Here is a 57,671-nt window from a genome sequence, read left to right on the forward strand (position 1 = left end):
GATGACCGAATACCCGAAGAAAAGCAAGGAGGGCGTGGCCGAGGACATCATAGGCAGGCTGGCCGAGATAATGTAAACCTACAAATACAATGGACGCCAAGAGATTGTTGCTTGCGGCTGTGGCCGCTTTCATCGTGACGGCCTCGCGCGGGCAGGAGCTGCAGGCCAAGATAAACATCAACCACAGCAAGGTGGGAGTGACAGACGTCAGCGTTTTCGACAACCTGCAGCAGACGCTGGAGCAGTTTGTAAACGACAGGCAGTGGACAGACCTGCAGTTTCAGAAGAACGAGCGCATTGTCTGCAATTTCAACATCACGGTAAACAAGTACGACAAGACCAACAACACCTTTGAGTGTACGGCCACGATACAGGCCAACCGCCCCGTGTACAACTCGCAGTACAACTCGACGCTCTACAACAACCAGGACGCAAACTTCAACTTTCAGTTCGCTCAGTTCGACCAGCTCAACTTCAACGAGGATGTCATCGACAACCAGCTGACGGCCCTCTTCGCCTATTACGCATACCTGATAATAGGCATCAACCTCGACAGCTTTGCCCCCATGGGCGGCACCGACGTGTTGCAGAGGTGCCTCAACCTTGTAAACAACGCGCAGAACCTTGAGTTTACTGGCTGGAAATCGTTTGAGGACAGCAAGAACAGGTTTGCCATCATCAACGACTACCTCGACGAAGCCATGAAGCCTTTCCGCCAGCTGCAGTACGACTACTACCGCACGGGCCTCGACGAGATGGCATCGAACGTGGAGCGCGGGCGCACCAACATAACCGCCGCGCTCGAAAACGACTTGAAGAAGGCTCACGAAGACAAGCCGTTGAGCATGCTGCCGCAGATATGGACCGACTATAAGCGCGACGAACTGGCCAACATTTACAAAGGCAAGGGCACGCAGAAGGAAAAGGAGAGCGTTTACAACATTCTCTTCGGCATCAATGCCTCGCAAAGCAATTCGTGGAACAAAATCAAGGAATGAACAATGTTTAAGCAACTAATCATTAAGAACTTCACCCTCATCGACACGCTCGACATAAGGTTCAACCCCGGCTTCTCGGTCATTACGGGAGAGACGGGCGCCGGAAAGAGCATCATACTCGGTGCCATTGGTCTGCTGCTCGGTCAACGGGCCGACACCAAGGCCATCAAGGCAGGGGCGTCGAAGTGTGTCATCGAGGCCCATTTCGACCTCTCGCGCTACGACATGGAGGAGTTTTTCAGCCAAAACGACATAGAGTACGACCCCGACGACTGCATAGTGAGGCGCGAGCTGGCCGCATCGGGCAAGAGCCGGGCTTTCATCAACGACACCCCGGCGCCGCTGGCCCTGCTCAAGGAACTGGGCGAGAGGCTCATCGACGTGCACAGCCAGCACCAGAACCTGCTGCTCGGCAAGCAGGACTTCCAGCTCGAGGTGGTGGACATCATTGCCGACGATGCCGCTGAGCTGGCCCTTTACCGCGAGGCTTTCTCGGAATACACCGACTCGGTGAAGGCCCTCGGCGAGCTTAATGAAAAGATAGAGCGCGACAGGGCCAACGCCGACTTCATAAGGTTCCAGTACGACGAGCTCGACTCGGCCAGGCTCGCGGAAGGCGAGCAGCAGGAGCTCGAGCAGAAAGCGTCGACCATGAGCCATTCGGAGGAAATAAAAAGCGCGCTCTACGAGGCCGACAACATGCTGGCTGCCGAAGGCGCCGGGGCCGTGGGCAACCTGCGCTCGGCCGGCGGTGCCATGGAGGCCGTGGCAAGCATGCTGCCCCAGGCCGCCGAACTGGCAGAGCGGCTCAACAGCGCATACATAGAGCTCAAGGATGTGTCGCAGGAGATAAGCCGCCTGCTTGAAAGCATAGACTTCGACCCTGCCGAGCTCGACGCCATCAACGACCGCCTTGACACCATCTACAGCCTCGAGAAGAAATATCACTGCGAAAGCGTCGAGGGGCTCTTGGCGCGGCGCAACGAGCTGCGTGAACAGATAGACAACATAGACAACAGCGACGAGGCGCTGGCCGAACTGCAGGCCAGGGTTGACGCCGCACGGCAGCATTGCCTCGACTGTGGGGCGCGGCTCACTGCCTTGCGCACCGACGCCGCACGGCGCATTGAGGGCGAGATGCAGCAAAGGCTTGTGCCGCTGGGCATGCCGAGCGTGCGCTTCAGCGTGGCCGTCGACGCCGAGCAACCGTCGCGCAACGGGTGCGACCGCGTGGCTTTCCTGTTCAGCGCCAACCGCAGCACGCCCATGCAGCCTGTGTCGCAGGTGGCGTCGGGCGGCGAGATAGCCCGCGTAATGCTCTCGCTGAAGGCTATGATAAGCGGGGCCGTGAAGCTGCCCACCATCATCTTCGACGAGATTGACACCGGTGTCAGCGGCAAGATAGCCGAGAAAATGGCGCTGATAATGCAACAGATGGGGCGCAGCGACCGCCAGGTGATAAGCATAACCCACCTGCCGCAGATTGCAGCAGTGGGGCAGACGCACTATAAGGTATACAAGGAGGAGACCGACAGCGGTACGACAAGCCGCATGATACTGCTCGACGGCGATGCCCGGGTGAGGGAAATCGCACAGATGCTGAGCGGAAGCGACGTGTCGGAGGCCGCCATTAACAACGCAAAGGAACTACTTAGGAAATGAGACGTACACTTATTTGCATTATGGCCGCGCTCGCATGGTGTGCGGCACAGGCCCAGCCGGGCTGGGTGAAGAAGGCCGCAAAGGCTGTGTTCACCCTCAAGACATTCGATGCCGACGGCAATCTTATTGCCAGTTCCAACGGGTTTTTCGTTGGCGAGCAGTGTGAGGCCCTGAGCAGTTTCGCGCCCTTCAAGGGGGCCGCGAGGGCTGTAGTCATCGACACGAAGGGCAACGAGATGCCCGTGGCGAGCATCATCGGGGCAAACAGCACGTATGATGTGGCCAAGTTCAGGGTCGAGGCTAAGTCGACCGCCCCCTTGGCCATAGCTGCAGCCAATGCCGCAGAGGGCAGCGCAGTGTGGCTCTTGCCATACAGCACGAAGAAGTCGCCTGATTGCATCGAGGGCCGGGTGAGCAAGATCGAGACGTTCCAGGGCTCTTATGCTTACTACACCGTCGGCATGAAGGGCATAGAGAATTCCGTCAGCTGCCCGCTCTTCAACGCCAATGGCGAGGTGATTGGACTGATGCAGCAGCCGGTAGACGCCAAGGACACTACCAACTATGCCGTCAGCGCGGCCTTCGCCAACTCGCTGAAGACCAACGGGCTGAGCATAAACGACGCCACGCTCAACTCTACTTCCATAAAGAAGGAGTTGCCCGACGAGCTCAACCAGGCCGTGCTTACGCTCTACGTGGCCGGCTCGGTGCTCGACTCCTCAGCCTACGCAGCCACTGTCAACGACTTCATTGCCAAGTTTCCGAACGCGGCCGACGGCTACATCTCGCGCGCGCAGCTGTCGGTGGGGGCGCAGGACTACGCCGCCGCCGATGCCGACATGCAGCAGGCGATAAAGGTGGCCGACAAGAAAGACGACGCTCACTTCAACTATGCCAAGCTGATGTACCAGAAGTTGATGTTTGCTGATGCCAAGCCTTACGACAAGTGGACATTCGACGCCGCTGCCGCCGAGGCCCGCGCAGCCTACGATATAAACAAGGTGAGCCTGTACCGGCAGTTGGAGGCGCAGATACGATTTGCCCAGAAACGGTACGACGAGGCGTATTCCATATACTCCGAGCTGCTGGGCGGCGACATGCGCAATGCCGAAACGTACTTCGCGGCGGCGCGCTGCAAGGAGATGATGAGCGACACGACTGCCATGCTGGCATTGCTCGACAGCGCCGTCAACACCTTCAGCAAGCCTTACCTCAAGTCGGCGGCGCCTTACATCCTTGCTCGGGCGCAGGCGCTGCTCAGCATGAAGGAGTACCGCAAGGCAGTGGTCGACTTCAACGAGTATGAGAAGCTGATGCCTACCGAGGTCAACGCCAACTTCTACTACATACGGGCGAGGGCCGAAATAGACGGGCACATATACCAGGCCGCCCTCAACGACTTGGCAACAGCCATTGGCAAAGACCCGAAGAACACGCTTTACTATTGCGAGAAAGCGTCGCTCGAGATACGTGTCAACCTGTTCGACGATGCCATAAAGACGGCCGGGCAGTGCATTGCCGTCGACCCTAAGCTCGGCGAGGGCTACATGTTTCTTGGTCTGGCGCAGTGCCTTAAGGGCGACAAGGCCACCGGAAGGCAGAACCTGCAGAAGGCAAAAGACTTGGGCGACACCCAGGCACAGGAGTTGATAGACAAGTATGCCAATTGACGGCGCCCGCACGGCAATGGGCCGGCGGCGGGAGGGCATGCCCCGTAGGCTTGCGCCAATACGGCGCTTTGCCTGCGGGGCATGTCTGTCTTGCCTGTTCTATTTCGCTACATTTTCTCTGATAATGATATTTCCCCTCATCCATACACTCTGGCCACAATTGTCCGTAGGGCTGCCCGATGCAGTCATGGCATCCATTACATTCGCCACAAAACACATTCCCCGCTCCCGTCGGCGCCAACTCGGCCGCTTTGTTGCGGCATAGGCCGCTATGCCTGCTGCAAAGACTGCAGGCAATTTGCAGGGGATTGGATGATGCGGCTTGCACTCTAACTGCCTGTTGCGGGCAAATGAAAAGGATACGTGATGCATATCCATCCCGTATCCTTATATGTCTTGAATATAGTTATAGGCTGTCTTTGTATTATCAGCGGCCGGTTTGAGCTGTTTTTTCTTAGGCGGCTTGTGCGTTTGCCTTGTGGCATGGCTGCCTATGTGGCGAAACAAACGGGCAGGCACTACCGGAGAGACACTCAGGTCGGCTTGGTAGAAAAGGCTGCTTCTATAGCGTCAATACACTTTCCTGGCGCTGGTTGCATGCGCTTGGCGCGTCCGATTTGCCAAAGCGGATTCTCAGTTTCTCAATCATGTCTTTGGTCATCGCGTCCAAGTCGTACTCGGGTTTCCAGCCCCACTCCTGGCGTGCGCAAGTGTCATCCAGTGAGTTTGGCCAAGATTCGGCTATGGCCTGGCGTAGCGGGTCAACCTCGTAAACCATTTTGAATTCAGGTATATACTCCTTTATTTTATTGTATATGGTATCTGGCTCGAAACTCATGGAGGCAATGTTGAACGAGTTGCGGTGGACAAATTTGTCGGGGTCGGCTTCCATTATCTCAATTGCGGCGCGCAGGGCGTCGGGCATGTACATCATGTCCATGTAGGTGCCTGCGGCAATGGGGCACTTGAACGTCTCACCCTTCACTGCCGAATAATATATGTCAACGGCGTAGTCGGTGGTGCCGCCACCCGGGGGCGTTACATACGAGATAAGCCCGGGGAAGCGAACCGAGCGAGTGTCTACCCCAAAGCGGTTGTGGTAATAGTCGCTCAGCAACTCTCCCGACACCTTGGTAACGCCATACATGGTGCGTGGGTTGCGGATGGTGTCTTGCGGGGTCTTGTCTTTTGGTGTGTCGTCGCCAAACACGCCTATTGAACTGGGGGTGAAGACCGCACAGTGCATCGTGCGTGCCACCTCTAAAACGTTGAACAGCCCGCCCATGCCAATCTTCCAAGCCATCTGCGGCTTTGACTCGGCAACGGCAGACAGTAATGCCGCCAGGTTGTAGATAGTGTCGATTTTGTACTTGGAAACGGCTTCTGCAATCTGCTGCTCATTGGTGACATCTACGATGGCGCTCGGACCCGACTCTTTCAGCTCACCTGTAGGTTCTGCACCCGGGATGTAGCCGGCAACGATGTTGCCGTTGTACAGCCCTCTCAATTTCATGGTCAACTCTGAACCAATCTGGCCGGTTGAACCGATAATCAATACATTTTTCATGCTTTGTCGTTTCTTTATATCTAAATTTTAAGATGTACAAAGATAGTACATTATTCTTAATTGTTTCAGAGAATATTCAAGAGATTTTATTTGTTATATCAAAAAAAATTGAGACCTTTGCATAAGAATCCTAAAACTTACATGTATGTACGGTAAATTTCAAGACTTTTTGGCTAATGAACTCTCTGGCATAGAGGCTGCCGGCCTGTACAAAAGAGAGCGTGTGATAACAACTCCACAGAGTGCAGACATCAAGGTCAATGCCGGGGAGCGTGTGCTTAACTTTTGCGCAAACAACTATTTGGGCCTTTCTGACAACAAGAGGCTGATTGATGCAGCAAAGCAGGCCATGGACAGCCATGGCTACGGTATGTCGTCGGTGCGGTTCATTTGTGGCACACAGGATTTGCACAAACAACTCGAAGAGGCTGTCTCCGACTACTTCCACACGGAAGACACCATTCTTTATGCTGCCTGCTTCGATGCAAACGGCGGATTGTTCGAGCCTCTTTTTACTGAGGAAGACGCCATCATCTCCGACTCGCTGAACCATGCCTCAATAATAGACGGCGTGCGTCTGTGCAAGGCAAAGCGATATCGCTATGCCAATGCCGACATGGCCGACTTGGAGCGCTGCCTGCAGGAGGCCCAGGCCCAGCGCTTCCGCATCATTGCCACAGACGGTGTGTTCTCGATGGACGGCAACGTGGCGCCAATGGACAAGATATGCGACCTGGCCGAGAAATACGACGCGTTGGTAATGGTTGACGAGTCGCACTCTGCCGGCGTGGTAGGCCCGACCGGCCGCGGCGTGGCTGAGCAGTTCAATGTCTACGGTCGAATAGACATCTTTACAGGTACCCTTGGCAAGGCTTTCGGTGGTGCCATGGGAGGATTCACAACAGGAAGGAAGGAAATAATTGACATGCTGCGCCAGCGCTCGCGCCCCTACCTGTTCTCTAACTCGGTGGCCCCGGCCATAGTGGGGGCGAGCATAGAGATGTTCAAGATGCTCAAGGAAAGCAATGCGCTGCACGACAAGCTGGTGGAGAACGTAAACTATTTCCGTGACAAGATGATTGCCGCCGGCTTCGACATAAAGCCTACGCAGAGTGCCATTTGCGCCGTGATGCTTTACGATGCAAAGCTCTCGCAGGAGTTTGCTGCAAAGATGCAGGACGAGGGTATTTATGTTACAGGTTTCTATTATCCTGTCGTTCCAAAGGGGCAGGCCCGCATCCGCGTACAGCTGTCGGCCGGGCACGAGCGTGAGCACCTTGACAGGGCCATCGCTGCGTTTGTGAAGGTAGGCAAGGAACTTGACGTCATCAAGTGACTCCGTTTCAGGCAAACCGGGCTTGCATCAGCCCGGTTTGTTTGCACCGTTGGCAATATTCCCAATACATTCCATCCTGTTGTCGCCACGACGCCTGCTCGCAATGGCCGGGCCAAATGTGCAGGCCCATCTGCCAGGCAACAGGAAGGAACCGTATTTTGCCGTGTCGACAGGGTAGGGGAAAAAGCATACAGGTTGTTGTCGTTTCCGGTTGGCGCAAGGCGGGTTCAAGGCATCTGGCTCGCTTTTGGTTCGTTTCATGAAATGGCCGGATGATAGCTGATAGTCATGTTATGATGTTTCGCCTTTCAAATAAGCATAAAAGTGAAAGGCCCGTGCCACCGGCAGTTGGTGTCGTTTCGCTCGTTCATGCCATTTCTTTTGGCCATTCGGCGTGAATGGCCCTTTCGGGGTGTCTTGGCCAAAGGGCGATGCACCGTGTTGAGGACAGTTGCAGGATGAGAGCTCCGTGGCGCCCATCGTGCAACTGCCCCGTTTTTATGTCAGAACGCCGGTCCCTCGCCCGGTGGCAGCATTCCGCCGAACGGGTCGTAGTCGTTGGGCAGTTCGGGTGCAGGGCCAAGGTCGCCGTTGATGCGCGACCCCAGTATCTCGCCTCCGGCCGCCGGCGTCGACTTGCCCAGGCGTGTGTCCTCCGGATTCTCGAATCGTGTGAACTCTCCGCGGAAGGTGAGCAGCACGTCGCCCGTGGCACCCTTACGGTGCTTGGCGATGATGATTTGCGCCATGCCGTGCAGGTCGCGCCCGTTTTCGTCTTCGTAGATGTGATAGTATTCCGGCCTGTGTACGAAGAGCACCATGTCGGCGTCTTGCTCTATGGCTCCCGACTCGCGCAAGTCGCTCAGTTGCGGGCGCTTGCCCTCCAGTCCCTCGCGCGACTCCACGCCACGGTTCAGCTGCGACAGTGCCAGTATTGGTATGTCGAGCTCTTTGGCCAGTCCTTTCAGCGAACGCGAGATGGTAGAAACCTCTTCCTGTCGGCTGCTGAACCGCATGCCGTTGGCGTTCATCAGCTGCAGGTAGTCAATCATGATGAGCTTCACTCCGTGCTCGCGCACCAGTCGGCGGGCCTTTGTTCGCAGCTCGAATACCGACAGGCCAGGTGTGTCGTCCACATAGAGCGGTGCTCCTATCAGGTTGTTCATGCGCTTGTCGAGCCGGTCCCACTCGTCGGGCTGCAGCTGTCCGTTTAGTATTTTGCTTCCCTGTATCTCGCAGCAGTTGGATATCAGTCGGTTTACGAGCTGCACGTTGCTCATTTCGAGCGAGAAGAAAGCCATCGGAACCTTGTAGTCGGCGGCAATGTTCTTGGCCATCGACAGTGCGAACGACGTTTTTCCCATGGCCGGGCGCCCGGCAATGATGACAAGGTCGCTGGCCTGCCATCCGCTGGTTATGTCGTCCAGCTTGTGGTATCCGGTGGGCACGCCCGTCAGTCCGTCCTTGTTGGCGGCCGCTTTCTGTATCACCTCGACAGCGTTCTTTATCACAGGGTCTATCTGCGTATAGTCTTTCTTCATGTTGCGCTGCGAGAGCTCAAACAGCGAACCCTCGGCCTCCTGCATCAGGTCGTCGATGTCGGTAGTGTCGTCGAAGGCCTTGGTCTCTATGACGCTGGCAAACGATATGAGCTGCCTGGCAAGGTATTTCTGGGCGATGATGCGAGCGTGATACTCGATGTTGGCCGACGAGGCCACGCGCGAGCTCAGCTCGGCAACATATACCGGGCCGCCCACCTCGTCGAGGTCGCCGTTCTTGGCCAGCTGTTCGGTGACGGTGAGCACGTCGACCGGGCGCTCGGCCATGCTCAGGTCGCGCACGGCGGCATACACCTTCTGGTTGCGCGGCTCATAGAAGCTTTCGGGGTAGAGCATCTCGCAGACCACTGCGTAGGCGTCTTTGTCAATCATTAGTGCCCCGAGCACAGCCTTCTCCACGTCGGTGGCCTGTGGTTGCAGGTGGCCGTAGGTATTGTCGACGGCCGCCGGTTTTCGTTGCCGTCGCGGCCTGTTGTTGTCTTGTTCTGCCATTGTTTTTTTCGGTTTTGGCTGCAAAGGTACAAAAAAGCGCGCAATGTGCCCAGCGTAGGTGCCTAAAAAACACCTGCGGCAGGTTGCCTCGCCGGCAGGCTGGCTTGCCGGCGTGGTGACGGCAAGGCCGGGGTGGCTTTTGTCTGGAAGGATATGTAGACATGCTGGTTGACCTGCTGCTGCCCAACAGGCTGTTTTTTCTGAAAAGACTCCACCCGCCGGGGAGCCCCGAATGGACTGTCCCGGCGGGTGGAACGGCATGTCTTGCAGTATGAAACGGCCTATTCGGCAATGCCGACAGGCATGCAGATGAGCGGTTTCAGCTCGGCCTTTATCCCGAGGAACTTCTGCATGGCCGTCACGTCGTCGCCAGCATAGCAGCACACCGTGGCCAGCCCGTTGGCAGCGCAGTGCAGGTAGACGTTCTGCATCACGGCGCCGGCGTCGATGCCGCATATTGCCATGTTGCCGCCTTGCAGCGAAGTGTCAGAGGCAATGACTATCACCACGGGCGCCGTCTTGATGAAGGCGTTGCGCTTGGCAGCCTCGCCCCTGAGGTCGCCGTTGCCAATCTTCACGAGCTTGTTGCCCTTGGCGTCGTAGCGGTAGGTGCCGTCGGCCTTGCCCACATATACAGTTATGTCTTGCTTGTTGCGTGCCGATGGCACGGTGAGGTGGCCGTCGGGCCTGTTCACCCCGCAGGCAGCCCACAGCAAGTCGGCCAGTTGCTGGTCGGTTAGCGTCTTGTCGCTGAACTTGCGCACCGACTTGCGGTCTTGCAGTGCCTTGCTCAGCGATCCTTCGGTGGTGCTTTTCTGTGGTGCGGGCAATACGGTCTCCTGCGCGCACGATGTGGCCGAGAATGCCGTCAGCCCCACGATGGTGGAGAATATGACGGCTGCGAGATTGTTCTTTTTCATGTTCTTGTAGATTTAAATGTAGTCCGCCTGATAATGCAATCGGCCCTGATGCAAGCTGGCCTGGCCATTACCGCGTGCGGCTTGAATATTGCAAAGATACGGAAATGACTTTGAATACATGAAAAAGCGCAGCCTTTTTTGCTTTTGTTAGGCAATTTTGGCATTGGTGCGCAGTGGGGCGGCAGTGTGCCCCGGCCCATGTAGCCCGCAGGCCTCGGCCCGTGGTTGCTGTCACGGGCTGAGGCCTGCTGCGGGGGGTGTCGGGCGCCTACACGAACAGGCGGCCTATCTGGTATATCAGTGCCGACACAATCCATGCCAGCGCGGTGGTGTAGACGGCTGTGAACGCAGCCCATTTCCACGAGCCGCTTTCGCTCTTGACGGCTGCAATGGTGGCCAGGCATGGGAAGTAGAGCAGCACAAACGTCAGGTAGGCAAAGGCTATCAGCGGCGTTATGCCGTCGGCTGTCATCTTGTCGTACAGGTTGGCATACTTCGGCGTGTTGTCGTCGGCCGTGTCGTCGGCCACGCTCTCGTCGCCGCTGTAGAGCACGCCCATTGTCGAGGCCACAATCTCCTTGGCCCCTACGCCGGCCACGAGGCCCACGTCGAGCTTCCAGTCGAAGCCCTGGGCGCGGAACACTGGCTCTATGGCCTTGCCTATGCGCCCTATGTAGCTTTGTTCCTGCTGTTGCTGCTGGCTGAGGCTGTCGTCGTGGGGGAAGTAGCCCAGCGCCCATACCACAATGCTTGCAAAGAGAATGATGCCTCCCATCTTCTTCAGATATTGCTTGCCTTTCTCCCATGTGTGGCGGCCAATGGCCTTGGCCGTTGGAAAGCGGTAGGGCGGCAGCTCCATCACGAAGGGCGTGTCTTCGCCCTTTATGAGCCACCGGCTGAGCACCCGGCTCACCACCACGGCCATGACGATGCCTATGGCGTAGAGCGATATCATGATGAGGCTTTGGTATTTAACGGCGAAAAACGTGCCGGTGATCATTATGTAGATGGGCAGCCGCGCCGAGCAGCTCATCATCGGCAGTATGAGCATGGTGATGAGTCGCGAGCGTCGGCTCTCGATGGTGCGCGTGGCCATGACGGCCGGCACGTTGCATCCGAAGCCCATGATGAGCGGTATGAACGACTTGCCGTGCAGCCCCATCTTGTGCATCAGCTTGTCCATGATGAAGGCGGCGCGCGCCATGTAGCCCGAGTCTTCCATGAACGATATGAAGCAGTAGAGTATGAGTATCTGCGGCAGGAACACAATGACCGCCCCCACGCCGCCTATGATGCCGTCGGCAATCATGGCCTTGAGGGGCCCGTCGGGCAGGGTGGCGCTTACCCACTCGCCAATCATGCCCACGCCGGCCTCAATCCAGTCCATGGGATACTGTCCCAGGGTGAATGTCACCTCGAACATCACGTAGAGCAGCAGGAAGAAGATGGGGAAGCCGGCATACTTGTTGGTTATTATCTTGTCGATGAAGTGCGTCAGCTGGTATGTGTCCTGCTTGTTGCCGGGCTCGTAGCCGGCCTCTTGCAGTGCACCGTGTATCAGTCCGTACTTGGCGTCCATGATGGCCGTCTCGGAGTCTTCCTTGGTCTCTTCGAGTATCTTGTGCGCCTCGCGGTCGCGCACTTCCATTATTTCTTTTGCGTTGGGCAGCCTCTCTACGGCCTGCTCGGTGTCCTTGTCCATCTCGAGCAGCTTGATGGCCAGGTAGCGGGTGGAGTATTTGTGGCGTATCTGCTCGTCTTTCTGCACCTCGCGCTTTATGGCCTCGATGCTCTCTTCGAGCGTCTTTCCGTGGTTGAGGTGTACGTGGCGGAACACGCTGTTGTTGGGCCTGGCGCCGTGGGCGAAGTCTTCCGTGTGGTCGGTTTCGTGCGAGCCCTCATACCGCTTGTGCCAGTTTTGTATCTCGGCGGCCACCTCGGGGTTGATGTTTCCGTCCTTGTCGATGAAGTCGACGCCCTCGTACATGTTGATGATGATGTGGAAGAGCAGGTCGACGCCTTTGCCCGTCTTGAACACCGTGGGTATCATCGGCACGCCGAACAGCTGGCCGAGCTTGTTGTAGTCGAGCTTGTCGCCTCGCTCCTCAAACTCGTCGAACATGTTGAGCGCGCAAACCATGCGCAGGTTCATGTCGACGAGCTGCGTGGTGAGGTAGAGGTTGCGCTCAAGGTTGCTCGAGTCGATGACGTTGATTACCACGTCGGGGGTCTTGTCTATTATCTGCCGTCGAACATACAGTTCCTCGGGGCTGTAGGCCGACAGCGAGTATGTGCCGGGCAGGTCGACCAGGTTGAATGTGTAACCCTCAAACTCGGCGTGGCCCTCCTTGGCATCCACAGTCACGCCCGAGTAGTTGCCCACGCGCTCGTGGGCTCCCGAGGCAAAGTTGAACAGCGACGTTTTTCCGCAGTTGGGGTTGCCCACCAGCGCCACGTTGATGGTACGGCGTTTTTTCATGGCGGCATCGTGCAGCTGCTTGTCGGTGAGCTGCGTTGCACCGCCCTCGTTTTCGGTGGATATCTCCGGTTTGTTGAAGTCGGGTTCTGAGTTTTCTTTTTCAAGTAGCTTGGCCTCTTCGGGTGATATGATTTCTATCATCTCGGCCTCGTTGTGGCGTAACGAGACCTCATATCCCATTATCTTGTATTTCACGGGATCCTGGAGCGGGGCGTTGAGCAGCACCTCTACCACCTTGCCCTTGATGAACCCCATCTCAACTATGCGCTTGCGGAAGCCGCCATGTCCGAGGACTTTGACGATGACTCCGTATTCTCCTGTCTTTAGTTCTGAAAGTCTCATTTTTCTGCTAATATGATGCAAAATTACAAATTAGCGGCAAGAAACACGAAAGGCTGCCCCCCATTTTTGCCAAAATACCTATAAATGGCCATCGCTGTCAGTCGGCACTGAAATAATTTTCAATCTCGCGTGCCGCAGAGTCACCATTATTAGGTATGTCGGATATCACGCGTCCGTGCTCGAGCAGTATGATTCGCGTGCTGATGTTGATTGTGTGCGCAAGGTTGTGGCTGCTTATCAGTATGGTGGCGCCTGTCTCGCGGTTGTATTCTTCTACCACCCTCTTCAGCCTGTTCTGGCTTTGCGGGTCGAGATAGTTGAACGGTTCGTCGAGTATGACCACGCTTGGCGATGTGGCGAATGCGGCCATGATTCCCGCCTTCTGTCGGTTGCCGGCCGACAGGTCGCGTATGAGCTTGTGTTGCCCGAGCACCTCGCCGGCGTCGAAAGCCTCAAAGCGCTCCAGGTTGCGCTTCATCTCGTCGGTGCCCAGCCCTGATATCTTTGCCAGGAACGCAAAGTATTCATCGGGCGTAAGGTAGTCTATGAGGAAGCTCTCGTTGAGATATGCCCCTGTGAACAGCTTCCACTCCTCGCTGCCGGCCACGTCGACAGGCCCTTGCGCGGCGCATGCCGTCTGGCGGTGGGGTGGTGGCGTGGTGGTGACGTGCCCCGTGTCGGGTTTGGCCAGGTCGAGCATGAGCCTGAACAGGGTGGTCTTGCCGGCCCCGTTGTTGCCCACAATGCCCACTATCTCGCCGTCGGCAATGTCCAGCGACTCAATGTCGCAAGCCGTGGTCCGTCCGTACGACTTCTTGAGGTTTGCTATGCTTATCATCGTTTCATGGTTTTTTGCCATGCCCTTTGGCGCTGCCGGTGCCCTTGCGGGCGCCGCGCCGCGGGGGCGTGGCATTGGTTGGGGTGATGAAAAAAGCGTTTGGAGCGGCATTGCTCCAAACGCTTTTTGGCGTGCCGTCAGACGAGTCCGCGTCCGTGGCAGTTCTTAAACTTCTTTCCGCTGCCGCACGGGCAAGGGTCGTTGCGTCCCGGCAACTTGTCCTTTACTATGGGCTCTCGCTGCTGCTGGGCCCTCGTGTCTTGCGCTGCTGCCGCTGCCTGGTTGGGGTCGGTGAGCTGTTCCTCGTCGAGGTTGCGCTTGGTCTCGGTGTACCGTGGCTGCTGCGGCTTCTCGTCGGGCTCGGCTTCCTTCACGCTCTGCTGCATTTCGGGTATGGCGCTGCGCATAAGTATGCTCGTGATGCGGTTGTTCATCGTGTTGACCATGCTGTCGAATAGCTTCACGCTTTCCAGCTTGAAGATGAGCAGCGGGTCTTTCTGCTCGTAGGATGCGTTCTGCACGCTGTGCTTCAGCTCGTCGAGCTCGCGCAGGTTCTCCTTCCAGCAGTCGTCGATGATGTGGAGCAGTATCACCTTTTCAAACTGTTTCACCACGCTCTTGCACTCGGTGTCGTAGGCTTCCTTGAGGTCGCAGGGTATGTTGTACATCCTGCGGCCGTCGGTTATGGGCACCATGATGCGCTCATACAAAGAGCCTTGCGTTTCATACACCTGCTTTATTATGGGCCATGCCACGGACTGGATGCGCTCGGTCTTGCGCTTGAAGTCGGCCATGGCCACCTGGAAGGCGTTCTCGGCCAGGTCTTCGCGCTTCTCGTTGGCCAGCTGCTCGTCGGTGAACGGCACTTCCATGGCGAGAATCTTGAGGAACTCTTCTTTGCAACCCTCGTAGTCGTTTTGCTCTATGATGTTCACCACGCGGTCCCAGATGATGTTGGATATGTCCATGCCGATGCGTTCGCCCATCAGAGCGTGGCGGCGTTTCTCGTAGACCACTGTTCGCTGCTTGTTCATCACGTCGTCGTATTCGAGCAGCCGCTTGCGTATGCCGAAGTTGTTTTCCTCGACCTTCTTCTGCGCGCGCTCGATGCTGCGCGATATCATCGGGCTGTCAATCATGTCGCCCTCCTTGAACCCGAGCTTGTCCATCACCTTGGCAATGCGCTCAGAGGCAAATAGGCGCATGAGCTTGTCTTCGAGCGACACGTAGAACACCGACGAGCCGGGGTCGCCCTGGCGGCCTGCACGTCCGCGCAACTGGCGGTCTACGCGGCGGCTTTCGTGGCGCTCGGTTCCGATGATGGCCAGTCCGCCTGCGGCTTTCACCTCGGGCGAGAGCTTGATGTCGGTACCGCGTCCGGCCATGTTGGTGGCAATGGTCACGGCTCCGAGCCCGTTGGTGCTTTGTCCGGCCTGCGCCACGATGTCGGCTTCCTTCTGGTGGAGCTTGGCGTTGAGCACCTGGTGTGGTATCTTGCGCATGCTGAGCATCTTGGAGAGCAGCTCGGATATCTCTACCGACGTGGTGCCGACGAGGGTGGGGCGCCCGCTGTTGCGCATATTCTCAATCTCTTCGATCACGGCGTTGTACTTCTCGCGTGCCGTCTTGTAGACGCGGTCGTCCATGTCCTTGCGTATCACGGGGCGGTTGGTGGGTATCTCCACCACGTCGAGCTTGTAGATGTCCCAGAACTCGCCGGCCTCGGTCGAGGCCGTACCCGTCATTCCCGCCAGCTTGTGGTACATGCGGAAGTAGTTCTGCAGGGTGATGGTGGCGAAGGTCTGTGTGGCGGCTTCCACCTTGACGTGCTCCTTGGCTTCGATGGCCTGGTGCAGTCCGTCGCTCCAGCGGCGTCCTTCCATGATGCGGCCCGTCTGCTCGTCGACAATCTTCACCTCGCCGTCGATTACCACATACTCGTCGTCTTTGTTGAACATGGTGTAGGCCTTGAGCAGCTGCTGCAGCGTGTGCACGCGCTCGCTCTGCACGGCGTAGTGGTTGAGCAGCGCGTCTTTCTTGTCGAGCCTTTCCTGGTCGGTCAGGCCGGTCTCGGTCTCAAGCTCCGAGAGCTGCGACGCGATGTCGGGCAGCACGAACAGCGTGTTGTCGTTGACCTGCCTTGCAAGCCATTCCGTACCCTTGTCGGTGAGGTCGCACGAGTTGAGTTTCTCCTCTACCACGAAGTAGAGCGGCTCGACGGCCTCGGGCATGCGGCGGTTGTTGTTCTCCATGTATATCTCCTCTGTCTTGAGCATGCCGGCCTTGATTCCTTCTTCCGAGAGATACTTGATGAGCGGCTTGTTCTTTGGCAGGGCCTTGTGCGAGCGGTAGAGCGAGAGGAAACCCTCGTCGACGAGCTTCTGGTCGTTTTTCTCGCGGCCTTCGCTTATCTTCTGCTTGGCGTCGGCCAGGTATTGCGTGGCCAGCTTGCGCTGCACGTCGACGAGCCTTTCTACCAGCGGCTGGTATTCTTCAAACATCTGGTCGTCGCCCTTGGGCACGGGGCCAGAGATGATGAGCGGCGTGCGGGCGTCGTCGATGAGCACCGAGTCGACCTCGTCGACGATGGCGTAGTTGTGGGCGCGCTGCACGAGGTCGGCCGGCGATATGGCCATGTTGTCGCGCAGGTAGTCGAAGCCGAACTCATTGTTGGTGCCGAAGGTGATGTCGGCCTGGTATGCCTTGCGCCTGGCCGGCGAGTTGGGCTGGTGCTTGTCGATGCAGTCTACCGACAGTCCGTGGAACTCGTAGAGCGGGCCCATCCACTCGGAGTCGCGCTTGGCCAGGTAGTCGTTGACCGTCACCACGTGCACGCCGTTGCCCGTGAGGGCATTGAGGAACACCGGCAGCGTGGCCACGAGCGTCTTTCCCTCACCTGTGGCCATCTCGGCAATCTTGCCTTGGTGCAGCACCACGCCTCCGAAGAGCTGCACGTCGTAGTGCACCATCTCCCACTTGAGGTCGTTGCCTCCCGCCGTCCAGTGGTTGTGGTATATGGCCTTGTCGCCGTCGATGGTGATGAAGTCCTTGCGGGGGTCGGCGGCCAGTTCGCGGTCGAAGTCGGTGGCCGTTACCACCGTCTGTTCGTTCTGGGCGAAGCGGCGAGCCGTTTCCTTCACGATGGCAAACACTTCGGGCATCACCTCGTTGAGCTTCTGCTCGTAGATGTCGAGTATTTCCTTTTCGAGCTTGTCTACCTGGTTGAAGATGCCCTCGCGCTCGTCGATGGGCGTGTCCTCAATCTTCGATTTGAGCTCGGCAATCTGGTCTCTCTGGCTTTGCGCAGAGCTTTGCACCATGTGCCTGATTTCTTGCGTCCGGGCCCTGAGCGAGTCGTTGTCAAGCTTCTCTACCTCGGGGTAAACGGCCTTGACTTTCTCCACAAGGGGTTGGATGAGCTTCATGTCGCGTGTCGACTTGTCACCGAACAGCGACTTAAGGATACTGTTGAAATTCATTTTATGTCGTTTTTTTATTTTCGTCTTGTTGGCGTTTAGGCTGTCGCCTGCAAATTTACGCTTTTTTTGTTAATTATTGGCAATTAGCCTTGTAAATTGGAGTGTGAGTTTGGCGTGGCGGCGTTATTTTTGTGTTTGCGGTGCCGTTTCGGCCTCTGCGTGCCGCCATTGCCTTGGTTTGTGGCTGGGTGCCACAGCCGTTTGCTGATTCTGTTGTAAGCATGTTTCACCCGTCGGGCTGTTGTGCCTGGATGACTGTGCCTCGGCCTTATGCGGCTTACTTCCAGGCGGTTGTGCACCTATGCCCGGTTTGCGGTCCGAAACGGCCTGTATCGCTTGGCCTTTCGGGGCGTTCCGTACGCCGAAACGGCCCGTTTTGCGGGCCTTCCGGCGCCGTGGCGTCGTGCCATGCTGTGTTTTGTAAAAAAAAGAATCCTTGCTGGTTGTGCCACCACTGCGCCCCGTTGGCGCTTTGCCTGTGTCTGTAGGTTTGCGTCATGCTGTGCGCGCTGTCTCACGCAGGCATGCCTGTCAGAACAGCGGGGCCGATGAGCAGGCGTTGGGTGCCCTAATGCGTATGGCCTTGGCAATGGTTGGGGCTATACGGTCGATGGTGACGTGGTCGGAAAGGCGTTCGGCCTTTGTGCCCGCGCCATATATTATGATGGGGAATTGTGTGAACGAGGCCCGTTGCAGCTGGCTCTCAAGGTTGTTTTCGTTGTACAGCCTCCAGCCCGGGGCCACTTCTATGAGTATGTCGCCGCAGCGCTCCGGGTGGAAGCCGTTGCGGGTCTTATAAATGTTCTCGTCGCCGCTCGAGAGCAGTTGCAGCGATGTGTATACGTTGCGCACGCCCGATATCTGGGCCAGGAACTCCTTGGCGCGTATCGTAGCTTCCGAGAAGCTCACGCGCTTTTGCTCAAACAGGTTGTGGTTTAGGAATATCTGCGTGCCGAAGCATGTCTCGACATATTGCGCGGGGCCCCACAGTGCCCCGAAATACATGTTGAGCAGGTTGGCCGTGCGGTTGATGTTGAATGTGCCCGACGGTATGTTGTATTTGGCGTAGTCGGCGTTTTCCTCGTCGCTGTAGCCCGTGCTTGTTATGACAAACAGCACCTGCTGTGCGCCCACCCTGCGCTCGAGCTCCCTTATTAGCCTGCCTAATTCCTTGTCGAGCCTCACGTATGTGTCTTGGAGCTCCATCTGACATTCTGTCACAGTCTTGTGGTCGAAGTTGCCGGCATAGTATGTCACGTTGAGCAGGTCGGTCACATTGTCGATGCCCATGGCGTTGGTGCTGGCGCATTGCAGCGCCATGTCGGTGACGCGTTGGTTGACAAGGCCGCTGGCCTTGAACTCCCTGTAGCGGCGTTCGCCGTCGAAGGTGTGCTTGAACGGCTTTTGCACGCCGCCGTTCATGAAGTAGCTGAAGTTGCCCGACAGCATGTTGACAGGCTCCCATGTCTTGTTGTCGATGCTGTTCGAGTGTATGTTGTTGTACGCCTGTATCCATGACGGCGTGGTATTGAAGTAATAGTTCGACGAGCACCAGTAGCCGTTGTTGTTGTCTATCCACAGGGCGCCGTCGGCGGCATGGCCGGCCGAGAGCACGGCGGCGTCGCGGAACGGGGCCACGGCATATACCACGGCACCGCCGTTGGTGGCCACTTTCAGTTCGTCGCCAATGGTGGATGTGCCCAGGTTCTTGGGCGACGAGCAGTCTTGGGTCAGGTATCCGCCGTATTTGCTGTCGTCAACGCAGAACACCGGGCGCAGGGTCTCCTTGTCGAGCCAGCGCGCCCCGATTATGCTGTTGTAGTAGGGGGTGGTGCCCGTGGCTATGGCGGCCACGGCCGATGCCCTGTCTATGGGCGAGAAGGGGTAGGAGGCGTTGGCATAGACCATCCCTTTGGCAAAGAGCATCTTGAAGCCGTCGCTGCCGTAAAGCGGGGCGAAGGCCTCCAGGTAGTCGGTGCGCAGCTGGTCGATGGCTATGTTCACCACCAGCTTGGGGGCCGACTGTATAGTCTGCGGCATCTCTGCCTTGCTTCCGGTGGCGGAGAAGGCGGCGAGCAATGTCAGTGAAATGTATCTATACTTCATCCTTGTTTATGTCTGTTTGGGTGTTGTTTATGTGCTAACGCCAGGTGCACCATGCATCTGGACAGCAAACATAGTGCCACAATTTCCATTCCCTCGGCGTAGTCTTGAAATATTGCCCCGGCCAGGAACAGCACCGACAGTGCCGCGGCCAGCCGCCAGTAGGTGGTTCGGCCCTTCATCACCGATGGCATGAAGAACAGCGGCAGCGGGTTGAGCAGCAGCACCTGGAGGTTGGTGCTCGTGGTCGGGTGCTCGGAGAAGAGCAGTGCCGTGACAATGATGCCTGCCACGCCGGTGCATGTGAGCAGCAGGGCGTCGAAGGCCCTGTATGCCTTTTTCCGCCTCAGTTCTGCGGCTGCAACAGCCAGCGAAACTAATAATAATATGGTTGCACACTGGCGTGGAGTGAGCGGAAACGGGCTTTTTGCCTCAGGAAGCACAGTGTCGACGGCCACGCGTGTCTCCTTCACCAGCGGGCGCCGGCCCTCGGTGGTGGCTATGGTGGCCCTGTCGAAGTCGCGCATCAGGTATTCCGGCAGGAACTGCTGCTGCCGGCTGTCGGCGTGCGTGTCGGCTTTGGCGCCGAGGCACAGGTCGTTGCCGAACGTCGCCCAGCGGTGGTTGCCGGCCATGGCGTGTATCATCTGCCTGTAGGTTGCGGCCTCCAAGCTGTCGTTGGGTGCATACTCTATTGTCCCCGCTACGCATCTCTCCACCATGTCGCGTGCCCTTGTCGTGCAGTTGTCATAGAAAAAGTTGTACCTGTATGTGCGGTTTTCAGGGCGGTAGTTGTCGGCCAGCGCATCATAGAGGCGCCTTTCCTCGTCTGCCGACAGGTTGAGCACCTGCTCGGTGACGGCCCGCCCCTCCCTGCGGTATTCCTCGCGGAAGGCGTTGAAGGGCATCACGCCGAGCTCATAGTCGGTTTGCCCGAACACAAAGCGCAGCGCGAAAAACGGCTTCCTGAAGCTGAACACGCCATAGTTGAATGTCCAGTCTTCGCCCGTGCGCAAGTCGTGGTACCTCAGGGCAGTGTGGCCGTAGAGGCTGTAAAGTTCATTGCCGGGGGCACAGGTCAGCAAACTCACCTCGATGGAGTCTGTTCGCCTTGCCTGCTCTTGGGCGGCGGCGGTAATGGGCGTACCGAAAACGACGGCCATTACGGCGGCCATGAAGGCTTTCAATATGTATGCTGACTGTTTCACGCTGCAAAATTACTTTCTTTTTTCCATTCGCCGTGCCATTATTCCGATTTTTTTCAATAATTTTGCAGGCGGTAAGCGAACGGACAGCACGATGAACCTAACGATAGACATAGGCAACACCTGCACCAAGCTTGTCGCTTTCGACGGCGACGAGCCTGTCGGAGAGATGAGGATGGACGACGGCGAGCTGCACAAGTTCGACGGCTTTTGCGCCGGCTATCCCTTCGAGCGCGGCATCTGTTCGTCGGTGGTCGACGTGCCAGAGGGCTTGCGCCGCAGGCTGGAGGCAGCCCCTTTCCCGGTCATGCGGCTTGTGTCGGGGGTGACGCCTGTGCCTGTCAACAACAGGTATGCCACCCCGCTGACCCTCGGCACCGACAGGCTGGCGGCAGTGGTCGGGGCACATTTCAAGAGCGGTGGCCGCGATGCGCTGGTCATTGACGTGGGCACGTGCATCACATTCGACTTCATCACTGCCGCAGGCGACTATCTCGGGGGCAACATCTCGCCAGGGCCAACAATGCGCCTGAAGGCCCTCGGGGCTTTTGCCGGGGCGCTGCCCGTGGTCGACAGAAAAGGCGACACGCCTCCGATGGGCTACAGCACCGAGACTGCTATCAGAAGTGGAGTGATGCGGGGCGTAACCTACGAAATAGAAAGCTATATTCGTGATTTTATATTAAAATGCCCCGGGCTTTTTGTTTATTTAACGGGTGGAGTGCAACTTGATTTGCATATCCCAGAAAAAAAGTGCATCTTTGCAGACAATTTCATAGTTCCTTACGGTCTCAACCGTATTCTCCTCTACAATGAAGAAATCGCTTTCAATGAAAAGAACAGTTATTTGTAGTATCGCGCTGGGCTTTGTCTCGGTGGCGGCCATGGCTCAGAGTGGTACAAACTCTCCATACAGCCAGTACGGCATAGGTATTCTCTCAGACCAGTCGCAGGGCTTCAACTGCGGCATGAACGGCCTGGCGCTCGGCTTGCGCTATGGCAACCAGGTCAATTCACTTAACCCTGCGTCTTATTCGGCCATCGACTCGCTGAGCATGATATTCGACGTGGGGCTCTCGGGGCAGATTACCAACTTCAAGGAAGGCAACATAAGCCGCAATGCCAAGAACGCCGACTTCGAGTATGCAGTGGCTGCTTTCCGCGCATTCCCCAAGGTAGGCATCAGCGTTGGACTTATTCCGTACACCAACATCGGCTACAACTACGCCAACTCATCGAGGGTGGGGACGTCTGAGACCACCACCACCGAGACGCACTCCGGCTCGGGCGGCATCCACCAGGCTTATATCGGAGTGGGCTGGAACGTGTTCGGTGGGCTGTCGGTGGGAGCAAACTTCTCTTACCTTTGGGGCTCGTACGACAAGACTGTGTCCATTTCGAGCAGCGACAGTTATGTGAACACCATGCAGCGGACGTACAGTGCGAATGTCAGCAACTACAAGCTTGATTTCGGATTGCAGTGGCAGCAAAAAGTGGCAAAGGCCGACTGGCTTACCCTCGGCGCCACCGTCGGCATCGGCCACAAGCTCAACGCCGATCCGCAGGTGACCACAACGACGTCGAACAGCCAGACGGGTGTGTCGTCAGACTCTACGTTTACGGTGGGCAACGGCCTGGCTGTGCCCATGACCTACGGCGTGGGCTTGGCATGGACCCACTCCGACAGGCTCACAATAGGTGTTGACTACACCCTGCAGCAGTGGGGTTCGGTAGACATACCCGAGACCGATGCGGCCACGGGCGACTACGTCCTGCGCAGCGGCTTGCTCAAAGACCGCCACAAGTTTACCCTCGGCGGCGAGTGGGTGCCCAACCCTACGAGCCTCAGGTTTTTCGACAGGGTGCGCTACAGGATAGGCGCCTCGTATGCCACACCTTATATTAAGATTAACGGCATGGACGGCCCGAAAGAGTACAGCGTGAGCGCCGGATTCGGCATACCCATCACCAACTCGTGGGAAAACCGCTCTTTCCTCAACATAAGCGGGCAATGGGTGCGCTCCGAGTCGAAGGCATTCGTCACCGAGAACATGTTCAGGATAAACATTGGCATTACCTTCAATGAGCGCTGGTTCATGAAGTGGAAGGTAGAGTAAATCGTAGTCAGGCAGTGTTTACGTTTGGCAAGAGTGTTGCTATGAGGCTTTGCATGTGGTGCCTGGCGTTGGCTTCGGCATTGCCTGCCATGGTTTCGTGCACCGAAGAGAAGGAGCATCCGGCGCCGGCCATCTACGACCGCGACTCGGTGTCGGTGATGGTAAGCTACGGTGTCAATACGCTCATATCCGACTCTGGTGTCATCAAGTACAGGATTGTCACCGAACGGTGGGATGTGAACCAGGTCAGGCAGCCGTCACGCTGGACTTTCATCAAGGGTTTGTTTCTCGAACAGTTTGACGAGAAGTTCCATGTAGAGGCTTACATACAGGCCGACACAGCCTGGTATTACGACAAGATGAAGCTGTGGGAGCTGCGCGGACGGGTGCGTGTGCGCAATGTCAGGGGCATGATATTCCGCAGCGAGGAGCTTTTCTGGGACGGGATAACCCACGAGATGTACTCCAACAAGTTCTCAAGGCTCGTCACCCCGGAGCGCACGCTTGAGGGAACATACTTCCGCAGCGACGAGCACATGACCCACTACACTGTGTCTAATTCGAAAGGTTCGTTTGTCAAGTCTGACATGGAGAGCGAGCCCGCAGCGCCGGCCGACACGGCAAAGGGCGGCGACACGGCTGTGGCAGCCCCGCCAGTGCGACCTGCCGCCGTGCCCCGGGCGGCCACCAGCAAGCCCAGGTGAGCCTTGTGCCCGGCGCCAGGCCACATTGCGGCGCAATGTCCTTGGCCCCAGTGCATTTCGAAGTCATGTGAAGCAGGCTTTGCCCCGGCATCACGGCGGGCGGCGAGCCGCCGGACTTGTTTACCGGGCCTTGCGCCCCAATGATTCATTTCACCGTCCTGCCATGTCCGGATTGTCAGCTCCGGCAAGGCAGGACGGGCCGTTTCATATTCCCGTCCGGCCTGTTTTGCATTCCCAAACAACCCGTTCTGCGTTCCCTTCCTGCCCGTTTTCACGCTGCCCGTCGGTCGTTCATGCCTCCGCTGGCCCCCTCCTTTGCCCCCCGGGCCATCGGTGCCGGTGCCTTTCGGCGCCATCGGTGCCGGGTGGCGGTGCCGCCCATACAGCAGGCGTGGCGCTGCCCGTCTTCAGGCCGCCATGTCTGCCGTTAGGCGTTGGCGGTGTTGGCTGTGTTGCCGCTGTGCTTGCGTGGCAGCCCATTATGCTGCTTCTCAACGTGTTTCGATATGCAAGAAAACTTGGTTGAGAGTATTTTTTCCGTAAATTATGTCGCCATTTGGCATAAATTTAGTAATTTTGCCAACTAAAGTGGCTGGGGGCATATTTTACCCTGCCGCAGATGAATCCATAGACTAAAATATAAAACAAAAAATAATAGTAAAAAAGTAATGGCAGCATTAGGAACAATCAGAAAAAGAGGCGTCACCTTGATTATAATAATAGGTCTGGGCCTCTTTGCATTCATTGCCGAAGAGATGTTCCGCTCATGCGAGGCAACAAACAATGAGCGGCGCTTGCAGGTAGGCGAAGTGTTAGGTGAGAAACTCTCTGTGCAGGATTTCCAGAGCCTGATAGACGAATACCAGGAGGTAATCAAGATGACACAGGGTCGCGACAACCTCGGCGAAGACGAGATGAACCAGTTGAAAGACCAGGTTTGGAACAATTATGTGAACAACGCCATCCTCGAGTCGGAGGCCAAGAAACTGGGCCTTACGGTGACGAGGGAAGAGTTGCAGAACATGCTGAGGGAAGGAACAAACCCCATTCTCATGCAGACTCCGTTTGTAAACCAGCAGACCGGTCGTTTCGATGCCACGCTCCTGACCAAGTTCCTCGACGACTACAAGAAGATGGAGGGCGGACAGAACCCGCAGATGGCAGAGCAATACAACACCATCTACAAGTATTGGAAGTTCATAGAAAAGTCGCTCCGCCAGCAGACATTGGCCATGAAGTACCAGAACCTGCTGACGGGCTGTCTGCTGTCAAACCCCATCTCTGCCAAGATGGCGTTTGAAGGCCAGACCGATGAGAGCAACATACAGTTGGCATCTATGGCATATTCAACCATCAACGACAACGACGTGAAGGTTAGCGACGCCGACCTCAAGGCCAAGTATGACGAGCAGAAGGAGATGTACAAGCAGTATGTTGAGAGCCGCGACATCAAGTATGTTGAGTTCCAGGTGCTGCCCTCGGCTGCCGACAGGAAGGCCATGATGGCCACCATGACCGAGGCACAGCAGAAACTGCAGGCCGGCAACGAGCCCGCCGAGGTGGTGCGCAAGGCACAGTCGCAGTATGCTTACGTTGGCTTGCCCGTTACCCGCAAGGCATTCCCGCGCGACATAGCAGCCAAGATTGACTCGATGGCCGTTGGGCAGACCACCGCTCCGTTTGAGACCACTGCCGACAACACCCTCAATGTGGTGAAACTCATATCCAAGACACAGCTCCCCGACTCGGTGGAGTATCGACAGATACAGATAGTGGGCGCTACAGTAGAGGCCGGACGCAAAACCGCCGACAGCGTGTATGCTGCCCTGCAGGCCGGAGCGCCCTTCGACTCGATTGCCAAGAAATACAGCCAGACTGGCGCAAAGCAGTGGCTCACCTCGGCCATGTATGAGAATTCGCAGACCGTTGACGCCGACTCGAAGATCTATCTTGAGACACTCAACACGCTGGGCGTCAACGAAATCAAGAACATTTCGTTTGCCCAGGGCAACGTCATCGTGCAGGTGCTGAGCCGCAAGGCCATGGTCGACAAGTATGTCGCTGCCGTTGTGAAGCACACCATCGACTTCTCCAAGGCCACATATTCTGCCGCCTACAACAAGTTCAGCCAGTTTGTTAGCGGCAACCAGACCGTTGAGGACATGGAGAAGAATGCCGGCAAGTTTGGCTACAAGGTGCTTGAGCGCAAAGACCTGTTCAACTCAGAGCATACTGTGGCAGGCATAAGCAGCACGGGCGAGGCCATGAAGTGGATATTCGACGCCAAGGCAGGACAGGTTTCGCCCCTGTATGAGTGCGGAGCCAACGACCATCTGCTCGTGGTTGCCATGACAAAGATTCACCCCGTGGGCTATCGTGCACTCGACGACGTGAAGGACATCGTGAAGGCCGAAGTGGTTCGCGACAAGAAGTACGACATGCTCAAGGGCAAGCTGGCCGGTGCCAAGAGTGTTGCCGACGCCAAGGCCAAGGGCGCCCGCGTAGACACAGTAAGGCAGATAACGTTCAGCGCCCCTGTCTTCGTGTCGTCTACAGGTGCCAGCGAGCCTGCTTTGAGCGGTGCCGTTGCAGCCACCAAGAAGGGTGCTTTCTGCCCGAGCGTCATCAAGGGCAATGCCGGGGCATACATGTTCCAAGTTATTGACAAGAAGCAGCGCCAGGGAGCCAAGTATGACGAGAAGGCCATGGAGATGCAGCTGCGCCAGCAGGCCATGCAGGCTGCAAGCCGTTTCATGAACGAGCTCTACATCAAGGCTGATGTGGTAGACAACCGTTACATGTTCTTCTGAAAGACATAGTGACATTATATGAGGGCGGGGCAGCATCAATATGTTGCCCCGCTCTTTTTGTTACGAATGTTCTGTTGTGCCGCTTTCGGTATGATTGAGTTATGGTGTGGGATTGCTTTTTGGCTGTCAGTGCCGGTGTCAGTTGCCTGATGCGGCCCTGATGCCGTCCATGAACTTGTTGAATGAGTCGAAGTCCTTGAAGTCTCTCAGGTCAAAGTCAGTGTTGATAATGCGTCCGTCGGGAGCTACCAGTTCGTTGTGTGGGATGCCGTAGAACTCAAACAGGCTCATCAGTCTCTTGTAATCGGTGTTCGGTATGCGCAGATTCACCTCTCCCTGCAGGTTTTCCTTTACATATTTGTCGTATGCCGACTGCGGCGACTCGTCCTCGCTGGTGATGAATATCAGTTCGACATCGGCCAGTGTGGCTATTGAGTCGCGCAGTTTGCCGCTGCGTTCGATGGCCATCCTGCACGGGCCGCAGACTGTAGACCAGAAGTCAATGAGCACATATTTGCCCCTGTACTTGCCTGTGAGGGCCCTGAAAATATCTGTGCCCTGCCCTTCGGGCAACTCGTATGCCGACGCTACAGGCTTCTGCAAACGTTTGATTTGCCCATCCAGCACATGGTGCAGATAGGGCAGGGTGGTCAGTTCGGCGCGCTTGGCCATGCTCTTTGTTGCCTCTTCCGGATTGTCTTGATAAGCCTTGCGGTTGTATTTTGTGTTGGTCCATGTCAGTTGTAAGAATAGCGACGGGCTGTCGGCTCCGAACACGGCCTTGTCGGCGGCAATGGCGGCACTGTCGGTGGCGGGAACGAATTTGCCCTGTGCGGCAGTGTCGTCCATGAAGCAGATCGGGCCGTGATGCTTGTATCGGTTTATGAGGAAGTAGAGGCGTGAGGTGCATGGAAGGCAGGCCGTTGCGTCGGTGGGCAGATGCCTCATGAAATGATAGTCATCAGTATTGGTGTCTATGGCAAATCCGTTTATGTATCGGTAGTCAAAGCAGTCGGTGCAGGCGTCTATCATGGTGTAGGCATTTAGCAACTTGCGCTCTTCTGCCGTCAGCCCATGGCTTCCGGATATGCTGTCAACCATGCCTTTCAGGCTGTCAATCTGCGTTTCCGCCCATGCTGTGAACTCAGCAAACGTAGACTTTTGTGCCATGGCCAGCTTCGCCTTGTGGTTTATCTTCGGCCTTATGCCCTCGTTGGACATCAGTTCCAGCAACCTCTTGTGGCGCGTTGTCCCCTGATAGTGTGCCATGCCGGTGCTGTCGATGGTCACGTTGGCTGTGTCACCGGGGCAGGCGTAGAAATACAGGATGTTGTCGCCATGTACCACATAGTCGAATATCGGGTAATCCAAGTCAAAAGATATGCAGAACGACCCGTCGGCAGCCACGTCGTAAGTCTTTGGCTTGCTCTCGCCGGTGACGCCGTTTTGTCCGTAGTATTCCATTATCTCTGGATGCTTGCCTGTGAATCGCCCCTGCAGTACACTTCTGCCATGGCAAAATAAACTGTCGGTCACGGCTGTTTTGGCATTGCCGGTGGCCATGTCTGGCCCGGTTGTAGAGCCGTTTGCGTTGGCCGCAGTGCCGACTGCGACCATCAGTGTAGTTAAGATGCTTGCCAGTTGTTTGTCCATGTTGTTTCTTATGAAGTTATTTTTTAAGTATGTATTTTGTCGGTAGAAAGTTGTGCGTGGCTATGCAACCTTTGTTTTTGCCTTTCGTTTTATCCCATCAATTGTAAAAATATATTGCCATGTTGCCCGCTTGTGGCAAGACGCTGGCATGCAGCGTTGTGCGACGAGGGCCTGGCGAGGTTGCCAAACGGCCTGTCCAGGAACGTGTTTCGGCATGTTTTGCGATGTGAAATGAGGCGAATTGCAGACCCATCCGGCCGCAGGCATGGCATTGCGCCAGTTTTGTTGTGTTTTATTGCCGTGCATGGGCTTGTCGCATATCACCGAAGCGCTGCTGCCTATGGTGGCCGTCTGTCATGCAATGCCAATGGTGGCATGGTGTCGCCCGGTAGTTCTTTTGTTTTGGTCTTTTCCTGTTTTCCAGTGGAAAGCAATTGCCTGGCTCATCCACATCGTAGTCGGGCAATTGCTTGCTATACCCTTAGCCGACAGTCATTCCACCAGCTTGCCTTCAGCATTGAGGGCATTCATGATGGAGTATTTTGCGTCGGGGTTTATCTTCTCGGCCTCGGCCAGCATCAGCTTGATGTCGGCGCGGCTCGAAGCCTTCTCATACGGGCACGTCTTAAGTTGCTTCTCATATTGCCTTATCTCGGCCAGCGCTTGAATGTCGGCTTCGGTCTCGAGGCAGAGCGGCCGTATGATGGTAAGCGGCATCTTGCGCATGGTGAGCCTGGCCGGCATGGTAGAGAAGTGGCCTTGCGAGAATACGTTCATCAGTGCCGTCTGCACAATGTCGTCGAGATGGTGGCCCAGTGCAATCTTGTTGCACCCAAGCTCTTGCGCCTTGTTGAATATCTCCTTCCGCCTGTACCATGAACACAGGAAGCAGGCCGGCTTTTTTGTTCCGGCATAGGCGTCAAACCGTGTTGTGACGATGTGGAGCGGCACGCCGAGGCCGCTGCAAAAATTCTGCAGGTAGGCTGTGTCAGTCTCGTAGTGTATGTTTTCCATCCTTATGTGTATGGCCTCGACCTTGAACAATGGGCGCTGTATGCGCATCCGTCTTGCAAGCAGTTCGAGCAGACAGAGAGAGTCCTTTCCGCCCGACAGCGCCACGAGGACCTTGTCGTTGTCCTCGATGAGGCTGTAGGCGGAAAGGGCTTTGTGAAACCTTTTCAGTATTCTCTGTTCCAGTTTGTGCTTTTCGGCGTCTGTCATCACTGTTCGCTTACTTCATGAAAACAAGGTAGACGGCGCATATTATGAGGAAGAACGCCAGGATATGGTTCCAGTGCAGCGTCTGCCCTTGGAACAGAATGTTGGCAATGACGGCAAACACACCGAGGCTTATGCACTCTTGCACCACCTTGAGCTGCACGAGGCTGAAGGGGCCGCCGTTGCCTTCGAATCCTATTCTGTTGGCCGGCACCTGGCAGCAATACTCGAAGAAGGCTATGCCCCACGAGAAAGCGATGACCCCTATGAGCGGCCAGCCCGCCGACGTGCCCGACTGCTGCAGCTTGAGGTGGCCGTACCAGGCGAGCGTCATGAACACATTGCTCATTACGAGCAGTATGATAGTGTACAGACCGTTCATTGCTTGCCTTTGGTTGATAGTTGTATGTCCATGCTGGCGGCAGCCTTTCGCCCGTCGCCCATGGCCAGGATTACGGTAGCCCCGCCGCGCACGATGTCGCCTCCGGCATAAATCTCGGGGCGCGAGCTCTGCATGTTCTCGTCTACCACGATGGTGTTCTTTCGGCCGAGCACAAGGTCTTTCACCGATTTAGGCACCAGCGGGTTGGGCGAAACGCCTATGGCCACAATCACCTGGTCTACGTCGAGCGTTACCGTCTTGCCCACCACCGGCACCGGGCTGCGGCGTCCGCTCTCGTCGGGCTGGCCGAGCTCCATCACCTGTAGCACAGCCTGGCACACGGCCCCGTTCTCGTCGGCCTTGTATTCTATCGGGTTGTGCAGCGTCAGGAAGTTTATGCCCTCTTCCTTGGCGTGCTTCACCTCCTCGAGTCGGGCAGGCATCTCGGCCTCCGAGCGCCTGTAGACCAACGTCACGTCGGCGCCCAGTCGCTTTGCGGTGCGGCACGAGTCCATGGCCGTGTTGCCTCCGCCGACCACGAGCACGTGCTTGCCGAAGTTTATCGGCGTGTCGGCAGTAGGGTTGGCGGCGTCCATCAGGTTGACCCTCGTGAGGTATTCGTTTGACGACATTATGTTGATAGAATTTTCGCCTGGTATGCCCATAAAGTTTGGCAGGCCAGCTCCGGAGCCGATGAATATCCCCTTGAATCCGCTTTCTTCCAGCTGTTCGATGGTGATAGTCTTCCCGATGATGCAGTCTGTCTGGAAATGCACGCCCATGCGGCGCAGGTTGTCAATCTCTACGTCGACAATCCTGTTGGGCAACCTGAACTCAGGTATGCCATACTTCAGCACTCCGCCAATCTCGTGGAGAGCCTCAAACACGTAGACATCATAGCCCTTCTTGGCCATGTCGCCCGCAAAGCTCAGTCCGGCAGGGCCCGATCCCACCACGGCAACCTTCATGCCGTTTGACGGGGCCATCTCGGGCAGTACGGCCTTGCCGCTCTCGCGCTCGTAGTCGGCTGCGAAACGCTCCAGGTATCCTATGGCCACGGCCGGCTCGTTCATCTTCAGGTGGATGCACCTGCTCTCGCATTGCTTCTCCTGTGGGCACACCCTGCCGCACACGGCAGGCAGCGACGACGTGTGCTTGAGCACCTTGGCGGCGTCTAGTATGTGGCCCCTCTCAATGTTCTTCACGAACGACGGTATGTCGATGCCCACCGGGCAGCCCTCAACGCAGGTAGGCTTTGCGCAGTCGAGGCAGCGCTTGGCCTCTCTGACAGCCATCTCGCGGGTGAGCCCTGTGTTCACCTCTTCGGTGCGTGTGGTGGCCCTGTAGGCCGGGTCGAGCTCCGGCATGGCCACCCGCTCTATGGCCGTGCGCTCCTTGGGTTTCATGCTTTTGCGCAGTTCCTGGCGCCACTGGGCGTTGCGGTCGGTCAGCGTCTCAATGGTGTCGCTGCCCTGCGGCTCGTCGGCAGTGGTGGCCACGGCCTTGCGGCTGTTGCCGGCCGATACGGCGTCGATGTGCTCCTCGAAGTGCTCCATCTCTTCTTTCTCGGCCCGTTTGAACGTACCCATTCGCTTGAACATCTCATCCCAGTCGACAAGGGCACCGTCGAACTCAGGCCCGTCGATGCACACGAACTTGGTCTTGCCCCCGATGGTGAGGCGGCAGGCGCCGCACATGCCCGTACCGTCGACCATGATGGTGTTGAGCGACACGTCGGTCGGTATGTTGTATTTCTGCGTCAGCAGGCAGCAGAACTTCATCATGACAGGCGGGCCTATGGCAAACACCTTGTCGATGTGCTCCTGGTTGATGAGCTTCTCTATGCCCACTGTCACCACGCCCTTCTCACCGTAGGAGCCGTCGTCGGTCATTATGATGGTCTGGTCGCTGTTTTTCCTCACCTCATCCTCGAGTATGATGAGGTCTTTGGTGCGTCCGGCCAGCACCGACAGCACCCTGTTGCCGGCCGCCTTGAGCGCCTTGATGATGGGAAGCATTGGGGCCACGCCCACGCCTCCGCCGGCGCAGATCACCGTGCCGAACTTCTCGATGTGTGTGGGATTGCCAAGCGGCCCCACAACATCGGTGATGCAGTCGCCCGCGTTGAGCCTGCACAGCTTGACAGACGACAGGCCCACGCGCTGCACCACAATGGTGATGGTGCCTTTGTCGGTGTCGGCGTCGGCAATGGTAAGGGGCACCCGTTCGCCCTTCTCGCCGACTCTCACGATTATGAAATTGCCCGCCTTGCGGCTCCTGGCTATCAGCGGGGCTTCAATCTCGAACAGGAATACGTTTTCCGAGAACTGTTCTTTGCGGATGATTTTGTTCATTGTTTAGTTTTTCTGATGTGTTGCGTGTAGTCGTTTCGCACGCTTGCATCAGCCCGCCGGCAGGTGTGTGGCCTTGCCGGCGGGCGTAGCATTGTGCTTAGAAGTTCTTGTCGTCGAGCATTTCGAAACCACAGTAGGGCACGAGGCACTTAGGCACCCTTATGCCCTCGGGCGTCTGGTTGTTTTCGAGTATGGTGGCCACTATGCGCGGGAGGGCCAGGGCCGAGCCGTTGAGCGTGTGGCATAGTTCAATCTTCTTGTCGTCGGCGCGGCGGTAGCGGCACTTCAGGCGGTTTGCCTGATAGCTCTCGAAGTTAGACACCGACGAAACTTCGAGCCAGCGCTTCTGTGCGGCGCTCCACACCTCGAAGTCGTAGCATATTGCCGAGGTGAAACTCATGTCGCCTCCGCACAGCCGCAGTATGTGGTAGGGCAGCTCGAGCTTCTTGACCAGGCCTTCCACGTGGTCGAGCATCTCCCTGAGGCTCTCGTATGAGTGCTCCGGCGTGTCGATGCGCACAATCTCCACCTTGTCGAACTGGTGCAGGCGGTTGAGCCCCCTCACGTCCTTGCCATACGAGCCTGCCTCGCGCCTGAAACAGGCAGAGTAGGCCGTGCGCTTTATGGGCAGGTCTTTCTCATCGAGGATGACGTCGCGGAAGATGTTGGTCACCGGCACCTCGGCAGTAGGTATGAGGTAAAGGTTGTCGAGGTTGCAATGATACATCTGCCCCTCCTTGTCGGGCAGCTGGCCTGTGCCGTAGCCCGATGCCTCGTTGACCACATAGGGCGGCTGCACCTCGAGGTAGCCGCTCTTGCGTGCCTCCTCGAGGAAGAAAGCCTCGAGGGCGCGCTGCAGGCGGGCCATCTTGCCGATGTAGATGGGGAAACCGGCCCCGGTGATTTTCACACCCATGTCGAAGTCTATGAGGTTGAACTTCTTGCAGAGGTCCCAGTGGCACAGGGCGTCGGCAGGCAGTTCGGGTATCACGCCGCCTTCCTTGACCACCACGTTGTCGGAAGCGTCCTTGCCCTCGGGCACGTCGTCGTTGGGCACGTTGGGGATGGTGCACAGCAAGTCGTGGAGCTCCTTCTCGGCGTTTTCCATGGTTTCCTGTAGCGCTTTGTCGGCCTGCTTAATCACGGCCACCTTGGCCTTTATCTCTTCGGCTTCGTCTTTCTTCCCCTGCTTCATGAGGCTGCCTATCTGCGCTGCCAGTTGCTTGGCCTCTTGCTTGGCCTTGTCAAGTTTCTGCTGCGCTTCACGGCGATTCCTGTCTATTTCGATTACCTTCTCGATAGTTTCTTTGGCACCGTCGAAGTGCTTCTTTTCAAGTCCGCGAATCACACGTTCGGTCTCCTCAGTGATGAGTTTGAGTGTAAGCATAATAGAAATATTTAAAACTTGTAGTTTATATTCTCAGGTGCAAAGGTAAGGAAAAAATGATAAACATGTGCCACACTGGCAGAAAAAATGTGTGTCTGCCGTGAGCCGCCGTAGCTGCGGGACGTGGGCGGTGGCCGTCGTCGGCCAATGCCGGGCAGCCATCGGGTGGGGCAGCTATGCATGTTGGCCGTTAAAGCTTTTCGGCATTTATTTTGCGGTCTCGCAAAAATAGTGTAACTTTGCATTGTGTTTACAACAAATCCGGATAATACAAATGATGAAACAAACAAAGATTGTGGCATCCATCAGCGACAGGAGATGCAGCGTAGACTTCATTCGTGAGCTTTTCGATGCAGGGATGAACGTAGTGCGCATGAACACTGCGCACGCATCGGCCGATGGCATACGCCAGATAATAAGGAATACCCGCAAGGTGTCACATCACATAGGCATACTGATTGACACCAAAGGGCCGGAAATAAGGACTACCGGCTGCCAGGAGCCCATCAGCTACAAGGCCGGCGACGTGGTGAAGATATTCGGGCGGCCGGAAATGGACACCGAGCACGACATAGTGAACCTGTCGTATGTCAACTTCGCCAATGATGTCCACGTGGGCGACGACATCCTCTTCGACGACGGAGCTATCGACATGAAGGTGATAGGCATCAACGGGCCGGCCGTCATTGCACAGGTACAGAACGACGGGGTGTTGGGCTCGCACAAGAGCGTCAACGTGCCCGGGGTGCACATCGACCTGCCTGCGCTTACCGAGAAGGACAAGGCCAACATCAACCTGGCTATCGACGAAGACATAGACTTCATAGCCCACTCGTTTGTGAGGAGCGCGGCAGATGTGGCTGCGGTGCAGGAGATACTCGACAGCCGCGGCAGCGACATCAAGATAATATCGAAGATAGAGAACCAGGAGGGAGTTGACAACATCGACGAGATTATCGAGGCTTCTTATGGCATCATGATTGCCCGTGGCGACCTTGGCATCGAGGTGCCAATAGAGCGCATACCGGGCATACAGCGCAGGATAATACACAAGTGCATACAGGCCAAGAAGCCTGTGATTGTGGCCACGCAGATGCTCCACACCATGATTACCAACCCGAGGCCCACGCGTGCCGAGGTGACCGACATTGCCAACGCCATATATTACCGTACCGACGCGCTGATGCTAAGCGGCGAGACTGCCTCGGGCAAATATCCCGTCGAGGCTGTCAGGACTATGGCTGCCATTGCCGAGCAGGCCGAGAAAGACAAGATGAAGGAGCACAACATTGCGGTGCCGCTCAGGGCCGACTGCGATGTGTCGGAGTTTCTTGCTTGGAACGCCATCGAGGCTACCGAGCGCCTGGGGGTGAAAGGCATCATCACCGACAGCAAGACGGGGCAGACAGCCCGCAACCTGGCTGCCTTCCGCGGGCCCAACCCCGTGTTGGCCATCTGCTATAAGGACAAGGTGCAGCGCTGGCTGGCGTTGAGCTACGGAGTGATTTCGGTGGCACAGCACGAGCAGATAGGTCAGAAGGAACAGTTCCTTGCAGCCCTGCGCATGCTCAGGCAGAAAGGCTATCTGAGCATGGACGACAAGATTGCGCACCTCAGCGGCAGCTTCGCCGTCGGCGGAGGCACGTCGTTCCTTGAAATAAACAAGGTGCGCGATGTGTTTGAGCGTTCGGGCGAGGTGCATCTGCCCAACGCTTGACAGGCGTCGCCAGGCACTCGTCGTGGCATAGACCGGTGGGCCATGGCTTGCAATATCTGCAGGCCATGGCCCACCGGCGTTGTAGTGTTAGGCATGACTCGCCCAAGGCGTGGCGCCACTGCCGGCAGCTTGCCAGCCGTGCCGGCTTGTGTTGCGGCCGGCCTTGCATGCCTGCAAGCGGCCTGAAAGCGTGCATGCTGTCGAGCCGGTCTATGGCTTCGGCTGCCTGGCCCACGGCCTGCCCTATGTACATGCTGCGCATTATGCTCTGTGAGAATACGGGAGTGATGAGTATGAACAGCAGCATGTCGAGCATCACTCCGGTCAGGCTCTCGCCGCCCGTGGCGAGCAATATTGCCACGGGTATGAGGGCAAAGACAAAACTGTTGACGACAACGGTGTAGAGAGACATGGGCAGTTGCCACAGTCCGGTGTAGCGCGAGGCCGTATGCTTATACTCCATTATTACGTTGTAGAAGTTTTTGAAAGAGTAAACCGTCTGCTGAAAAACCTTGACCACAGGTATGCCCCTGACATATTCAACGGCTTCGGTGTTCATCTTTTCGAGCAGGTTCATGTAGGCGGCCATGAACTCACGCCCTCGCGTGTTCATGGTGTGGCCCATGATGGCCATGGCAATGGCCACGGGGATGAGGCAAGTCAGGCCCGGCCGCGCGTTGAAAAACATGATCAGGGCTATTGAGGCCACCGGCACGAGCACCGTTCCGGCGAGGTCGGGCATTTGGTGGGCCACAAACGAGTGGGTCACTCCGGCGTTGTCGTCGATGACCTTGCGTATGCGGCCGCTCGTTGTGGTGTCGAAGAAGCCGAGTGGCATGGCCACCACCTTGGCCATGGACTCCTTGCGGATGTTGGTCTCCACGCGGAAGGCCACGAGATGCGAACATGCAAGCGAGGCGAAATAGAGCGCCACGCTGCCCACGGCGGCAATGCCTGTCCACAGGGCGTATGCCGCGATGTTGCCGTTGGCTTGCACCGGCGAACCGGCAAGCAGTACACGCATTATAAGCCATATCAGTATGTATGGCGCGATGCCTGCCAGCTCGCTCACGGCCGACAGGATGATGGCAACCGGGAATAGTTTTTTGCGGTTGCCCATGTAGTGAGTCAGTTTGTTTAATGTCTTCATTTATGGTGTAGTTTGGTTTACGACAAAGTATGTTGTCTGCCGTGTCATGACAATGCCGTCGGCAAGTCGGAATGCCGCCTTGCCCTGTCTGCTCGTCCATACCGACTGTTCCGTGCGGCCGAACGGATGATTCCGGCTTGCGCTAAGTATGGGCGGCCACGGCACCTGCAGCCTATTTGGCTGACGTCTAACCGGCTGTTGCTCCTTGGCGACGGGACTTCTCGGCCTGGGCGCGGGCATGTGGCTTGCGGGCGATGATGCATATCTCCTCGCCACGGCCATAGTTGATGCTTATGTCATCGAAGCAGGTGTTTGTCAGCACGTGGCCTATTCCTTCGGCCGAATGTACGGTCATGCCTTCTATACGGTTGGTCCAGAAAGTGTTGTTGGGGTTGCTTGCCTCGTTGCACACCATGAACAGGCCTCCGTCTTTTAGCACACGGTCTATCTGTCGGAATGCCCCGTTGAGGTCTGGCCAGAAATAAATGGTCTCGAAGGCAGTCACAATGTCAAACGAAGCGTCGGCGTAGGGCAGCAAGTCGGCACTGCCTTGCTCTATGGCGCAGCGTCGGCCCAAGGCGTGGCGGTTTTTCTTCCGGGCGAAGGCCACGCTCTCCGGCGACAAGTCGACGCCACACACGCGCCCCCGGCTGCACAGTTTCAGCATGCGGCTGATGTTGGCCCCGCCTCCGCAGCCAATGTCGAGCGCATCCCACTGTGGCATCCACTCCAGCATGCTCATGCCCCATTCGGCCACTCTGGCGTGGCCGCAGTTCATTCCGCGCAGCATCATCCGGCCCCAGAAGCCGTGGGGCTTGCGCGTGTTTTGCAAGATTCTGCTTATCAGTTTCATTCTCATTTTTGTTTGTTGTTTATGTTTATATACTGTAGGTCGGTCAGGCTGAATAATGAACGTACGGCGGTTTTGTTCACAAAAAAGGAGAGAGCTCATATCTTCATGAGCTCTCTCCATCCAGCAATTTCTATGGTCAGGTATTCGGTAATGGCCTTTCGGCGTTCTTGTGCCGCCACTCTCTGTCTGATGATTTCCTCAAACAGAGTGAACATCCAGATGGTGTGGATGCGCAACGAGAAGTCGGTCACGTCTGAACAAATGCCGGGATGGCGGTTCTTCATGTCGGCGAAGTAGGCCTTGACCAGTGACGTGGCCCTGTCGGTAAAGCGTTCGCGGAATGTGGCGAGCGACGAGTCTTGCGACTTAAAAAGCAGCAAGGCGAGGCGGTGGCTGTGGTTGCAAATAAGGTCGGTGTACTGGCTGACCATGCAGTCGAGGTATTTCTTGTCGCACATGTCCATTATGTCGCGGCCACAACTGCCATGGTGCTCCTCGAGCATGGTCTCGAGGTCTCTGACGGCCGGGGCGACAAGGCTACAGAACAGATGATCCTTGCTGCGGAAGTAGTTGTAGATGTTGCCCACTCCGGTGTGTGCGGCAGCTGCTATCTCGCGCATGCTCACCCCTGCGAAGCCCTTGGCCAAGAACAACTTTGCCGAGGCCTGCATTATGTCATTCCGTATATGGTCTTTTGTTACTTGCATCCTTGATGGCTTGTCACGATGCAAAGGTAGTGGTAATGGGGCTGTCGGGCAATACCCAAATGTGGTGATTTGCTAAAGGCATTGCATCCGGGAACATGAAGCCAGGTCTGGATTGAGTGCCGTGGGCGCGGTTGGCAGCCGTTGCGCCCGCCGTGTCGGGGTGGCATGCTGGCGAGGTGGCTTCATTGTTTCAATGTGACGGCATGGCGTCTCATGGCCTGCTCAAACAAATAAGGGGCCGCGACAACCGTCGCGGCCCCTATAAACAGAGTTTGCCATTAGTCTACCGGAATCTTGTCGATGCGCTTCTGGTGGCGCCCTCCTTCAAATTCGGTGGCAAAAAATTCGTCCATTATGCTCTTTGCCATGGCGTTGTCGATGAAGCGCCCGGGCATCACCAGAACGTTGGCGTTGTTGTGCTGGCGTGCCAGGTGAGCAATCTCAGGCATCCAGCACAAGGCGGCGCGTATGCCCTGGTGCTTGTTGAGAGTCATGCTTATGCCTTCGCCGCTCCCGCAGATGGCAATGCCGGGATAAACGTCGCCTGCCTCAATGCCCCTGGCCAAGGCGTGGCCATAGTCGGGATAGTCGCAACTGTCGGTAGAGTGGGTGCCGTAGTCCTTGTAGGCATAGCCGTGAGCCTTGCAGTATTCAATGACATACTGCTTCAGTTCGTATCCGGCGTGGTCTGATGCCAGACCTATTGTCTTTGTCTCCATGGCTGCATTATTCTGCGAGGAAGTCTTTCACCTGCTTGTAGACGTTCTCGGCCGTATAACCGAGTTTCTCGTCGAGCACCTTGTAGGGTGCCGAGAAACCGAAGCTCGGCATGCCGAACACACGCCCGTTGGCCCCTGCCAGGCCCTCAAGGGTCACAGGCAGCCCGGCTGTCATGCCGAACACCTTGGCGCCGTGGGGCAGCACGCTCTCCTGATACTCGCGGCTCTGGCTGCGGAACAGGCCTTCGCTCGGGGCGCTCACTATGCGCACCTTGACGCCGTCTTTGCGCAGCAGCTCGGCGCCGGCCACCAGTGTTGACACCTCGGAACCGTCGGCCAGCAGGATGATGTCGTAATCGTCGTCTGATCCGGCCACCACGTATGCACCCTTGCGGGCCTGCTCGTAGTCGTTGCCGGCGGGCAGCTTGGCAATGTTCTGGCGCGAGAAGATGAGGGCAGTAGGCGTCTCGGTGTTCTCCATGGCCATGGCCCAGCATACCGTTGTCTCGTCGGCATCGGCCGGACGGAACACGCGTACGCTGTCCTTGCCGTGGTGGTTCTTGAGTTTCTCCATAAGTCGTATCTGGGCTTCCTGCTCAACAGGCTCGTGGGTTGGGCCGTCTTCGCCCACGCGGAAGGCGTCGTGTGTCCAGATGAACTTGATGGGCACCTCCATGAGGGCAGCCATGCGAACGGCAGGCTTCATGTAGTCGGAGAACACGAAGAACGTGCCGCATGCAGGTATGACGCCGCCGTGCAGGTACATTCCGATGCACATGCAGGCCATGGTCAGCTCGGCCACGCCTGCCTGGAAGAACGCACCGCTGAAGTCGCCTGCCTGCAACGCGTGGGTTTTCTTCAGGAAACCGTCGGTCTTGTCGGAGTTTGACAGGTCGGCCGAGGCACATATCATGTTTGGCACCTGCTCGGCCAGCACGCCAAGGCATGCTGCGCTGGCAGCGCGGGTGGCAGCGCCTTCTTTCTGGGTGAGAACGCTCCAGTCTACCTTTGGTGCGTTGCCGCTGAACCATTCTTTCATGAGGGCGGCTTTCTCAGGGTTGGCCTTTGCCCACTCGGCTTCTTCGGCATGGCGCTGAGCAACTATCTTCTTCAGCTCTTCGCGGCGGTCGGCATAGATTTTGGCCACCTCGGGGAAAATCACAAACGGGTCGTCGGGGTTGCCGCCGAGGTTCTTTATAGTGTTGATGTAAGCGTCGCCGCCAAGCGGTGCGCCGTGGGTGCCGATGTTGTGCTCATAGCTCGTGCCGTCGGCCTTGAGCGCTCCCTTTCCCATTACGGTCTTGCCGATGATGAGCGTCGGGCGCTTCTCTTCTTTCTGTGCAGCCTTGAGGGCTTCGCGTATTTCGTCGGCGTCGTTGCCGTTGATGTTGATAACGTTCCATCCCCATGCCTTGTACTTGGCCTCGGTGTCTTCGTTCATCACCACGTTGCACTCGGTTGAGAGCTGTATCTCGTTGGAGTCGTAGAACATTATGAGGTTGTTGAGGCCCAGGATGCCTGCTATGCGGCCCGTGCCCTGGGATATCTCTTCCTCTATGCCGCCGTCGGAGATGTAGGCATATATCTTGTGCTTCATCACCTCCTTGCCCAGGCGGGCCTCAAGGAATTTCTCTGCTATCGCGGCACCTGCTGCAAACGTGTGTCCCTGTCCGAGGGGGCCCGACGTGTTTTCTATGCCGCGCTCTATGTCGCGCTCGGGGTGTCCCGGGGTGGGCGAGCCCCACTGGCGGAACTGCTTCAGCTCTTCGAGCGAGAACTTGCCCTGCATGGCGAGTGCCGAATAGAGCATTGGCGACATGTGGCCCGGGTCGAGGAAGAAGCGGTCACGGCCTTCCCATGACGGGTTTTCGGGGTCGTAAACAAGGAATTCCGAGAAAAGCACATTGATGAAATCGGCTCCGCCCATGGCTCCTCCGGGGTGGCCCGACTTGGCTTTTTCGACCATTGATGCAGCCAGTATGCGTATGTTGTCGGCTGCAAGTGTCATAACTTTCTTGTCGTTCATGATTGTTTGTTTTTTTATGTGGTTATTTGATTGCCTTGATTCCTTTGTGGGTAGGTATCGTGCGCTTTATCGTTCCGTCGGCGTTGAACTCCATCTTGTCGATGCACACCTCGCGGTGGTAGCCCGGCCCTTTGTCCTTGGGCAGGTAGTTTTTGTTTATCCGGTGGTATACTATGTACCATTCGTCTTTCCCCGGCACCTTGAGTACACTGTTGTGCGCCGGGCCGTAGATTTCGGATTCGGGCTCTTGGATGAGTATGATGGGGTCTTTAGCCACCTCAATGGGGCCGAGCGGCGACTTGCTCGTGCCGTAGACGACGTGGTAATTGGGTGAGCCTGTGTCGTCGACGCTCCAAAGGAAGTAGTAGAGCCCGTTGCGCTTGAACACGTAAGGGGCTTCGCGGTATTTGTAGTCGCTCAGGCTGCCGCCCCGCGGGGTCATCAGCTTCAGCGTGGTTGTGTCTATCGACGTCATGTCGGGGTTGAGCCTGGCTCCGGCCATGTAGCCGTTGCCCCAGTATAGGTAGTCGATGCCGGTGTCGGGGTCGTTGAACACGTCTACGTCAATCTGCTGGCCGTTCTTCAGTCCGGCCGGCCTTTTGTTGACAATGGGGTGGCCCAAGTCGACGAAAGGCCCTGTAGGACTGTCGGCCACGGCCACTCCGATGGCCTTGGCGTTGCCTGCGTTGCCGCTGTAATAGAAGAAATACTTGTATTGTCCGTCAACCTTTTTCTCGATGATTGCCGGTGCCCAGGCGTTGCCGCTTGCCCACTTGGTGTCTTTGCACACGTCGAGTATTATGCCTTCGTCGCGCCAGTCGACCAGGTTGTCGGACGAGAAGCATGTGAAATACCATCCTCCCCATCCTGGATGTCCGTCGGTGGTGGAGTAGATGTAGTAGCGCCCGGTTTTCTCAGAGTACAGTATCTCGGGGTCGGCGTGCATGCCCGGCAGTATCGGGTTGCCGCTCCACTCCTTGAACTGCATGCCTTCTGTTGATGGATTGATTTTCTTTATCGTTCCGTCGGGATTGTATTCCATCGGTTCGGCCACCACAGAGCGGCTGTAGCTTGTGCCTTCAGGCAGGCCGCCGTTGTGGGAGAAGAACACCCACTTGTCGCGGAAGTTTACGATGGCAGGGTGGGTTGTGTTGCTGTTGCCGGCAATTTCGGATATTATGCCTTTCACTTCGTATGGGCCGGTCACCTTGTCTGCCATGGCGTAGGCAATCTTCTCAGGCCATTCTGAGGCGTAAGTAAGGTAGTACTTGCCGTTGTACTTGTGTACCCAAGGAGCCTCGGTGAAGGGGTGCGAGGCGTCAATGGCCACTTGGTGTATGTCGCCGTCGGTCTCAATCATGTTTTCCTTGAGCTTCACATAGTAACACTCCCGGTTGCCCCAGAACAGGTAAGCCTGCCCGTCGTCGTCGATGAAGACAGCCGGGTCGATGCATGCCCATCCGTGGGTAGAGGCGAAACAGTCTTTCTTTGTGAGCAGAGGCTTGCCCAAGGCCTCTGTGTAAGGCCCTTCGGGGCGGTTGGCCACGGCCACGCCGATGCCGCCAGAGTTGGTGCTCACATACCAGTAGAACTTGCCGTTGCGCTCTGCCACGTGTCCGGCGTAGGCAGGTCTGTTCTTGGCCCAGCTGAAGTCGGTGGGGCGGAGCGGCACGGGGTATTCGGTCCAGTGCTTCATGTCGGTGGTTGAGAACACCAGCCAGTCTTTCATGGTGTAGCCGCGCTGGTTGCCGGCAAAGTCTTCGCCGGTGAAGAGCCACAGCGTGTCGTTGTGTACTAATACCGCCGGGTCGGCCGTGAACTTGTGCTTGAATATCGGGTTGCCGTTGCTCTCGATGTCGTGTTTGAGCACATAGCCCCATTTTGACTGCACCCGGTCAAGTTCTTCGGCGGTGAGCGAAGTCACCGTCCCGTGCCTTGGGAAGAAGTCTTTCCTGAAAGACTGTGGTTTGCTTGTAAACGTCTTGAGGTCTTTCGATGTCTGATACTCATACCTTCCGCTGGAATACAGATCGTACATGAGCACGTATTCGTCGCGGTCGTTGAGCTTGAACACGCTTGAACCCTCCACGTGAGTCTTCGTGCCGGCGTAAGAGTCTACATACTTGAAGTCTTCTTTCCATTTGCCGAGCAGGCTGCGCGAGGTGGCCTGCTGTATGCCGTTCTTCACCTCCTTGCCCTCTTCGTTCTTTGTGTTGCCTTTATAAAAGAGGTGGTAGGTGCCGTCTTTGTAGATGATGTCGTTGTCAATGCTGCCATACTTGGCGCTGAAAAGCACCTTGGGCTCGCCTTCAAACCCTGTGAAGTCGTCATTGGCGTAAGCGTAGTAAGTTATGAGCGACTTGCGGTCGTTGCGTTGCAGCGTGAAGTATATCATGTACTTGCCGACCTTTTTGTCGTATATGGTCTGCGGAGCCCATACCCAGTAGGCGTCGCCGAAGTTCTCCGGGTAGTCTTTAGACAGGTTAATCTTCGCATGCGTCCAGTTGACGAGGTCGTCGGACTTCATCAGCACGATGCCCGGGTTCTCCTTCCAGCCATGCTTCCTGGTGTTCATGTCAGTGGCAACGATGTAAAACGTGTGGCCGTCTTCGCCTCGCAGGATGTGCGGGTCGCGTATTCCGCCGCTCTCGCTGATGGTGTCTGAGCTTACCACAGGGCGGTTTTTGTTGAGTGCAAACCAGTTCTTCGCGTCTTCGCTGACGGCAAACCTCAGGTGTTCCTGCTTGTCGGCGTCGCCCGTTCCCTCAAAGTAAGCGAATATGTATCCTTTGTATGGCGATGCCTGCCTGTGGCTTTTGCGTGCTCCGGCAGCCGAAATGGCTGCCGTGCACAGCATAAGCGTTGCGGCAAGTATGGTCTTGTTGGTGATTTTGTTCATGCCGTTGAGCGTTACTTAACGTTTATTACCACGATGGATTTGGCAGGTATCTGCATCTTGATCGTTCCTTTCTTGAGCTTGGCCCCTTTGAATTCTTGAGGCGCAACGACGTTGGGGTGGTCGAAGTCGTTGTAGTCGGCAATCGACTTGCTGCTTAATATCCGTCCGCTAACTGCCTTGGGAGCGTTGTTTCCGAGCGCAATCTCAACGTCTTGGTTCTCGTCCAGGCTCACATTGGCCAGCGAGATGATTAGCGAACCGTCGGCCTGTTTAGCTGCCGACGCGCTCACCAGAGGTATGCGGCGCCCGTCCTTGGCATGGCTGTCGCCCCTGACGTCCATGCTGTCGCATGTAAGCGTGAGGGGGAGGCTGGTGGCTCCCATGAACCCCTTGTACATCTCAAACACGTGGTATGTCGGTGTGAGCACCATGTGACCGGTTCCCTTGGTGTCGGTAAGAATCATAGACTGCAGCACATTGACCACCTGTGCGATGTTGGCCATGCGCACCCGGTCGGTGTGGCGGTGGAAGACATTGAGCGTCAGCGCAGCCACAAAGGCGTCGCGCATGGAGTTCTGCTGGTAGAGGTGGCCTTTTACGGTGCCGGGTTCCTCGTCCCACCATGTTCCCCATTCATCTACGAGCAGCCCTATTTGCTTCTTCGGGTCTTTCTTGTCCATGATTTGCGCGTGGCGCTCAATCACGTCTTCTATCTCGAGGCACTTTCCGATGGTCCAGTAATAGTCGTTGTTGTCAAACTTGGTGGCCGAGCCTTTGCTGCCGCTCCATCCGGTCACGGTGTAGTAATGCAGCGAGACGCCGTCCATGCGGTGGCCTATGTTGTCCATGAGCACGCGAGTCCAGTTGTAGTCGTAGTCGCTTGCGCCGCTCGCAATCTTGTAGAGCTTGTTGCCGTCGTAGTTGCGGCAGTAAACCGAATAGCGCCTGTAGAGGTCTGAGTAGTATTCCGGCCTCATGTTGCCGCCGCATCCCCAGCTCTCGTTGCCCACGCCGAGGTATTTTACGCGCCACGCCTTGTCGCGCCCGTTTTTGCGCCTCAGGTTGGCCATCGGGGTGTCACCGTCGCTTGTCATGTACTCAACCCACTTGGCCAGTTCCTCGACCGTGCCGCTGCCGACGTTGCCGCTGATGTATGGTTCGCAGCCCAGCATTTCGCAAAGGTTCAGGAATTCGTGTGTGCCAAACGAGTTGTCTTCTATCGTTCCGCCCCAGTTGTTGTTCTGCATCTTTGGCCGCTGTTCCCTTGGGCCTATCCCGTCCATCCAGTGGTACTCGTCGGCAAAGCACCCGCCGGGCCAGCGCAGCACCGGCACCTGCAGCTGCTTGAGCGCGTCGAATACGTCTTTGCGGTAACCCTTGATGTTGGGTATGGGCGAATCCTCGCCGACCCACAGTCCGCCATAGATGCAAGAGCCGAGGTGTTCGGCAAATTGTCCGTATATCTCCTTGTGGATAATGTTCTTCCCACCGTCGGTCGATATGGTGATTTGGGCTGTGTTGCCGGCCGAGGCATAAAGGCTGGCGGCAAGGAACAGTCCACAGGCAAAGAGTTTGTTGCTCATTCGTCGATATGTTCTATTAATAATACGTATGTCAGTTGTATTTCACTGCTGCTGCTTCTATGGGCAGGCATCTGTTGTACTTCTTGATGTAGGCGTTGAATCCGGCCACATCCTCTGGTGTCGGCGCAATCTCGGTGCCTTGGTTACCGGCAAACACCTTCTCGTCGAGGAATTCAGGCAGAGACAGGTTTGCCGTGTTGTTGACGAGATACGACCCTAAGATGGCCATGCCCCACGGTCCGCCTTCGCCGGCTGTCTCCATTACGGATATCGGAGAGTTGAGCGCTGCTGCCAGGATGCGCTGTCCCACGCCCTTGGTCTTGAACAAACCACCGTGCCCGGTTATCTTGTCCACCTTGATGTGCTCGTCGTTGAACAGGATGTCGTTGCCTATCTTGAGCACGCCGACGGCTGCGTAGAGGTTGGCCCTCATGAAGTTTGCCAGAGTGAATTTGTCGTTTGCCGAGCGCACGAACATCGGCCTGCCTTCTGCCATGCCGGTGACGGGCTCGCCGGAAAAATAGTTGTACGACAGCAGTCCGCCGCAGTCTGCCGCTCCCTTGAGCGCGTGGTTGTACAGCTTCTCGTAGACTTGGTTCATGTCGACGGGCATTCCCATCAGTTCCTGGTATTCCTTGAAGAGGTTGACCCACGCGTTGAGGTCTGACGTGCAGTTGTTGCAGTGGACCATCGCCACCGGGTTGCCGTCGGGTGTGGTCACGATGTCTATCACCTCGTAGGGCCTTGACAGGTCTTTCTCGAGCACAATCATCGAGAACGACGACGTTCCTGCCGACACGTTGCCCGTGCGCGGCTTGACAGCATTGGTGGCCACCATGCCTGTTCCGGCGTCGCCTTCGGGCGGGCAAACGGGTATTCCGGCCTTCAGGTGCCCCGACACGTCAAGGCGCTTGGCGCCCTCGGGTGTGAGGAAGCCTGCGTTTTTGCCTGCCGGCAGCACCCTTGGCAATATGTCGGCCAGTTTCCACTGGTATCCCCTGTCGGCTACCAGGTTGTCGAATTTTTCTATCATTGCAGCCGAGTAGTTCTTTGTTTGCGGGTCGATGGGCAGCATTCCCGATGCGTCGCCTATGCCCAGCACCCTTTCGCCGGTGATGAGCCAGTGGATGTATCCGGCCAGCGTTGTGAGGTAGTCGATGTCTTTCACGTGCTCCTCGTTGTCGAGAATGGCCTGGTACAAGTGGGATATGCTCCATCTGAGCGGTATGTTGAAGACAAAGAGGTCAGACAGTTCGGCGGCAGCCTTGGCCGTGTTGGTGTTTCGCCATGTGCGGAACGGCACCAGTATCTCTTGCTGCTTGTTGAATGCCATGTATCCGTGCATCATTGCGCTCACGCCTATTGCAGCAAGGGTTTCTATTTCTATGTCGTATTGTTCTTTTACGTTTCTCCGCAAGTCGGCATAGCAGTCTTGCAGCCCATACCATATCGCCTCGATGCTGTAAGTCCACAATCCGTCCACCAGTTGGTTTTCCCAAGTGTGGCTTCCTTGTGCTATTGGTCTGTTTTCAGGGTCTATCAATACGGCCTTGATGCGTGTTGAGCCAAATTCTATGCCGAGTATGGCCTTGCCGTTTTCTATAATTGATTTAGCGTCAGTATTCATATTGGTAATTATAAGTTGATAATGTATGGTGATGAAAGTAACCATAAGAAGTTCCGTGGCTGCCTGTCGAGACAGCCCTGGAACTCCTTTTAGCTTATGTTGAGGCCGCGGGGCTTAGCAAAGCGCCTTGTTCAACATGTAGTAAACCTCGTTGAAGCGCAGTTCCTTGCGGAAGTCGTCGACGGTGGTCTTGTCGTTGATGATGACACACTCTATGCCGGCAATCTCGGCATAGTCCTGCCAATACTCGTCGGTAAGGTCGTAAGAGAAGCAGCTGTGGTGTGTGCCGCCGGCATATATCCAGCATCCGGCTCCCACCTCGAAGTTGGGCTGGGGTATCCAGAGTGCCGATGCCACAGGGAGCTTGGGCAGAGGCTTGGGCTCGATGCAGTCGACGTCGTTGACAATGAGGCGGAACCTGTTGCCCATGTCGACCACTGTTGCCGTTACGCCCTTGCCCACCTTGGATGTGAACACGAGGCGTGCGGTCTGGCTCTTGCGTATGCCTATGCCGAGGAAATGGACTTCAAGGCGTGGCTTGGCGGCGGCTATGAGCGGGCAAACCTCGAGCATGTGTGCCTGGAGGATGGCACTTTGCTCACCGTTGAAGTTGAGGGTGTAGTCCTCGAGGAACGAGCATCCGCCGCCCATGCCCTGGTTCATTACCCACAGGGTGCGGTAGAGTGCGGCCGACTTCCAGTCGCCCTCGGCTCCGAAGCCGTAGCCTTCGGCCATCAGGCGCTGCGATGCGAGACCCGGAATCTGGTCGAAGTGGCTGCCCTCGGTCTGTCCGAGGTCGTCGAAGTTTGTCGTGAATCCCTTGGCGCCCTTGGCTTTCAGTATGGCGCGTATGGCCAGCTCGGCCTTGGCGGCGTTCCAGATGACGGCGTAGTTCTCGTTGCTCTCATCCTCGAGGGCGGCGTCGTGGTCATAGAGCTTGAAGTATTCGGCCACGAGAGCCTTCACCTCTTCGTCCTTCACCTGCTTCTGGCATTCCATCAGCTCGCTCACGGGGCAGTAGTCAACGTGGTATCCCATCACCTGCTCGGCGGCCACCTTGTCGCCGTCGGTCACTGCTACATTGTTCATCTGGTCGCCGAAGCGGATGATGAGCATGTCCTGTGCGTCGGCCCAAGCAGCGCACACGCGCTCCCATACGGCTATGTGGTCTTGCGTCTTCTCCTCTTTCCAGTATCCCACAACGAGCTTGCGGCGTATGCGCATCCTCGAGATGATGTGGCCAAACTCGCGGTCTCCGTGTGCGCTCTGGTTCAGGTTCATGAAGTCCATGTCCATGGTGTCCCATGGAATCTCTGCGTTGAACTGTGTATGGAGGTGGAGCAGCGGCTTGTGCAGTATCTGCAGGCCGTGAATCCACATCTTTGCAGGCGAGAAGGTGTGCATCCATGTGATGACGCCTACACACTTCTTGTCGTTGTTGGCCTGTGCGAAGATGTCGGCCACTTCCTTAGAGCTGTTGGCCGTCCCTTTGTAAACCACCTTTATGGGCAGCCGTCCCGACTCGTTGAGTCCGTCGACCATTATCTTTGAATGACCGTCAACCTGTACGACGGCGTCGCCTCCGTAAAGGAGCTGAGCTCCTGTTACGAACCATACTTCTAAGTTCTCGAATGCTTTAACCATAGTTGTCTGTCTGTTTTTAGTTATGAAATGTTTTGTTATGTCTTTTGTTCCGGTTTTACTTCTTTTTCTGTCCATAGTAAGCGTTAGGGCCGTGCTTGCGGCTGAAGTGCTTCTCGACGAGCAGCGGGTTCATGGTTGTGGCGGGGTTGACGGCAAACGACACGAATGCCATCTTGGCCACCTGCTCCATCACCACGGCGTTGTATACGGCGTTGTCGGCGTCTTTTCCCCATGCGAACGGCCCGTGGTTTTTCACCAGCACGCCAGGTGTGTGCACGGGGTTGATGCCCCCATCGTTGAGGCGGCGCACGATGACGTTGCCCGTTTCCAGCTCATAGTCGCCTTTCACCTCGGCTTCGGTCATGTCGTCGGTGCATGGTATGTCGTCGTGGAAGTAGTCGGCATGCGTCGTCCCGATGTTGGGTATGTCCTTGCCGGCTTGCGCCCAGGCCGTGGCGTAGGTAGAGTGGGTGTGCACTATGCCGCCAATCTCGGGGAAGGCCCTGTAGATGACGAGGTGTGTGTGGGTGTCTGACGAGGGGTTGAGGTCGCCCTCTACCACCTTGCCCGTGTTTACGTCAACCACCACCATGTCTGATGCCTTCATCGTGTCATAGCTCACGCCCGACGGCTTGATTACCACGAGGCCTTTTTCGCGGTCTATCGCCGAGACGTTGCCCCATGTGAATATCACCAGGTTATGCTTCACCAAGTCCAAGTTGGCCTTGAATACTTTTTCTTTCAGTTCTTCTAACATGATTGTATGCTTTTGTTTTGTTTACAGCTTGAAGTTGGGGTCTTCGTTGTAGGCCATTTTGTTGAACCTGTAGAGATAGGCCCCACGCTTCGAACTGGTCTTGTCTATCAGTTCTGTCTTCTCGATGAAGTCCATTTCCTTTATCCTCTTGCGGAAGTTCCGCTTGTCGACCTTCTCGCCGCACACGGCTTCGTAGAGCTTTTGCAGTTGCGTCAGCGTGAACAGCTTCGGCAGCAGGTTGAAGCTTATCGGCTCGTGCGATATCTTGCGCTGCATCATCTTGTGGGCCTTGGCCACCATGGTGTTGTGGTCTGAATACATTTGCGGCAGGTCGTTGACCGGCACCCACTTCAGCCCGTGCTCCTCCTGCAGGTTGCTGTCGTAGTCTTTCACGTTTATCAGGGCATAGTAGGCAATTGATATTACCCGCTCTCCGGGGTCACGGTCTACGTTGCCGAAGGCCCCCACCTGCCTCATGTATATGTTTCTCAGGCCCGTGAGCTGGAACAGCACGCGGTTGGCTGCGTCGTCAACGCTTTCGTCGTCGTGGATGAACCCTCCGTAGAGCGACCACTGGTCGCGCCCCGGATCCATCTTGCGCTTGCCGATGAGTATCTTCAGCTCACCCTCGTCGAAGCCGAAGATGATGCAGTCGACAGACACAAGTACTTTGGAATATTCTTCGTAATATGTTGTCATCAGTATTCTTTTGATTTTATTGATGCCACCGGGGCAGCCAGGCGTAAGTGCCGTGCCGGCCCGGTGGCATGTTGCTTACCAGAAGTAGATGTAGAAGGCGGCGCACAGGGCCACTACGCCGAGCGATGCCACGACGTCCCATACGTTCCAGCTGTCGCGTATGGCCTTCTTGTAGCTACCTGTGAAAGTTATGGCCTCAATCTGCTCCTTGCTGGGTTTCGGCGTGAAGCACGAGATTATGAACATGGCCACAATGATGAACACGAGCAGCCAAACCTCGAATATGAGCCAGTTGGTCTGCCAGAACCATGTGGTGTTCTCCCAGAAGGCACCCTCCATGGTGGCCTTGCCCGAGTTGGTGAGCACGTTGGTCAGCAGTCGGAGCATGCCGATTAGGAAGCCGCCGATGAGGCCCCATTCGCCGGCTTTCGGCGTTATGCGCTTCGAGAATATGCCCAGGGTGAACACCGCCACCATGGCCGGGGCTATGAGCGACTGGATGTCTTGCAGGTAAGAATACAGGTTGCCCATGTTCATCATTATAGGCATCCACGCCAGTCCGAGCAGCACCACCACTACCGTGGCCACGCGGCCAACAAACACATAGTGGCTTTCGCTCATGCCCTTCTTCATTGGCTTGTAGAAGTCTTCGGTGAAGAGGGTGGCGCAGCTGTTGAAGAATGCGGCCAGCGATGCCACCAGCGCGCAGATGAATCCGATGGTCACGAGGCCCTTGACGCCTGCCGGCAGGATGTTCTTTACCATCATTGCGAACGCGCCGTCGGTGTCGTGAGAGTTGGTTATGTCCATGATGATGCCGCTGCCTGCTTTCTGTGACAGGGCGAAAGCCACCATTCCCGGTATGAGGAACATGAACACGGGCAGCAGTTTGAAGTAGCCGGCAGCTATGGTGCCGCGGCGCGCGCGCTTCATCACGGTCGTATTGTCCTCACCCTTGGTCTGTCCGAGCACACGCTGAACGATGTGCTGGTCGGTGCACCAATACCAGAAACCGATTATCGAGGCGCCGAGGAACACCACGTAGCCCGGGAACTGCGGGTACATCGGGTCGTCGGGATTGGTGTGGAACATGTGTGTCGTGCCGAATCCGTCGTGGGCTGCGTTGCACACATCCATCATCTGCGACCATCCTTCCACTATGCTGCCGTTGCCGAGCATGCTCAGGCCAAGGAAGAGCACGAGGAATGAGCCTATGATGAGGATGGGGGTCTGTATGGCCGACAGCGTCATCACGCCCTTCATGCCGCCGAACACGGTGAACACGGCCGTGATGGCTATGAGGCCAATGGCGCCGTACCAGAACGGCAGCCCGAGCAGGTATTCAAAGAATATGCCGCCGGTGAACGCAGTCACCGACACCTTTGTGAGCACGTAGGCAATCAGGGTGATTATCGACAGCCACGAACCCGTGCGCTGTGTGTAGCGGAACTTCAGGAAGTCGGGCATGGTGATGATCTTGCCCATCTTGGTGTTGAGCAGCTGGTAGAACGGCACGAAAAGCCAGCCGAGGATTAGTATCATCCATCCCTGCATCTCCCAGTGGGCCATGCCCACGCCGTCTTTCGCTCCGGTGCCGGCCAGTCCGACCAGGTGCTCGGAGCCGATGTTGGCCGCGAAGATGGCCGCGCCTATGATATACCATGGCTCTCCCTTGCCAAAGAGGTAGTCTTGGCTGTCGGCGCCCTTCATCTTCTCCCTGTCTTTCTTTATGCTGCGGTATATTGCCCATACTATGGCCACCACTCCTACGGCGAGCACAGCCCAGTCGAGCCAAATGAATTCGTTTGTGTTCCAGTTCATTTCCTTAAGTTGTATGTATGTGTTTTATGCTTCTGTTTGTTGGTGTCTCTCATTTTACGCTGAACTTGTATGCCACGTGGCTGTGGTATTTCTCGCCCGGCTTGAGGTAGGGCGACGGCCAGTCTTTCTTGTTCGGCGAGTCGGGGTATTTCTGGCTTTCAAGGCATACCGACACGTGCTTCGGGTATTTCACGCCGTGCTTGCAGCTTACGCCTGTGCCCTGGAAGTTGCCGGTGTACACCTGCACGCCAGGCTCGTTGGTGAACATCTCGAGGAAAATGCCCGTCTTGGGTGAATAGAGCGATGCCGCAACGGTCTTGTCGTCGCCTTTCCCGTCCTTGTAGGTGTTGAGGCACCAGTTGTGGTCGTAGCCGCTGGCGTTCCTTATCTGTTCGAAGGTGGAGTCGTTCACGGTCTGCTCAAGTGCCCTCGGTGTGCGGAAGTCCATCGGCGTGCCTTCAACTGGGCTTATCTCGCCGGTGGTCATGTAGGTAGAGTCGGCCGGTGTGTAGTTGTCGGCGTTGATGTAGAGCACCATGTCCATGCCTTCGGTCGACGGGTCGCCGTTCAAGTTGAAGTAGCTGTGGTTTGTCATGTTTATCACGGTCTCTTTGTCGGTCGTGGCATCAAAGCTGATGTCGAGTGTGTTGTTATTTAATAAGGTGTAAGTGGTTGTCGCTGTTACTGTGCCGGGGAATCCGTTGTCGCCGTCGGGCGAAACGATGGTCAGTTTCAGTGTCGAGTCGTTGGGCTGCTCGGCGTCGTACACCTGGTACATCCATCCGCTGGGCCCGCCGTGCAGGCAGTGGCCGAAGTTGTTTTGCGGAAGCTGGTATTCCTTGCCCTCAACGGTCAGCCGGCCCTTGTTGATGCGGTTGGCGTAGCGTCCTACCGACGAGCCGAAGTCGCTTGGCGAGCTCACCGTGTCGGCATACTGGGCCAGGTTGTCATAGCCGAGCACCACGTCGGTGGGCTTGCCGTCTTTGTCGGGCACGACAATCGATACCACCCGGCCGCCGAAGTTGGTTATGCAAACTTCCATGCCGCTCTTGTTTGTCAGTGTGTACAGGGCTGTTTTCTTGCCGTTGATAACAGAGTCGAATGCCGCGGGATTCAGTCCGGAGACAGTCACAGCCGTCTGATGCTCTGATGTGCAGGCCGTGAACATTGCCGCAGCAATGCCGAGCCCTGCAATAGATACCTTAAGGTTGTTCATTTAAAATAGTATTTTAGTTATTGTTTATAGATATTGCCTCTTGTTTAACAGGCTGTAAATTTACTGCTTAATTCTGACATTGCAAAGCAATTTGCCTGTTTTTTTACCCATGTAGTGTTTATTTTACACTAATACAGAGGTTTTAACATGATTAAACTGTAATTCATGCGTACTTCTTCAATATTGTTCGTTATACCACAGTTGCAGGCCGCGGTCGCCGCCGGGGGCATGCCACAGCCTGGGTTTGTAAGTTTTTGTTACCGTTTAGTCATGGCTGAGCAATCCTCTGTGCCACAGGGCGTTATGTGGCGGTCTCCGTTACGTCGCGGTTCGGCCCCTTTCGCACTCCGATATGGGCCGTTTCGGCTTCTTGTTCGCTCCGGGTGGCGGCCTGCCTGGGGCTGCACGTCCGGCTTGCGCCTGTTTTGTTGCGATTTGTTACCACGGCAAACGGGCCTCCCGCCGGCATGCCTGCCGGTGGTGCAGACGGCCCCTGGCTGTGCCGCCTGCCGCCCCCGAAGTCACATAAAATCTTAATTATTGGCTCTAAATCCTTGATTTGCTTGTGTGATATGCAAAAAAAGAGTAATTTTGCACCTAACAGACGATTAAGGAGAAAAGAGATACAGATGATTTCCGTTGAAGGACTTAAGGTTGAGTTTGGTGTGAAGCCGCTGTTCAGCGATGTGAGTTTTGTCATCAACGAACGCGACCGTATAGCCCTTGTGGGCAAGAACGGAGCCGGCAAGTCAACCATGCTGAAGATTCTTTGTGGTATGCAGAAGCCCACCGATGGGGTGGTGGCTGTTCCCAACGACACCACAATAGGTTACCTGCCGCAGGTGATGAAGCTGCAGGACGACACCACCGTGATAGACGAGACGCGCAAGGCGTTTTCTTCTGTCACCAAGATGAGGGAGCGCGTCGATGCGCTCAACCGTGAGCTGTCGGAGCGCACCGATTACGAGAGCGACGACTACCTCAAGCTGGTCGAGCGGTTCACGGCCGAGCACGAGCGCTACATGATGCTCGGGGCCGAGAGTTGCGAGGCCGAGATGGAGCGTACGCTCATGGGACTGGGCTTTGCCCGCACCGACTTCGGCCGGCCCACGAGCGAGTTCAGCGGCGGTTGGCGCATGCGCATCGAGCTGGCCAAGATTCTGCTTGAGAAGCCCGACGTGCTTCTGCTCGACGAGCCCACCAACCATCTCGACATCGAGAGCATACAGTGGCTGGAGCAATTCCTGTCACAGAGTGCCAAGGCCGTGGTGCTGGTGAGCCACGACAGGGCATTCATCAACAACGTAACCAACCGCACACTCGAGATAAGCTGCGGCCGGGTGGTCGACTACAAGGTGAAGTACGACGAGTATGTCAAACTGCGCGCAGAGCGCCGGGAACAGCAGCTCAGGGCGTACGAGAACCAGCAGAAGGAGATTGCCGACATGAAAGAGTTCATAGAGCGCTTCCGTTACAAGCCCACCAAGGCCGTGCAGGTGCAGAGCCGCATCAAGCAGCTGGCCAAGATAGTGCCCATCGAAATCGACGAGGTTGACAATTCGGCCATGCACCTGAAGTTTCCGCCGTGCCTGCGCAGCGGCGACTACCCCGTGATATGCGACGGCGTGCGCAAGGACTACGGTGCGCACACCGTGTTCGACCACGTGACGCTCACAATAAAGCGCGGCGAGAAGGTGGCCTTCGTTGGCAAGAACGGCGAGGGCAAGTCGACGCTCGTCAAGTGCATAATGGGCGAGATACCCTTCACCGGCTCGCTGAAGATAGGCCACAACGTGCAGATAGGCTATTTCGCGCAGAACCAGGCGCAGCTGCTCGACGAGAGCCTCACCGTGTTCGACACCATCGACAGGGTGGCGCGGGGCGAGATACGGCTCAGGATAAAGAACATACTGGGCGCCTTCATGTTCGGGGGCGAGGCTTCCGACAAAAAAGTCAGCGTGCTGAGCGGTGGCGAGCGCAGCCGCCTGGCCATGATAAGGCTGCTGCTCGAGCCTGTCAACCTGCTCATCCTCGACGAGCCCACCAACCATCTCGACATGCAGTCGAAGGACGTGCTGAAGGAGGCCATCAAGGCTTTCGACGGCACGGCAATCATTGTCAGCCACGACCGCGAGTTCCTCGACGGCCTTGTGACAAAGGTCTACGAGTTTGGCGGGGGCCGTGTGCGCGAGCACCTGGGCGGCATCTACGACTTCCTGCGCGAGCGCAACATCGACAGCCTCGACGCCCTGGCTCCTTCGGCCGGCCGCCAGGCCGAGCCCGCTGCAGCCCCGGCGCAGCAAGAGAAGCCTGCCGAGGCGGCCAAGATGGACTACGCCGAGCGCAAGGAGGCCCAGAAGCGAATACGCAAGGCAGAGAGGGCCGTGCAGGAGTCTGAGGCGCGCATCGGCAAGATGGAGGCCCGCCTGAAGGAGCTCGACGACATATTGTGCCGTCCGGAGAATGCCTCCGACATGGCGCTCATATCCGAATACACGTCGGTAAAGAGAGACCTCGACGCCGAGGTTGAGCGGTGGGAGCGGCTGTCAGAAGAGCTCGAGTCGGTCAGCCAGTAGCCGGCCTTGGCGTTGGCCGGCCGCAGCCTCGATTCGCCGCGGGGCGTTGACGGCGACAGCCTGGGGCGGCGCTCAGACGCATCAGCATTGATACATTGTACAAACTAAAATATACAATTATGAGAATCAGAAGACTTATCCCAGCAGTAGCCTTTGCATCGATGTCCGTCGTGGCGTTGGCACAGGGCGACCTTAAGTCAGGCATCGACGTTGCCAACCTCGACCGGAGCGTCAGCCCGGCTGAGAATTTCTATGAGTTTGCCTGTGGCGGATGGATGAAGAGCCACCCGCTGCCCGCCGCTTATGCGCGTTACGGCAGCTTCGACCAGTTGGCCGAGAACAACGACAAGCGCATCAACACCATCCTCAACGAGCTCAAGAGCGGCTCGTTTGCCGCCGGCACCACCGAGCGCAAGCTGAGCGACCTCTACAAGCTCGCCATCGACTCGGTGAGGCGCAACAAGCTCGGGGTTGAGCCGGCCATGCCGGTGATACGCCAGATGGAGGCCGCCAAGACCGTAGGCGAGCTTTTCGCAATACAGCTTGAGCTTGCCCCCAAGGGCGACAGCGAGTTCATGGGCATGTATATAGGCGCCGACGAGAAGAATGCCGGCCACAACATACTCAACATTTCGCAGGGAGGCATAACACTCGGGCAGAAAGAGTATTACCTCGACACCGACTCCACCACGGCAGGCATACGCGAAGCCTACAAGAAGCACATCGTGCGCATGTTCCGTCTCTACGGTTTCACCGAGCAGCAGGCACAGAAGAAGATGCAGAACGTGATGAAGCTCGAGACCGAGCTGGCACGCCTGTCGAAGTCGACCACCGAGCTGCGCGACCCGCAGGCCAACTATCACAAGATGACCCTGGCCGACTTCAACGCCAAGTACCCCAACGTCAAGCTCGTGCAGGTGATGAACGCCACCGGCGTCAAGACCGAGTACATACAGGAACTCGTGGTGGGCCAGCCCGAGTTTGTGGCCGGGGCCGACAAGCTCATCGGCTCGCTCACTCCCGACGAATACCGCGATTACATGGAGTGGGGCCAGATAATGAGCTCTGCCAACTACCTGAGCGATGAAATCGTTGCGGCACAGTTCGACTTCTTCGGCAAGACCCTTACTGGCCGCAAGGAGAACTTCCCGCTGTGGAAGCGCGCAACCGGCCAGGTGGAAAGCATGATGGGGCAGGCCTTGGGCAAGATTTATGTAGACAAGTATTTCCCCGCATCGTCGAAAGAACGCATGAAGACGCTCGTGCACAACCTGCAGGTGGCACTTGGCGAGCGCATCAAGGCACAGAGCTGGATGAGCGACGTGACCAAGAAGAACGCGCTCGACAAGCTCGACGCTTTCTACGTAAAGATTGGCTATCCCGACAAGTGGATAGACATGACCGACCTGAACATCGACCCCTCGAAGTCGTACTACGAGAACATTGTAGAGTGCAACCGCTTCTGGACCAAGTGGAGCATTGACACCAAGGCAGGCAAGCCCGTCGACCGCGACGAGTGGTTCATGTACCCGCAGACGGTTAACGCATATTACAACCCGACCACCAACGAGATTTGCTTCCCCGCAGGCATACTCCAGCCGCCGTTCTTCGACCCAACTGCCGACGACGCTTTCAATTATGGTGCCATAGGCGTGGTGATTGGCCACGAGATGACCCACGGCTTCGACGATTCCGGACGCCACTACGACAAGGACGGAAACATGAAGGACTGGTGGACTGAGAGCGACGCCAAGAACTTCACCGAGCGCGCCGACAAGTACGCCGAGTTCTTCTCGGCCATCAAGGTGCTGCCCGACCTCAACGCCAACGGGCGCCTGACGCTGGGCGAGAACCTGGCCGACCACGGCGGACTGCAGGTGGCTTTCTATGCTTACAAGAATGCAACCAAGAACGCCCCGCTCAAGACCATCGACGGATTTACGCCCGACCAGCGCTTCTTCCTGGCCTACGCCGGGGTGTGGTCGGCCAACTCTACCGACGAAGACATACGCAACCGCACCAAGAGCGACCCGCACTCTATCAACAAGTGGCGTGTCAACGGGGCTTTGCCTCACATCGACATGTGGTACGACGCTTTCGGAGTGAAGCCGGGCGACAAGATGTTCATACCCAAGTCCGAGCGCCTCGAGCTGTGGTAATCTGTGCCGCAAGGCCACGTGACTGACCATTCAGGGCCGCCATTGGCATCAAAGCCGATGGCGGCCCTTGTTTTGTGCCTGCCCGAGGCGGCAGCCATGAAGCCCATGGGGCGTGGTGGTGGCCAAGGCGTGGCAAGGCTGTTTTTGTAAATCGCTTTTACCTAATGGTGCTTTTGCTGCAACAATCTGTCACTCAGAGTGTTGCGACGCCGGCCTTGAAGTGCCGCAACCGTGCCCGTTTCG

The 57,671-nt window shown here is 56.7% G+C and carries 37 protein-coding genes and 2 pseudogenes (1 of these 39 running past the window's edge); 12 read left to right on the top strand and 27 right to left on the bottom strand.

All coding sequences use genetic code 11. From position 1 onward, the window contains the following. The 4 genes in view from coaBC to M3089_RS00915 are tightly spaced (at most 13 nt apart) and all read left to right on the top strand, a layout consistent with a single transcriptional unit that may run on beyond the window. Window positions 1-76, top strand: the final stretch of a protein-coding gene (gene coaBC / locus M3089_RS00900) for a bifunctional phosphopantothenoylcysteine decarboxylase/phosphopantothenate--cysteine ligase CoaBC (protein ID WP_249081250.1). It extends 1,118 nt beyond the left edge of the window; 76 of the gene's 1,194 nt are visible here — the last part of the coding sequence; its start codon lies off the left edge, out of view; its stop codon occupies window positions 74-76. Between the two features lie 13 nt (window positions 77-89). Then, window positions 90-998, top strand: a complete 909-nt coding sequence (porD, locus tag M3089_RS00905; protein ID WP_249081251.1) for a type IX secretion system protein PorD — start codon at window positions 90-92, stop codon at window positions 996-998. Between the two features lie 3 nt (window positions 999-1,001). Next, window positions 1,002-2,660: a DNA repair protein RecN gene (recN, locus tag M3089_RS00910; protein ID WP_249081252.1), complete on the top strand. Its 1,659-nt coding sequence runs from the start codon at window positions 1,002-1,004 to the stop codon at window positions 2,658-2,660. Beyond that, window positions 2,657-4,330, top strand: a complete 1,674-nt coding sequence (locus M3089_RS00915; RefSeq protein WP_249081253.1) for a tetratricopeptide repeat protein — start codon at window positions 2,657-2,659, stop codon at window positions 4,328-4,330. The genes recN and M3089_RS00915 overlap by 4 nt, the downstream gene beginning before the upstream one ends. 562 nt (window positions 4,331-4,892) lie before the next feature. On the opposite strand, the gene M3089_RS00920 is transcribed toward M3089_RS00915, so the two are convergent. Then, window positions 4,893-5,897, bottom strand: a complete 1,005-nt coding sequence (locus M3089_RS00920) for an NAD-dependent epimerase/dehydratase family protein (protein ID WP_249081254.1) — start codon at window positions 5,895-5,897, stop codon at window positions 4,893-4,895. A gap of 145 nt (window positions 5,898-6,042) precedes the next feature. Here M3089_RS00920 and kbl point away from each other — a divergent pair, with 145 nt between their 5' ends. After that, a complete protein-coding gene (gene kbl / locus M3089_RS00925) occupies window positions 6,043-7,233 on the top strand; it encodes a glycine C-acetyltransferase (RefSeq protein ID WP_205110605.1) in 1,191 nt (396 codons plus the stop codon). 503 nt (window positions 7,234-7,736) lie between these two features. Here kbl and dnaB read toward each other — a convergent pair. The 7 genes from dnaB to M3089_RS00960 form a co-directional block, all read right to left on the bottom strand. Further along, the gene (dnaB, locus tag M3089_RS00930; RefSeq protein WP_205110603.1) at window positions 7,737-9,284 is read right to left on the bottom strand and encodes a replicative DNA helicase; all 1,548 of its coding nucleotides are present in this window, start codon (window positions 9,282-9,284) and stop codon (window positions 7,737-7,739) included. Between the two features lie 281 nt (window positions 9,285-9,565). Next, on the bottom strand, window positions 9,566-10,204 hold the full coding sequence (locus M3089_RS00935; protein WP_205110601.1) for a nitroreductase family protein: 639 nt from the start codon (window positions 10,202-10,204) through the stop codon (window positions 9,566-9,568). A gap of 268 nt (window positions 10,205-10,472) precedes the next feature. Beyond that, a complete protein-coding gene (gene feoB, locus M3089_RS00940; protein WP_249081256.1) occupies window positions 10,473-13,025 on the bottom strand; it encodes a ferrous iron transport protein B in 2,553 nt (850 codons plus the stop codon). A gap of 97 nt (window positions 13,026-13,122) precedes the next feature. Then, window positions 13,123-13,863, bottom strand: coding sequence for an ABC transporter ATP-binding protein (locus M3089_RS00945; RefSeq protein WP_249081258.1), 741 nt, complete (start codon window positions 13,861-13,863; stop codon window positions 13,123-13,125). 137 nt (window positions 13,864-14,000) lie between these two features. Next, a complete protein-coding gene (gene secA / locus M3089_RS00950) occupies window positions 14,001-17,342 on the bottom strand; it encodes a preprotein translocase subunit SecA (protein ID WP_249081261.1) in 3,342 nt (1,113 codons plus the stop codon). A 531-nt stretch (window positions 17,343-17,873) separates the two neighbouring features. Further along, window positions 17,874-19,448: an alkaline phosphatase family protein gene (locus M3089_RS00955; RefSeq protein WP_249081263.1), complete on the bottom strand. Its 1,575-nt coding sequence runs from the start codon at window positions 19,446-19,448 to the stop codon at window positions 17,874-17,876. Next, window positions 19,445-20,653 (bottom strand): Lnb N-terminal periplasmic domain-containing protein, encoded by a 1,209-nt coding sequence (locus M3089_RS00960; RefSeq protein ID WP_249081264.1) that lies wholly within the window; start codon window positions 20,651-20,653, stop codon window positions 19,445-19,447. Before M3089_RS00960 ends, M3089_RS00955 begins: the two co-directional genes overlap by 4 nt. A gap of 91 nt (window positions 20,654-20,744) precedes the next feature. Between M3089_RS00960 and M3089_RS00965 the strand changes: the two genes are divergently transcribed. The 4 genes from M3089_RS00965 (at window position 20,745) to M3089_RS00980 (ending at window position 26,281) form a co-directional block, all read left to right on the top strand. Then, a complete protein-coding gene (locus tag M3089_RS00965; protein ID WP_249081265.1) occupies window positions 20,745-21,503 on the top strand; it encodes a type III pantothenate kinase in 759 nt (252 codons plus the stop codon). Further along, window positions 21,481-22,767, top strand: a complete 1,287-nt coding sequence (locus tag M3089_RS00970; protein ID WP_249081266.1) for a hypothetical protein — start codon at window positions 21,481-21,483, stop codon at window positions 22,765-22,767. Before M3089_RS00965 ends, M3089_RS00970 begins: the two co-directional genes overlap by 23 nt. 41 nt (window positions 22,768-22,808) lie before the next feature. Continuing rightward, entirely contained in the window at window positions 22,809-23,471 is a 663-nt protein-coding gene (gene lptC / locus M3089_RS00975) for an LPS export ABC transporter periplasmic protein LptC (RefSeq protein ID WP_205110587.1), read from the top strand. 668 nt (window positions 23,472-24,139) lie between these two features. After that, the gene (locus tag M3089_RS00980; RefSeq protein ID WP_249081267.1) at window positions 24,140-26,281 is read left to right on the top strand and encodes a peptidylprolyl isomerase; all 2,142 of its coding nucleotides are present in this window, start codon (window positions 24,140-24,142) and stop codon (window positions 26,279-26,281) included. Between the two features lie 138 nt (window positions 26,282-26,419). Here M3089_RS00980 and M3089_RS00985 read toward each other — a convergent pair whose 3' ends face one another. The 5 genes from M3089_RS00985 to serS form a co-directional block, all read right to left on the bottom strand. Further along, complete coding sequence (locus M3089_RS00985; protein WP_249081268.1) at window positions 26,420-27,934, bottom strand: TlpA family protein disulfide reductase; 1,515 nt, start codon at window positions 27,932-27,934, stop codon at window positions 26,420-26,422. A gap of 492 nt (window positions 27,935-28,426) precedes the next feature. Further along, window positions 28,427-29,155, bottom strand: a complete 729-nt coding sequence (locus M3089_RS00990; RefSeq protein ID WP_249081269.1) for a tRNA lysidine(34) synthetase — start codon at window positions 29,153-29,155, stop codon at window positions 28,427-28,429. A gap of 10 nt (window positions 29,156-29,165) precedes the next feature. Continuing rightward, window positions 29,166-29,534, bottom strand: a complete 369-nt coding sequence (locus tag M3089_RS00995) for a DMT family protein (protein WP_205110318.1) — start codon at window positions 29,532-29,534, stop codon at window positions 29,166-29,168. Continuing rightward, the gene (locus tag M3089_RS01000; RefSeq protein WP_249081270.1) at window positions 29,531-31,888 is read right to left on the bottom strand and encodes a bifunctional dihydroorotate dehydrogenase B NAD binding subunit/NADPH-dependent glutamate synthase; all 2,358 of its coding nucleotides are present in this window, start codon (window positions 31,886-31,888) and stop codon (window positions 29,531-29,533) included. Before M3089_RS01000 ends, M3089_RS00995 begins: the two co-directional genes overlap by 4 nt. Before the next feature lie 97 nt (window positions 31,889-31,985). Continuing rightward, window positions 31,986-33,275 (bottom strand): serine--tRNA ligase, encoded by a 1,290-nt coding sequence (gene serS / locus M3089_RS01005; RefSeq protein ID WP_205110314.1) that lies wholly within the window; start codon window positions 33,273-33,275, stop codon window positions 31,986-31,988. A 277-nt stretch (window positions 33,276-33,552) separates the two neighbouring features. Between serS and pyk the strand changes: the two genes are divergently transcribed. After that, window positions 33,553-34,992, top strand: coding sequence for a pyruvate kinase (gene pyk, locus M3089_RS01010; RefSeq protein ID WP_249081355.1), 1,440 nt, complete (start codon window positions 33,553-33,555; stop codon window positions 34,990-34,992). Here pyk and M3089_RS01015 read toward each other — a convergent pair. The 14 genes and pseudogenes from M3089_RS01015 to M3089_RS01080 form a co-directional block, all read right to left on the bottom strand. Further along, complete coding sequence (locus M3089_RS01015; protein WP_249081272.1) at window positions 34,889-36,142, bottom strand: ABC transporter transmembrane domain-containing protein; 1,254 nt, start codon at window positions 36,140-36,142, stop codon at window positions 34,889-34,891. The two genes, pyk and M3089_RS01015, sit on opposite strands and share 104 nt — an antisense overlap. Window positions 36,143-36,329: 187 nt before the next feature. Next, complete coding sequence (locus M3089_RS01020; RefSeq protein WP_317236382.1) at window positions 36,330-37,115, bottom strand: class I SAM-dependent methyltransferase; 786 nt, start codon at window positions 37,113-37,115, stop codon at window positions 36,330-36,332. Further along, complete coding sequence (locus M3089_RS01025) at window positions 37,091-37,702, bottom strand: TetR/AcrR family transcriptional regulator (protein WP_249081276.1); 612 nt, start codon at window positions 37,700-37,702, stop codon at window positions 37,091-37,093. The genes M3089_RS01020 and M3089_RS01025 overlap by 25 nt, the downstream gene beginning before the upstream one ends. A 278-nt stretch (window positions 37,703-37,980) precedes the next feature. Then, a complete protein-coding gene (gene rpiB / locus M3089_RS01030) occupies window positions 37,981-38,421 on the bottom strand; it encodes a ribose 5-phosphate isomerase B (RefSeq protein ID WP_205110306.1) in 441 nt (146 codons plus the stop codon). A 7-nt stretch (window positions 38,422-38,428) separates the two neighbouring features. Beyond that, window positions 38,429-40,447, bottom strand: coding sequence for a transketolase family protein (locus M3089_RS01035; RefSeq protein ID WP_249081278.1), 2,019 nt, complete (start codon window positions 40,445-40,447; stop codon window positions 38,429-38,431). A gap of 22 nt (window positions 40,448-40,469) precedes the next feature. Then, a pseudogene (locus M3089_RS01040) lies at window positions 40,470-41,411 on the bottom strand (family 43 glycosylhydrolase); the annotation flags it as partial. 63 nt (window positions 41,412-41,474) lie between these two features. Further along, window positions 41,475-43,346, bottom strand: a pseudogene (locus M3089_RS01045) (family 43 glycosylhydrolase); the annotation flags it as partial. Window positions 43,347-43,357: 11 nt separating this feature from the next. Beyond that, window positions 43,358-44,929: an alpha-N-arabinofuranosidase gene (locus tag M3089_RS01050; RefSeq protein WP_249081280.1), complete on the bottom strand. Its 1,572-nt coding sequence runs from the start codon at window positions 44,927-44,929 to the stop codon at window positions 43,358-43,360. A gap of 31 nt (window positions 44,930-44,960) precedes the next feature. Continuing rightward, window positions 44,961-46,556, bottom strand: coding sequence for a xylulokinase (locus M3089_RS01055; RefSeq protein ID WP_249081281.1), 1,596 nt, complete (start codon window positions 46,554-46,556; stop codon window positions 44,961-44,963). 114 nt (window positions 46,557-46,670) lie between these two features. Then, window positions 46,671-48,200: an L-arabinose isomerase gene (gene araA, locus M3089_RS01060; protein ID WP_205110298.1), complete on the bottom strand. Its 1,530-nt coding sequence runs from the start codon at window positions 48,198-48,200 to the stop codon at window positions 46,671-46,673. A gap of 55 nt (window positions 48,201-48,255) precedes the next feature. Beyond that, complete coding sequence (locus M3089_RS01065) at window positions 48,256-48,957, bottom strand: L-ribulose-5-phosphate 4-epimerase (protein ID WP_249081282.1); 702 nt, start codon at window positions 48,955-48,957, stop codon at window positions 48,256-48,258. Between the two features lie 21 nt (window positions 48,958-48,978). After that, a complete protein-coding gene (locus M3089_RS01070) occupies window positions 48,979-49,656 on the bottom strand; it encodes an NUDIX hydrolase (protein WP_249081283.1) in 678 nt (225 codons plus the stop codon). Between the two features lie 75 nt (window positions 49,657-49,731). Beyond that, window positions 49,732-51,477: a sodium:solute symporter gene (locus M3089_RS01075; RefSeq protein WP_249081284.1), complete on the bottom strand. Its 1,746-nt coding sequence runs from the start codon at window positions 51,475-51,477 to the stop codon at window positions 49,732-49,734. 49 nt (window positions 51,478-51,526) lie between these two features. Then, entirely contained in the window at window positions 51,527-52,693 is a 1,167-nt protein-coding gene (locus M3089_RS01080; protein ID WP_249081285.1) for an aldose epimerase family protein, read from the bottom strand. Window positions 52,694-53,322: 629 nt separating this feature from the next. On the opposite strand from M3089_RS01080, the gene M3089_RS01085 reads away from it, so the two are divergent. Both M3089_RS01085 and M3089_RS01090 read left to right on the top strand, forming a co-directional pair. Next, a complete protein-coding gene (locus M3089_RS01085) occupies window positions 53,323-55,269 on the top strand; it encodes an ABC-F family ATP-binding cassette domain-containing protein (RefSeq protein ID WP_249081286.1) in 1,947 nt (648 codons plus the stop codon). Between the two features lie 119 nt (window positions 55,270-55,388). Then, window positions 55,389-57,428, top strand: coding sequence for a M13 family metallopeptidase (locus tag M3089_RS01090; RefSeq protein WP_249081287.1), 2,040 nt, complete (start codon window positions 55,389-55,391; stop codon window positions 57,426-57,428). Window positions 57,429-57,671: the final 243 nt, after the last annotated feature.

Origin of the sequence: Marseilla massiliensis, from assembly GCF_023336985.1 — a bacterium.
Lineage (GTDB): Bacteria > Bacteroidota > Bacteroidia > Bacteroidales > Bacteroidaceae > Prevotella > Prevotella intestinigallinarum.

Excerpts from the sequence above, each read along its gene's own strand:
- lptC (WP_205110587.1), top strand. The coding sequence starts at position 22,809 with ATGAGGCTTTGCATGTGGTGCCTGGCGTTGGCTTCGGCATTGCCTGCC.
- M3089_RS00935 (WP_205110601.1), bottom strand. The coding sequence starts at position 10,204 with ATGAAAAAGAACAATCTCGCAGCCGTCATATTCTCCACCATCGTGGGG.
- M3089_RS00915 (WP_249081253.1), top strand. The coding sequence starts at position 2,657 with ATGAGACGTACACTTATTTGCATTATGGCCGCGCTCGCATGGTGTGCG.
- M3089_RS00970 (WP_249081266.1), top strand. The coding sequence starts at position 21,481 with ATGAAAAGAACAGTTATTTGTAGTATCGCGCTGGGCTTTGTCTCGGTG.
- recN (WP_249081252.1), top strand. The coding sequence starts at position 1,002 with ATGTTTAAGCAACTAATCATTAAGAACTTCACCCTCATCGACACGCTC.
- M3089_RS00990 (WP_249081269.1), bottom strand. The coding sequence starts at position 29,155 with ATGACAGACGCCGAAAAGCACAAACTGGAACAGAGAATACTGAAAAGG.
- M3089_RS01025 (WP_249081276.1), bottom strand. The coding sequence starts at position 37,702 with ATGCAAGTAACAAAAGACCATATACGGAATGACATAATGCAGGCCTCG.
- M3089_RS01015 (WP_249081272.1), bottom strand. The coding sequence starts at position 36,142 with ATGAAGACATTAAACAAACTGACTCACTACATGGGCAACCGCAAAAAA.
- serS (WP_205110314.1), bottom strand. The coding sequence starts at position 33,275 with ATGCTTACACTCAAACTCATCACTGAGGAGACCGAACGTGTGATTCGC.
- M3089_RS00980 (WP_249081267.1), top strand. The coding sequence starts at position 24,140 with ATGGCAGCATTAGGAACAATCAGAAAAAGAGGCGTCACCTTGATTATA.
- M3089_RS01085 (WP_249081286.1), top strand. The coding sequence starts at position 53,323 with ATGATTTCCGTTGAAGGACTTAAGGTTGAGTTTGGTGTGAAGCCGCTG.
- M3089_RS01090 (WP_249081287.1), top strand. The coding sequence starts at position 55,389 with ATGAGAATCAGAAGACTTATCCCAGCAGTAGCCTTTGCATCGATGTCC.
- rpiB (WP_205110306.1), bottom strand. The coding sequence starts at position 38,421 with ATGGAGACAAAGACAATAGGTCTGGCATCAGACCACGCCGGATACGAA.
- secA (WP_249081261.1), bottom strand. The coding sequence starts at position 17,342 with ATGAATTTCAACAGTATCCTTAAGTCGCTGTTCGGTGACAAGTCGACA.
- M3089_RS00985 (WP_249081268.1), bottom strand. The coding sequence starts at position 27,934 with ATGGACAAACAACTGGCAAGCATCTTAACTACACTGATGGTCGCAGTC.
- dnaB (WP_205110603.1), bottom strand. The coding sequence starts at position 9,284 with ATGGCAGAACAAGACAACAACAGGCCGCGACGGCAACGAAAACCGGCG.
- M3089_RS00965 (WP_249081265.1), top strand. The coding sequence starts at position 20,745 with ATGAACCTAACGATAGACATAGGCAACACCTGCACCAAGCTTGTCGCT.
- M3089_RS01050 (WP_249081280.1), bottom strand. The coding sequence starts at position 44,929 with ATGAGCAACAAACTCTTTGCCTGTGGACTGTTCCTTGCCGCCAGCCTT.
- M3089_RS01065 (WP_249081282.1), bottom strand. The coding sequence starts at position 48,957 with ATGTTAGAAGAACTGAAAGAAAAAGTATTCAAGGCCAACTTGGACTTG.
- M3089_RS01080 (WP_249081285.1), bottom strand. The coding sequence starts at position 52,693 with ATGAACAACCTTAAGGTATCTATTGCAGGGCTCGGCATTGCTGCGGCA.
- M3089_RS01070 (WP_249081283.1), bottom strand. The coding sequence starts at position 49,656 with ATGACAACATATTACGAAGAATATTCCAAAGTACTTGTGTCTGTCGAC.
- M3089_RS00995 (WP_205110318.1), bottom strand. The coding sequence starts at position 29,534 with ATGAACGGTCTGTACACTATCATACTGCTCGTAATGAGCAATGTGTTC.
- M3089_RS00945 (WP_249081258.1), bottom strand. The coding sequence starts at position 13,863 with ATGATAAGCATAGCAAACCTCAAGAAGTCGTACGGACGGACCACGGCT.
- M3089_RS01000 (WP_249081270.1), bottom strand. The coding sequence starts at position 31,888 with ATGAACAAAATCATCCGCAAAGAACAGTTCTCGGAAAACGTATTCCTG.
- M3089_RS01035 (WP_249081278.1), bottom strand. The coding sequence starts at position 40,447 with ATGAACGACAAGAAAGTTATGACACTTGCAGCCGACAACATACGCATA.
- M3089_RS01055 (WP_249081281.1), bottom strand. The coding sequence starts at position 46,556 with ATGAATACTGACGCTAAATCAATTATAGAAAACGGCAAGGCCATACTC.
- M3089_RS00955 (WP_249081263.1), bottom strand. The coding sequence starts at position 19,448 with ATGAAGTATAGATACATTTCACTGACATTGCTCGCCGCCTTCTCCGCC.
- M3089_RS01020 (WP_317236382.1), bottom strand. The coding sequence starts at position 37,115 with ATGGAGAGAGCTCATGAAGATATGAGCTCTCTCCTTTTTTGTGAACAA.
- porD (WP_249081251.1), top strand. The coding sequence starts at position 90 with ATGGACGCCAAGAGATTGTTGCTTGCGGCTGTGGCCGCTTTCATCGTG.
- araA (WP_205110298.1), bottom strand. The coding sequence starts at position 48,200 with ATGGTTAAAGCATTCGAGAACTTAGAAGTATGGTTCGTAACAGGAGCT.
- kbl (WP_205110605.1), top strand. The coding sequence starts at position 6,043 with ATGTACGGTAAATTTCAAGACTTTTTGGCTAATGAACTCTCTGGCATA.
- M3089_RS00920 (WP_249081254.1), bottom strand. The coding sequence starts at position 5,897 with ATGAAAAATGTATTGATTATCGGTTCAACCGGCCAGATTGGTTCAGAG.
- M3089_RS01075 (WP_249081284.1), bottom strand. The coding sequence starts at position 51,477 with ATGAACTGGAACACAAACGAATTCATTTGGCTCGACTGGGCTGTGCTC.
- pyk (WP_249081355.1), top strand. The coding sequence starts at position 33,553 with ATGAAACAAACAAAGATTGTGGCATCCATCAGCGACAGGAGATGCAGC.
- feoB (WP_249081256.1), bottom strand. The coding sequence starts at position 13,025 with ATGAGACTTTCAGAACTAAAGACAGGAGAATACGGAGTCATCGTCAAA.